General features: G+C 58.1%; 51 protein-coding genes, 1 tRNA gene and 1 pseudogene (2 of these 53 cut by a window edge). 24 read left to right on the plus strand and 29 right to left on the minus strand.

Annotated elements, in window-relative coordinates:
• Both ACR0FC_RS07975 and ACR0FC_RS07980 read left to right on the plus strand, forming a co-directional pair.
• Window positions 1-293, plus strand: the 3' portion of a protein-coding gene (locus ACR0FC_RS07975) for a VWA domain-containing protein (protein WP_170339678.1). 1189 nt of this gene lie to the left of the window's left edge; 293 of the gene's 1482 nt are visible here — the last part of the coding sequence; the start codon falls outside the window, past its left edge; it ends in the stop codon at window positions 291-293.
• A 248-nt stretch (window positions 294-541) separates the two neighbouring features.
• A complete protein-coding gene (locus tag ACR0FC_RS07980; RefSeq protein ID WP_170339679.1) occupies window positions 542-1114 on the plus strand; it encodes a hypothetical protein in 573 nt (190 codons plus the stop codon).
• Between the two features lie 679 nt (window positions 1115-1793).
• On the opposite strand, the gene ACR0FC_RS07985 is transcribed toward ACR0FC_RS07980, so the two are convergent.
• Complete coding sequence (locus ACR0FC_RS07985; protein ID WP_170339681.1) at window positions 1794-1970, minus strand: hypothetical protein; 177 nt, start codon at window positions 1968-1970, stop codon at window positions 1794-1796.
• Window positions 1971-2300: 330 nt separating this feature from the next.
• Between ACR0FC_RS07985 and ACR0FC_RS07990 the strand changes: the two genes are divergently transcribed.
• The 5 genes from ACR0FC_RS07990 to ACR0FC_RS08010 all read left to right on the plus strand — a co-directional run bounded on the left by ACR0FC_RS07990 (window position 2301) and on the right by ACR0FC_RS08010 (window position 6415).
• The gene (locus ACR0FC_RS07990; protein WP_170339683.1) at window positions 2301-2615 is read left to right on the plus strand and encodes a hypothetical protein; all 315 of its coding nucleotides are present in this window, start codon (window positions 2301-2303) and stop codon (window positions 2613-2615) included.
• Between the two features lie 113 nt (window positions 2616-2728).
• Window positions 2729-3274, plus strand: coding sequence for a hypothetical protein (locus ACR0FC_RS07995; protein WP_170339684.1), 546 nt, complete (start codon window positions 2729-2731; stop codon window positions 3272-3274).
• The gene (locus ACR0FC_RS08000) at window positions 3271-3918 is read left to right on the plus strand and encodes a hypothetical protein (protein WP_170339686.1); all 648 of its coding nucleotides are present in this window, start codon (window positions 3271-3273) and stop codon (window positions 3916-3918) included. Before ACR0FC_RS07995 ends, ACR0FC_RS08000 begins: the two co-directional genes overlap by 4 nt.
• A gap of 103 nt (window positions 3919-4021) precedes the next feature.
• Window positions 4022-5038, plus strand: a complete 1017-nt coding sequence (locus ACR0FC_RS08005) for a hypothetical protein (RefSeq protein ID WP_170339687.1) — start codon at window positions 4022-4024, stop codon at window positions 5036-5038.
• 57 nt (window positions 5039-5095) lie between these two features.
• Complete coding sequence (locus tag ACR0FC_RS08010; protein WP_170339689.1) at window positions 5096-6415, plus strand: PAN domain-containing protein; 1320 nt, start codon at window positions 5096-5098, stop codon at window positions 6413-6415.
• On the opposite strand, the gene ACR0FC_RS08015 is transcribed toward ACR0FC_RS08010, so the two are convergent.
• From ACR0FC_RS08015 to ACR0FC_RS08025, 3 genes are all read right to left on the minus strand, one after another.
• Window positions 6402-7535 (minus strand): glycoside hydrolase family 3 protein, encoded by a 1134-nt coding sequence (locus tag ACR0FC_RS08015; protein WP_170339690.1) that lies wholly within the window; start codon window positions 7533-7535, stop codon window positions 6402-6404. The two genes, ACR0FC_RS08010 and ACR0FC_RS08015, sit on opposite strands and share 14 nt — an antisense overlap.
• A 472-nt stretch (window positions 7536-8007) precedes the next feature.
• Window positions 8008-10128, minus strand: a complete 2121-nt coding sequence (locus ACR0FC_RS08020) for an AAA family ATPase (protein WP_170339692.1) — start codon at window positions 10126-10128, stop codon at window positions 8008-8010.
• 260 nt (window positions 10129-10388) lie between these two features.
• Window positions 10389-10694 carry a hypothetical protein gene (locus ACR0FC_RS08025; protein ID WP_170339694.1) on the minus strand — a complete coding sequence of 102 codons (306 nt, stop codon included), beginning with the start codon at window positions 10692-10694 and terminating at the stop codon, window positions 10389-10391.
• A 473-nt stretch (window positions 10695-11167) separates the two neighbouring features.
• On the opposite strand from ACR0FC_RS08025, the gene ACR0FC_RS08030 reads away from it, so the two are divergent.
• The 8 genes from ACR0FC_RS08030 (at window position 11168) to ACR0FC_RS08065 (ending at window position 25678) form a co-directional block, all read left to right on the plus strand.
• On the plus strand, window positions 11168-12136 hold the full coding sequence (locus ACR0FC_RS08030; RefSeq protein ID WP_170339696.1) for a hypothetical protein: 969 nt from the start codon (window positions 11168-11170) through the stop codon (window positions 12134-12136).
• Between the two features lie 202 nt (window positions 12137-12338).
• Window positions 12339-12944: a DUF1819 family protein gene (locus ACR0FC_RS08035; protein WP_367646647.1), complete on the plus strand. Its 606-nt coding sequence runs from the start codon at window positions 12339-12341 to the stop codon at window positions 12942-12944.
• Window positions 12945-13547 carry a DUF1788 domain-containing protein gene (locus tag ACR0FC_RS08040; protein WP_170339698.1) on the plus strand — a complete coding sequence of 201 codons (603 nt, stop codon included), beginning with the start codon at window positions 12945-12947 and terminating at the stop codon, window positions 13545-13547.
• Window positions 13548-13551: 4 nt separating this feature from the next.
• On the plus strand, window positions 13552-17073 hold the full coding sequence (gene brxC, locus ACR0FC_RS08045) for a BREX system P-loop protein BrxC (RefSeq protein ID WP_170339699.1): 3522 nt from the start codon (window positions 13552-13554) through the stop codon (window positions 17071-17073).
• Window positions 17074-20523: a BREX-1 system adenine-specific DNA-methyltransferase PglX gene (pglX, locus tag ACR0FC_RS08050; RefSeq protein WP_170339700.1), complete on the plus strand. Its 3450-nt coding sequence runs from the start codon at window positions 17074-17076 to the stop codon at window positions 20521-20523.
• Window positions 20523-23030 carry a BREX-1 system phosphatase PglZ type A gene (gene pglZ / locus ACR0FC_RS08055; RefSeq protein ID WP_170339702.1) on the plus strand — a complete coding sequence of 836 codons (2508 nt, stop codon included), beginning with the start codon at window positions 20523-20525 and terminating at the stop codon, window positions 23028-23030. The genes pglX and pglZ overlap by 1 nt, the downstream gene beginning before the upstream one ends.
• Before the next feature lie 11 nt (window positions 23031-23041).
• Entirely contained in the window at window positions 23042-25117 is a 2076-nt protein-coding gene (gene brxL / locus ACR0FC_RS08060) for a BREX system Lon protease-like protein BrxL (RefSeq protein ID WP_170339703.1), read from the plus strand.
• Between the two features lie 204 nt (window positions 25118-25321).
• Window positions 25322-25678: a hypothetical protein gene (locus ACR0FC_RS08065; protein ID WP_170339705.1), complete on the plus strand. Its 357-nt coding sequence runs from the start codon at window positions 25322-25324 to the stop codon at window positions 25676-25678.
• 448 nt (window positions 25679-26126) lie between these two features.
• On the opposite strand, the gene ACR0FC_RS08070 is transcribed toward ACR0FC_RS08065, so the two are convergent.
• The 15 genes and pseudogenes from ACR0FC_RS08070 to ACR0FC_RS08140 form a co-directional block, all read right to left on the minus strand.
• Entirely contained in the window at window positions 26127-27248 is a 1122-nt protein-coding gene (locus ACR0FC_RS08070) for a reverse transcriptase family protein (protein ID WP_170339707.1), read from the minus strand.
• On the minus strand, window positions 27245-28552 hold the full coding sequence (locus tag ACR0FC_RS08075) for a hypothetical protein (RefSeq protein WP_170339709.1): 1308 nt from the start codon (window positions 28550-28552) through the stop codon (window positions 27245-27247). The genes ACR0FC_RS08070 and ACR0FC_RS08075 overlap by 4 nt, the downstream gene beginning before the upstream one ends.
• 371 nt (window positions 28553-28923) lie before the next feature.
• Window positions 28924-29148: an IS66 family transposase gene (locus tag ACR0FC_RS08080; protein ID WP_367646653.1), complete on the minus strand. Its 225-nt coding sequence runs from the start codon at window positions 29146-29148 to the stop codon at window positions 28924-28926.
• Window positions 29149-29272: 124 nt separating this feature from the next.
• Window positions 29273-29455, minus strand: a pseudogene (locus ACR0FC_RS08085) (ATP-binding protein); the annotation flags it as partial.
• Between the two features lie 127 nt (window positions 29456-29582).
• Entirely contained in the window at window positions 29583-30002 is a 420-nt protein-coding gene (locus ACR0FC_RS08090) for an AAA family ATPase (protein WP_170339711.1), read from the minus strand.
• Between the two features lie 69 nt (window positions 30003-30071).
• Window positions 30072-30851 carry a hypothetical protein gene (locus ACR0FC_RS08095; RefSeq protein ID WP_170339713.1) on the minus strand — a complete coding sequence of 260 codons (780 nt, stop codon included), beginning with the start codon at window positions 30849-30851 and terminating at the stop codon, window positions 30072-30074.
• Between the two features lie 145 nt (window positions 30852-30996).
• A complete protein-coding gene (locus ACR0FC_RS08100) occupies window positions 30997-31338 on the minus strand; it encodes a hypothetical protein (RefSeq protein WP_170339715.1) in 342 nt (113 codons plus the stop codon).
• Between the two features lie 1260 nt (window positions 31339-32598).
• Window positions 32599-32675 (minus strand) — tRNA-Met (locus ACR0FC_RS08105).
• Between the two features lie 71 nt (window positions 32676-32746).
• Window positions 32747-33721, minus strand: coding sequence for an alpha/beta fold hydrolase (locus ACR0FC_RS08110; RefSeq protein WP_170339717.1), 975 nt, complete (start codon window positions 33719-33721; stop codon window positions 32747-32749).
• On the minus strand, window positions 33718-35199 hold the full coding sequence (locus tag ACR0FC_RS08115; RefSeq protein WP_170339719.1) for a flavin-containing monooxygenase: 1482 nt from the start codon (window positions 35197-35199) through the stop codon (window positions 33718-33720). Before ACR0FC_RS08115 ends, ACR0FC_RS08110 begins: the two co-directional genes overlap by 4 nt.
• Before the next feature lie 72 nt (window positions 35200-35271).
• Window positions 35272-36072, minus strand: coding sequence for a PaaX family transcriptional regulator C-terminal domain-containing protein (locus tag ACR0FC_RS08120; RefSeq protein ID WP_170339721.1), 801 nt, complete (start codon window positions 36070-36072; stop codon window positions 35272-35274).
• Between the two features lie 51 nt (window positions 36073-36123).
• Window positions 36124-38154 carry a phenylacetic acid degradation bifunctional protein PaaZ gene (gene paaZ, locus ACR0FC_RS08125; protein ID WP_170339723.1) on the minus strand — a complete coding sequence of 677 codons (2031 nt, stop codon included), beginning with the start codon at window positions 38152-38154 and terminating at the stop codon, window positions 36124-36126.
• A 43-nt stretch (window positions 38155-38197) separates the two neighbouring features.
• Complete coding sequence (locus ACR0FC_RS08130) at window positions 38198-39550, minus strand: TRAP transporter large permease (protein WP_170339725.1); 1353 nt, start codon at window positions 39548-39550, stop codon at window positions 38198-38200.
• On the minus strand, window positions 39547-40053 hold the full coding sequence (locus ACR0FC_RS08135; RefSeq protein ID WP_170339726.1) for a TRAP transporter small permease: 507 nt from the start codon (window positions 40051-40053) through the stop codon (window positions 39547-39549). The genes ACR0FC_RS08130 and ACR0FC_RS08135 overlap by 4 nt, the downstream gene beginning before the upstream one ends.
• Window positions 40054-40109: 56 nt before the next feature.
• Window positions 40110-41129 carry a TRAP transporter substrate-binding protein gene (locus ACR0FC_RS08140; RefSeq protein WP_170339729.1) on the minus strand — a complete coding sequence of 340 codons (1020 nt, stop codon included), beginning with the start codon at window positions 41127-41129 and terminating at the stop codon, window positions 40110-40112.
• A 166-nt stretch (window positions 41130-41295) separates the two neighbouring features.
• Between ACR0FC_RS08140 and paaG the strand changes: the two genes are divergently transcribed.
• The 5 genes from paaG to ACR0FC_RS08165 all read left to right on the plus strand — a co-directional run bounded on the left by paaG (window position 41296) and on the right by ACR0FC_RS08165 (window position 44724).
• Window positions 41296-42081, plus strand: a complete 786-nt coding sequence (paaG, locus tag ACR0FC_RS08145; protein WP_170339731.1) for a 2-(1,2-epoxy-1,2-dihydrophenyl)acetyl-CoA isomerase PaaG — start codon at window positions 41296-41298, stop codon at window positions 42079-42081.
• A 2-nt stretch (window positions 42082-42083) separates the two neighbouring features.
• Entirely contained in the window at window positions 42084-42512 is a 429-nt protein-coding gene (paaI, locus tag ACR0FC_RS08150; RefSeq protein WP_170339732.1) for a hydroxyphenylacetyl-CoA thioesterase PaaI, read from the plus strand.
• Between the two features lie 15 nt (window positions 42513-42527).
• Window positions 42528-43838, plus strand: a complete 1311-nt coding sequence (paaK, locus tag ACR0FC_RS08155) for a phenylacetate--CoA ligase PaaK (RefSeq protein WP_170339734.1) — start codon at window positions 42528-42530, stop codon at window positions 43836-43838.
• A gap of 3 nt (window positions 43839-43841) precedes the next feature.
• The gene (locus tag ACR0FC_RS08160; RefSeq protein WP_170339736.1) at window positions 43842-44438 is read left to right on the plus strand and encodes a TetR/AcrR family transcriptional regulator; all 597 of its coding nucleotides are present in this window, start codon (window positions 43842-43844) and stop codon (window positions 44436-44438) included.
• Window positions 44439-44508: 70 nt separating this feature from the next.
• Window positions 44509-44724, plus strand: a complete 216-nt coding sequence (locus ACR0FC_RS08165) for a hypothetical protein (RefSeq protein WP_170339739.1) — start codon at window positions 44509-44511, stop codon at window positions 44722-44724.
• Here the strand turns inward: ACR0FC_RS08165 and ACR0FC_RS08170 are convergent, their stop codons facing one another.
• The 10 genes from ACR0FC_RS08170 to ACR0FC_RS08215 all read right to left on the minus strand — a co-directional run bounded on the left by ACR0FC_RS08170 (window position 44725) and on the right by ACR0FC_RS08215 (window position 52905).
• Complete coding sequence (locus ACR0FC_RS08170; RefSeq protein WP_170339741.1) at window positions 44725-45483, minus strand: Phenylacetic acid catabolic protein; 759 nt, start codon at window positions 45481-45483, stop codon at window positions 44725-44727.
• Window positions 45484-45496: 13 nt separating this feature from the next.
• Window positions 45497-46570 carry a 2Fe-2S iron-sulfur cluster-binding protein gene (locus ACR0FC_RS08175; protein ID WP_170339742.1) on the minus strand — a complete coding sequence of 358 codons (1074 nt, stop codon included), beginning with the start codon at window positions 46568-46570 and terminating at the stop codon, window positions 45497-45499.
• A gap of 10 nt (window positions 46571-46580) precedes the next feature.
• A complete protein-coding gene (gene paaD / locus ACR0FC_RS08180; RefSeq protein WP_170339744.1) occupies window positions 46581-47042 on the minus strand; it encodes a 1,2-phenylacetyl-CoA epoxidase subunit PaaD in 462 nt (153 codons plus the stop codon).
• Between the two features lie 6 nt (window positions 47043-47048).
• Window positions 47049-47810, minus strand: a complete 762-nt coding sequence (paaC, locus tag ACR0FC_RS08185; RefSeq protein WP_170339746.1) for a 1,2-phenylacetyl-CoA epoxidase subunit PaaC — start codon at window positions 47808-47810, stop codon at window positions 47049-47051.
• Complete coding sequence (gene paaB / locus ACR0FC_RS08190; RefSeq protein WP_005978248.1) at window positions 47810-48094, minus strand: 1,2-phenylacetyl-CoA epoxidase subunit PaaB; 285 nt, start codon at window positions 48092-48094, stop codon at window positions 47810-47812. The genes paaC and paaB overlap by 1 nt, the downstream gene beginning before the upstream one ends.
• Before the next feature lie 23 nt (window positions 48095-48117).
• On the minus strand, window positions 48118-49110 hold the full coding sequence (gene paaA / locus ACR0FC_RS08195) for a 1,2-phenylacetyl-CoA epoxidase subunit PaaA (protein WP_170339747.1): 993 nt from the start codon (window positions 49108-49110) through the stop codon (window positions 48118-48120).
• A gap of 15 nt (window positions 49111-49125) precedes the next feature.
• Window positions 49126-50328 (minus strand): 3-oxoadipyl-CoA thiolase, encoded by a 1203-nt coding sequence (gene pcaF / locus ACR0FC_RS08200; protein WP_170339749.1) that lies wholly within the window; start codon window positions 50326-50328, stop codon window positions 49126-49128.
• A 192-nt stretch (window positions 50329-50520) separates the two neighbouring features.
• Complete coding sequence (locus ACR0FC_RS08205) at window positions 50521-50913, minus strand: carboxymuconolactone decarboxylase family protein (RefSeq protein ID WP_170339751.1); 393 nt, start codon at window positions 50911-50913, stop codon at window positions 50521-50523.
• Entirely contained in the window at window positions 50897-52021 is a 1125-nt protein-coding gene (locus ACR0FC_RS08210; RefSeq protein ID WP_170339753.1) for an aromatic ring-hydroxylating oxygenase subunit alpha, read from the minus strand. Before ACR0FC_RS08210 ends, ACR0FC_RS08205 begins: the two co-directional genes overlap by 17 nt.
• Window positions 52018-52905, minus strand: a complete 888-nt coding sequence (locus ACR0FC_RS08215) for a MurR/RpiR family transcriptional regulator (protein WP_170339755.1) — start codon at window positions 52903-52905, stop codon at window positions 52018-52020. The genes ACR0FC_RS08210 and ACR0FC_RS08215 overlap by 4 nt, the downstream gene beginning before the upstream one ends.
• Before the next feature lie 68 nt (window positions 52906-52973).
• Here ACR0FC_RS08215 and ACR0FC_RS08220 point away from each other — a divergent pair, with 68 nt between their 5' ends.
• The 4 genes in view from ACR0FC_RS08220 to ACR0FC_RS08235 are tightly spaced (each overlapping or abutting the next) and all read left to right on the plus strand, a layout consistent with a single transcriptional unit that may run on beyond the window.
• Window positions 52974-55427: an FAD-dependent oxidoreductase gene (locus tag ACR0FC_RS08220; protein ID WP_170339757.1), complete on the plus strand. Its 2454-nt coding sequence runs from the start codon at window positions 52974-52976 to the stop codon at window positions 55425-55427.
• Window positions 55424-56503 (plus strand): alcohol dehydrogenase family protein, encoded by a 1080-nt coding sequence (locus ACR0FC_RS08225; protein WP_217358607.1) that lies wholly within the window; start codon window positions 55424-55426, stop codon window positions 56501-56503. The genes ACR0FC_RS08220 and ACR0FC_RS08225 overlap by 4 nt, the downstream gene beginning before the upstream one ends.
• The gene (locus ACR0FC_RS08230; protein WP_170339758.1) at window positions 56500-57078 is read left to right on the plus strand and encodes a dimethylsulfonioproprionate lyase family protein; all 579 of its coding nucleotides are present in this window, start codon (window positions 56500-56502) and stop codon (window positions 57076-57078) included. The genes ACR0FC_RS08225 and ACR0FC_RS08230 overlap by 4 nt, the downstream gene beginning before the upstream one ends.
• Window positions 57075-57671 carry the 5' portion of a mandelate racemase/muconate lactonizing enzyme family protein gene (locus ACR0FC_RS08235; RefSeq protein WP_170339759.1) on the plus strand. The gene runs 510 nt beyond the window's last position, so 597 of the gene's 1107 nt are visible here — the first part of the coding sequence; its start codon is at window positions 57075-57077; the stop codon falls past the right edge of the window. Before ACR0FC_RS08230 ends, ACR0FC_RS08235 begins: the two co-directional genes overlap by 4 nt.

Genomic DNA, 57671 nt, shown 5'->3' on the forward strand with positions numbered 1-57671 from the left:
TTGCTCCCGCCCTCCTTCATTCATTGGAGGTGATGGAAAACAAGACCTATGAAAATGCTGACGTGCTTGTCATTTCTGACTTCATCATGGCGAGCTTGCCCGATCACGTATCGAAGAAAATCTGTGAGCAAAGAGCCAAAGGAAATCGATTCAACTCACTGATCGTGGATCGTTCGTTCATGTCACGGCGCCTAGAGAGCCTCTTTGATCATGAATGGGTCTTTGATCCGGTTTCAAGCGGCATACACGAACTGATCGGTTTTCAGCGACGCATTTCCGAACAAGTAGTTTGAGGGCTGTTCTTACCATCTCTTCTTGATGATAGCTCAATTTGCGAGATTGGGCCGGTGGTCAGCCTCAATTGTCTGCAAAACTTCAGACTTGATCGTAATCGGTGCGCCGCGCCCACACTTTCGGCGTAGCGCCTGGGCATGAGTTCTTCGAGGCGGTTGACTTTGAGGTTCTTTCGCTCGTCACCTAGTACCCATTTGTGTTTGTTGGACTTTTTTGCTTAAGAAAGAAAAGTGATTTGAGGTGCCCAATGACAGAACGCGGTAGGCTAAAATTAACATTGATTATTGCCTTGATGGCGGTATCCGCCTTCGGCTACTGGGCATTCCAGAACCAGAGAGCTTCTAAGCAACTTGCTGAGCAGTCGAGGGCTGACGCCGAAACGCGCCGTTTGGCCGAACAGCAAGCCGAGCGTGAAGCGCTTGAAAGCTGGCTAGCCGGAATGACAGAAGAGGATTTTCGAGTAGCCGGCAGAAAATGCGTCGACGCTGTTACTAGTGAACTGGAAGACAGAGATTCGTTTGGCTGGGACTTCATCGACTGGGATCCCTATGAGTTCTCGTCCATCAAAACTTCAGTCTACATGGGTTTGAACCTTACTGCCTTTGGCTCGGAAACCTCTGGCCTTGCGCTGATAGAGGATCAGGTTCCAGTTTTGATCCGGAACAGGCAATCAGGTGGGACTTCTTTTGCATTCAGGTTCATTGTGTCCGAGCGAAGAGAAAGTTACAGCGGACTGAAGCAGGTTCTGTCTCACTATGTCTGCCGTATTAGCAGTCCTGAAAACATTCTTGTTTATCAATCGGATCAAATTGTCTTGTGAATTAGCGGCAGTAGCAGTTGCGGATGGCGTACGTTACCGCAGAGACTCACGGTAGCTTGGTTTGTGAAATAGAAGCCTATGAGGCCAAAAACCAATACACAGGCACCCTGAAGTAAAATTCTTTTGAGATCGGCCGGATTTTCTATCCGGAATTAGCTGCGGTCTGTTCACAGTTCCAAGCAATCGCTTCTTTGATCGATGAAGGCGCTCACGTTCGTCACGAAATCATAGTGTGTGGCTACAATAACGACGACCTACGCTGCGACGTTCTTCTTCTTGATGGGAAAGTTCTAGGCTCTTGGTACATGGATGATGAAGAATGGTGTCACTTCACAGAGTGCGGCAGCGAAGACGTGACGTGCCAGGCGCCGTCAGCTTAGCTGATGCATGATACTGACCCAGCCCCATCTTCCGACCGTTTCGAAAATGCGGATGCGGCCGTAGACATGGCGTTCCTTTCTCGTTTGTAAGCGGTTCACTTGGGGTGAGATTCGCAGCCGGCTCTCGACAGATGTGTCGAAGCAGTCGGGGCAGCACCGCGCTGGCGCAAGTCCACTTCCCGACCATTTCGACCAATGCTGCGATCAGCATCCAGATCTGGGTGGATTTGCCCGCCGGCTTCTTCTTGTCCAGCGCCAGTTATTGGGACAGCGGCACAATAGCCACCATTTGGATGAGCCTAATCGACCGCGTCTTCTGCCGTTTTCTCTAGCCCCAGCTTAACCAGTTCCCGGATTGCCTTTGTTCGCGCTCGAATTCTGTTCTTGAAGCTCCAGTCATCAATCGCATCGATTTCGCCCTGCGGTAGATAGATATGCAGCCGGACATTTTTCTCTTTTTCAACTTCGTCTGACATGTGTGCCTCCTACGCTCAAAGATGGTCGCTTCCCGCCTTTGTGTCAATTGTGGCATTGACACATTCGATAATTTTTGGCACAAATAGCCCACTAAGCACAAAACTGATTGGAGATCGCCATGGTCCACATTGCGAAAGAAATCTACCACCAGCTGCATGTCGCGGCCGTCATCATCCATGTCACCCTGGTCTTCGGTGAGCTGTATCACCTGATCCCGAACGCATAAGGGAAGATCGAGATGTTTCCGCCAGTTAGCTTCCAGATATCCTGGCCAGAACGGTCCATCACTATGGAGCCCTCTAGACAGACGCCTGTGGCCTGACCAACCGATGCCGACCCTTCCGGAGCGGTCGCAGAGGCTGCTGTGGCTTCACGATTTCCACAAAGGTCAATTTCAGAGACTTCGTTTTCAAGATTTCGGGGGACACCCAAAGGCTGCAAAAGAAATCCGATTTGTTGATTTTTATGACCCCCGCCAAATTCGGATCACCGGGATCTTTCTGCTTGACCACCTCCAGTTTCCCCCGGTAGACCTCTGCTCCTTTGCTGGTTTGGGCATGGAGTTCCAAGAATACTTCGGCTTGGCAACCTGGGAAAATCTCAATGTCCGCGATAGTGATCAGGTGCTGATCCCCGAGTTCTAGGATTCCCAAAAGTACCGGTTTCCCGTTTCTCCCGAATGTCCTCGATTTGTATAGAGTGACCTGCGCAACTTGTCCCATCCAGATTTCTCCTGCTGCTAGAAAGCAGGTTGCTCTTGGCGCGCAAGGCACAAGCACGTTGCCTCGGCTCGGCCACGATTTTGTTTCTTGCAAGCGGCGAGACACTTTCCTCCGCAACTGGCATAGCCAGTCGTGCTGAAAGCCGGGGCCGAGCTGAGGAGCAATGCACATTGAGGAAGACAACACAAAAGAAACAAACAGAAATGATAGGTCTACGGGTTGATCGGGATTTGTTCGCAACCATCAAGGCCAAGGCAGAAGAGAACGGCATCTCACCGACATCCTTTGCCCGGATTCTTATTGCGGAAGCCCTTGGATACAGTGAAAACCTGCCAAGGGAACGCGCCAGGAGAAGAAGATCGAAGAAACCGGTTCCATCCGAGTTGAGGAAAGCGGTTCAGGTTTTGGCGCTCCTCATCGATATCAGTGCAGACCTCAAGTTCTTGGCGCACAGCTTCAGAGAAATGTCCGCACGAGAACAAGTTTCCGGTTCCGACCTCGAAAGCGCCAGGGTCTTGCTCGCAAAATCATATGATGGTGTTACCGAAATCCGCACCCGTCTGTTGGGGCGAGCTCAATGATCATCAAGTCGACAAGGGTTCCTGCTGGCCGGGCAAGACAGATTGCAAATTACCTGTCCGATCAAAAAGACAACGAGATAGTGACCTGGCTTAAGGGCCGTCCCCACGACATTTTGACCATGGGCGAGATCTCCAGCTTGGCCGGCAAAGCGTTTGCGGTCCGGCATTTTTCCGTGTCACCAAATGCGAAGATGACAACAGGGGATCTGGCGCTCGTGATCTTGGAAATCTGCCGTGAGTATGGTGTTCCAAAGACTTCCGCAAGCCGGATAGCGGTCGTTCAACACCAGAAACGGCGCGCGTCCGAGGCTGGAAACGAAATACACTGGCACTTGGCTGTCCCGGAAACGCATGCGGAAACCCTGCGAACGCTGGAAAGCTCTTTCTTCAAGATCCGGAACGAGAAGGTTTCCAGGATCTGCGAAATCAGGTTGGGACATCCAGTGGTTCCCGGAAGGTTCAATCGAACGGTTTTCTTAGAGCTTCAAAAGACGCGTCCGGAACTGGATCTGACTGTTTTCGAGGCCGCATTGCGACAGGCCGCAGCCCAGTCACCGATGCAGGAAGACGACTGGCTAAGTTACCGAGCCAAAGCCGCCTTCTCGATCAATCACAAGAAACCGTTGGGGCGAAAGCTTGTATAAGGTCGGTTTGGGCGCCAAATAACGGAATTCTGCAAAATAGAACAAACACCAGCGATACACTAATATTCTCGCACCCCGAGACAGCATACAGGCAGAGGTCAGCATGGATTGGTTTGAGGCGATTACCGGCTTTCAGGAAACGGATTATCACAGCACCCAATCGTGCTTGTCGGTGCAAAATGGGCTTCTCTGTTCGCAATTCTCAAATCGTAGAGCTGCCGTAGGAGACCTGCAACTGCCTTCTTTGGCAGAGCTGAGGAGTTCAGGTTTGCTGCAACACAAAAATAAGTGCCTTTCCGTGTCCAACATCTCCGGGGATATCAGGCAGATACACCAAAAGTCCCGGTTCGAAGGTGCATTGTTTCAGGTAGCCTCGCAGTTCAACGCCCTTGAGATGGTGAGCCCAAGCGTTTCACCCCAAGACGGTGTTTCGGGTTATGCATTCGACCGAACGCAGGGACCTGCGTGTGCAATTGCTGCCGGCGCCGCCACGATATACCGCAACTATCTTCACCCAGTAGGGGGCGGGATAGGGCAAACCGGAAACCGGCAAATCAACTGTCTGGCTGATTTGGCACTCGCACTTGGAAGCTTGCTTAAGACAGATGCTGACAACCTGTTGCCGATGAAAAATGGATACGCACTACCAAGCAATTCAAGCCTCAAGCGCATCAGCGCTCTCCTCAGCGCGATGACACAGTCTGAGCTAGATGATCTGAAAGGAAGACTTAGAATAGGACTTCACTCCGATGTTGAAGTCACAGACGTACAAGCTGAGAAACCGTTTCTTGTTTCGCAGGCATTTTGCTCTGCCCTTCCGGTCGCTTACTCCAGAATCAGTGCCCAAATTTGGGAACCATTTGCACGCCTTGTGCTCGAAGCTGCATACGAAGCAACATTGTGGGCAGGGTTGATCAATAGCACGCGCGGCATATCCAATATCGTTCTGCTTACCCGACTGGGTGGGGGTGCGTTTGGAAATCGTGACGACTGGATCGACGAAGCAATGGAAAAGAGTCTACGATTGTTTTGTAACAGCGGGCTAGAGGTTGTTTTTGTGAGCTTTGGATCAATCCCAAAGTCGATGATAGATCTAGCTGAGAAGTACGGAGGAAGCTGAAATGAGCTGGGATTTTCGACAGCCTAGGGTCGCGGTGGTGCCTTCAGGAACCTTCTGATGTCCGCGGAAAAGGAAGCCAAAATAAAGGTGATTCGGCGCTGCCGCAGAGACGCCACAACATCACCGAAATTCTTGATACCATCTACCTACAACAGAAGATTCCGGGACCTCTTTTTCATGCGAGCCAGCCTATTCGCAGCCTGCACATTTCTCGCAATGATGCCTAGCATCGCATCTGGAGAAAGCGAAAGCTACGGCAGCTATCGGTACTACGACGAACTGCCGAGTGTTCTCTTTTTGGTGGGAAAGATCAAAGATGGAGATTCTTTTGAACTTCGTCGCGCAATGCGAGATCATGAAATCAATCTGGTTGTGACAGCGAGCGCGGGCGGAAGTGTTTACGAAGCACTTCAGATGGCCAGCATCCTGCATGACAGAAGTGTTGGCACCTACATCCCAGAAGATGCAAGCTGCGAGTCTTCATGTGCAAAAATATTTCTCGGTGGCAGAAAGCGTATGGTGCTCGGCGAGTTGGGCGTCCACCAGTTTTACTCTGGTTCCCCGGATGCTGCGGCCCCAGGTAGAAAGGATGTCACAACTGCATCCACCCAATACACGACATCGGATATCATTGGGATCCTTAATGAGTTTGACACTCCACCCTTTGTCTATGAGAAGATGTTTGGGACGGAGGACATTTACTACTTCAAATCCGCCGAGAAGCAAAGACTCGGCCTCGGAATTGACGATCAGAACTTCTTGGATCAAGTGGCTGAGGTCGATAAATTTTTGACTGTGACGCCAAGCGCCCTGACTCGCCCAGACAAACCACCAGTCTCGCCTGAAAAAGATCAAACAGCGCGACCTGCGCCATCTGCACAACCACCAGTGCCTCAATCAAATCCTAATGGCAGTAACAAGTTTAACAATATTGACTTTTTTGGGATGGACCTAAATTCTCAGGGCTTACGGGACGTTAGCCTCTATCAATGCGAAAATTATTGCAAACGCACCCCATCATGCGCTGCTTGGAGCTACGTACACGCGACCCGATGGTGCTGGCCAAAATCTGGTGTCGAAAATGTAAGTATAGCCGCAAATGTCACCAGCGGCATCATCGATTATAGCCGCATTAACCAAGATGTTTTTAACCGACCCTTCGTAGAGGCGACCGGTTTGGATATTCCGGGATATGACCTCTATCCGAAGGGCCTTCGCAACATGTCACTTGACCAGTGCCGGCATGCCTGTCAGGCTACAAACGATTGCGTTGCCTTTTCCTATGTGCCGAAGCAAGCATGGTGTTTTCCGAAGTGGGGCGTCGGAGATTACAGACGCCAGCTTGGAATTATCTCCGGGGTGATCAATGAGAACTGACCAGGGTTGCCCGGAACTTCCGAGCAACAGTAGCACGCTCCGCAATGATATCCGGGCTCAGGACACCCTCAATAATCGCTGACTGGAGTGATTGATTGACCTCGGCTATCGAATGGATTGAATACTGGTCTTTGTAGTTGGAATAGATCAGAAGAGTGTTCCCAGCCTGAACCGCAGCCACACTGGCACCAGTGGACGGAAAGAGGTCAGTGATTGCGGCCATTTGCATATCATCCGTGATCACCGGCCCTTCAAATTCAAGTCCCTCTCGCATCTCTGTTACAGATCGCTTGGAGAGCGATGTAGGGAGCCACGGCTCATCCGAAAGATACTTGTGGAGTACATGCGAATTCATGATGGAATCAGCCAACCCAACGCGCACCAGCCGTTCGAAAGGCGCAATCTCTTCAGGCCTCCATGTCTGAGAGATGTCTACGCTACCTTTGTGACTGTCTTCGAAAGATGAGCCATGCCCAGGGAAATGCTTCAGGCAGGTTTTCACACCAACCGACCGGTGAGCCTGAATGAAAAGTTCAGCGAACCGAAGAACATCATCAACGCTTCGCCCGAAAGCGCGTCCCTTCGAACCGATGATTGGATTGAACGGATTCACATTTAGATCGACAACAGGCCCTAAGTTCAAGTTCACTCCAACCTCAGCCAGCTCCCTTGCTCGCTCCGTATAGTAACCCAGTATTTCTTCACTGCTGCGACCAGATTTGGACAGGGTTTCAGCTGACATCCACGACATGAAGCCGTTGTAGGGACCCACACGTGTCACGTGACCGCCCTCTTGGTCTATGGAAATGATAATCGGTAAATCAGGCGAAGCCTCCTGCAATGACGATGTTAAACGGTACAACTGTTCAGGAGATTTGATATTGCGCTTCAGGAGCATGATGCCGGCCACATCACCCCGCTCAATATGGCGCCTAACCTGGTCAACTTCCGGGTCCGCTGGGATGGTACCTCGGAAACCTGAAATCAATAGCTGTCCCGGAAATGAGTGCGGACCTCCGTGGGCAGATGACGCTAGGCCGCCACCAAAGATACAAAATGATGCCTGGGAAAGAACAAAACCCCTGCGACTAATCATTTTGAAAACCTCTTTTTCATCCATTGCCCTCCACTGTTCAGGCTATGGTCCCCTTTTGACCGTTGGTGATACTCCCACGGGGTAAGCCCGTCGAGGCACGAATGCGGGCAGTTGTGATTGTAGTCGCCGCGCCACGGAGCCGTATTGCATTGGTTTGTCTGGTGCGATGTAGTGGCATTCCAGTTGTCGGCTCCCTGCCACTTCAGGATTCCGCCGCAAGTTAATTCGGTGCCATAGTAGGTTGGGAAGAAAAGTTGTTAAGAGGTTTTGGTCAAACGGGCAGCGCTCGATTGGTGCAGCGGATAGCCTTAACCTCGTCTCAGCAGTGGTTTTGAAGAAGCACACCACTGAGGAGACTGGCTATAAGCGCCATCCATTCCTTCGCTATTTGAAAAACGTAGCATCGCTTATCTCATGCCTGCGGCACAACGCCTTCGTGCTAAGCGCAGCCTGATGTTGTTCTTCCGGCCTCGGATTGGGCGCTGACAACGCTCTGCTACGATGCGCGCGCATCTGGCAACGGCGGCGTCATGTCTCGATCAGGCGAGGTCTGACTGGAAGACTCGGGGCCTTGCCGACGGGCCGCTGGAGCCAGAATAGCTTCCAGTTCCTTCAGGCCCAGTTGCCGATGCTCCAACAAGGCTGCCGCCACGGCCGTGACCTCCTGCCGCCGTTGCAGAATTGCGACCTTTGCAACCTGCTCGGCTCGTTCCAGTCGAATATTCACTTTCTTCAAGACAGCCGGATCAGCGAGTAGAGAATTCAGCTCACCGATTTCGATAGGACGCCAAAGCAAGCGCTGCGCGCCAAACCCAAATTGGGTTTCCATTTGCACGGCCAGCAGAGTTGCCCTGGCCAGATCGCTGGTTTCGTTCCCACCGGCCCCTGACGAAACCGAATTCAGGAAAGCACTTTCGGCAACCCGGCCCGCCAGAGCCGTCGAAATCATCGCTTCCAGCTCGGGGGCTGTCGGATAGTGACTTTTTGAGGCAAATTCCACGGATCCGCCCTGAGCGGTGATTTCCGCGCGGACGGGTACGCCCCGTCCCAGGGCGTGGCCGACAATGACGTGCCCGGCTTCGTGAATGGCCGCCCTTTGCAAATCATCCGGAGAGGAAGCGGGCGCAAAAAGCTTGGCTGTCATCAGGATATCCTGATCTGTTAGTCCTCGGTTATGCCGTCGCGACAAACTTCTGGCCTGGCGAACAACGGCGGCCGCGTCCGCACCGCTGTATCCGACCAGGTGGGCGGATACCTGGCGGATTGCCTCATTAGACACCGCATCGCCAGCCAAGCTTTTCAGGATTTCAGAGAAGGCTGCCTTGTCCGGCAACTTCATCTCGATCTTGAGATCAAATCGACCGGACCGGATCAACGCGGAATCAAGCTTGTCAAAGCTATTGCAGGCTCCGACGACCAAAACGCCCTGGGTCGTCCGGGCGCCATCGAGCTGCTCAAGGAGCGCGTTTGCAGCGGCGCGGACATAACCCGCATTGTCACCCGATGCGGTTTCGCGATCACCGAAACTATCGATTTCGTCGATGAAGAGCAGGCTGGGCGCATTGTCGCGAGCATCCTCGAATGACTTGGCCATCGCTTTGATGAAGTCGCCCAGATGCCCGCGCTTCTGCCAGTCCGCGTAGCTCGTGGCGACAAAATGGAAGCCTGTCTGCTCTGCGAGTTTGCTGGTCGTGAAGGTCTTTCCAGTCCCCGGAGGACCATAAAGCAGAACGCCCCGCGGGATCTCCGACCACTGGAGATCGCCGGTCGCCCAATTTGCCATGTCTGCCGAAAGCTGTTCCAGATGGAGGCGGGAGTCACCCAGGCCTTTGACGGCCTTTAGGGCATTGCCTCGGGGCTTTGAAGAGGTCTGGGTTGTAGCGTTCTTGATTGTGGAAACCGCATCGGAAAATCTCGGCCGACGTGCCGCCAGAGCCAAGCCATCCGGTTTCAGAGTAGACAAATGGCTGCTGTCAGCAGGCTCGGGTCGACCGACAACATCGCCACGTACTTCCTGGTCTCCATGCAGAATCTCATGGAGTTTTTTGATCATGGGCCAGGTCAACGAAGCCAACGATTTCCAGTTGGAAACGGATGGCTTGGCTACATCTGGAAAAGCTTCCATCCGGTCGATGACGAAAATGACTGGCTCCCTCTTGGCCAACCGCTCAATTACGTCCTGCGCAAAGTCCTCGCGCGCGGAGCGTTTCTTCGATGGTGAACGGGCTTCCGGAGACACCGCCTGAAACTTCGGCAGGTACTTGTGCTGGTTGCGAATTGCCGGCAGTAGCCCCCTGTTCAATGCTTCTTGGGTCGGAGCAACCCAAGCCGCGTTTCCTGTTTCGATCACGGTTACCGCGAATGGGTGATAGATCGATTCCACGAGTTCGTCTGGATCCGATGGCAGTGTTCCGAACAGCCGCATCAGTGCGGCAACCGATGCCACATCATATTGCCCGGAAATCGACTGCCAGATCGCACAGGGACCCTCGCCGTTTGGCTCGGTTTCCGTGAGTTCCGGCCAGCGAGCGTTCTGGTCCAAGTATTCGAGGGCATTAGTAAAGAGTTCGTTGAGTTCTGGAAAACGTGCAGTGGAATTCTTTTCAACACGGGTCATCGCGTGTCCTTTTCGGCATCAATCTGAAGGCAACCGGGCAAGCCGCGAGACGCGGCGCCAACTGGATCAGCTGCGCGATATCGAGTTCGCGAGGGCGAACCGCACGTATTCAGATTTTGATGCCGAAAAGCGCATGGATTGAATTCCTCTCGGGCTGATCAACTTAAGGAAGCGGCTTTGGAAGGTCAAGAAGGAACCGGTTCAAGCCGCAAACAGCGCGTAGCTCGCAAAAGGTTGATCGCTTTCAATGGACTTCCAGTTCAGGCCGCGATTGTGCGCCGTGACTGTGTCCATTCTGCGTGCAGTTCCGCAAAAACATCGTCGCTCAGGAAGGCCCGGATACTGTGTCGGGTTGTCAGCACGTAGCGCATGACGTCGATTGCGCAATTTGCGTGTTCCGTGTCCAGCGACATCAGGGAACCTGGGTCGAACGGATACCACGTCGGTTCAACGCAGAACATCAAGACATCGCGGGCTGCGATGCCGGAATTCTGTTTGTGGCCAACGGCCAAGCTGGCCAAGGTTTCAACTGAGGTCGCAAGTGTTGCTGCTCGATCATGTGACATTGTCTGTCCTCTTTTCTGGTGGTGCTTTCAGACTACCAGTTGGAGGTTAAACTGAGGTTTCACTGCGATGATTTGCGCTCTTCTGTTCATCCGCGTTTCGCTGAACAGCGAGTTCGTTCGCAAAAACGAAAAAGCTTTGCATGGGAGAGTACTGGGGATTCGAGACAAAGCTAGTAGGAGAAGGTGTCGTGGACCAAACGCCCAAAAGCAATCAGCAGCGATTGCAGGCTTAAGGGAATAGGCCGACGTCTTGTCAGCTGGATCTTTTCTGGCAATAATTCGCAAAATTTAGTCAAAAAAGCGCAAGCTTCCTCGTTCTACGAAGCCCAGCTAGCGGGTTGGAAAGTTCAAGTGCAATCTTGCCGGGCTCAACCGTCATACCGCCAATGAACTCATCTCTTCTGTTTGCAGGGGGGAGATGAAAAGAGTTCGATCTAGGACAACAAAAGAGAAAATGTGGTTAGAAAAAAGTAATGACCTGGAACATCTTGGCCGTCGGTCTCGCCGCGATCTGCGCTGCCGTCGCGGCACTTGCAGCAGGTGCGGATACGGAAAACATGAACCAAGAAAACGACATCGGAAATCGATTTCTGGCTGATTGGGGCTACGACCTGCCTATATCGGGGACAATGGAAGCTGGAACACGCGCACGCCCCATCGTGATCGAACTTCAAGACAGGATGGCCCCGAATACTGTTGCTTTCTGGACCATCGCGGGAATTCACAACGGACAAGCTGCCATGCTTCGGGCCAATGCTCCCGACAATGTCCTCACCGGTACATATTGGCGGACATTGGGAGACGGGCTTGGTCCTACAGACGTTGAGGGTCTGGCGAAGTATGTCGTCGAGCGGAAGACCCTCGGCGTCGAAAAAGTGGCCACCCAAAAGGCCGCCTACTACTTTGACATATCGAGTTTCGGCTCGCGTGAAACGTGGTTCGAGAGCCATCCTGTTGGATACAATTTAGCCCAGGCAAGCCTCTTCTTTCCGCGCGAAATAGGCTGGCTGAAGTACGACCCCAACCACACAGTGGATTACTCAACCAAATACGACAGACCGGACCTGGGCGTGGGGATTGCCTACAGCGCGACGGGAGTGGAGGCAACGATCTACGTCTATCCGGGTAGCGGCAATCAGGGCACAGAGGAAAAGCTGAATCGTGAATGGCTCAAGGCTGTCAACGACCTGACGTCACAGAACCCATCTGCTTTGAAATTGGGAGAGCGCCGGGAGAAGAGCAACTTCTTGCTTCAATTCTGGATAACGGATGACACTGGTTGGAAGGCAACGTCACTGGCAATGTCCTGGAAAAACGGGCATTTCATTAAGGTCAGGCTCACTTGGCATCGCGATCCCACGGTCGACGAGATCGCGATGAATTTTTTATCTGAATTACATGAGCTTGATGTTCTTGATCCTATCGTACGGCCGAGGAATTAGGCCAGAATCCTTGGCGCGCCAGGATCGTGGTGACTTGGCATCATACCGCAGACTTGGTGATTGGGTAGGAGGTTGAAGACAGTTGGCCAATTCGTCAAATGTTCGAGCAAGGACAACCAGAAGATCATCGTTCCGCGCGGCGGTATCAGGTTGAAACTGGGCGCCTCGTTGCTCATAACGGTTGCAAACTTTGGGGGAGAGAGTGGAAGAGGCCAACGAGTATCGGATGTCATTCTCGACGGGTGGTCTGTTTCTCAACGAAAGCGTTGAGGTGGCACGGATGCACCGCGAAGAAGAGTCTTGGGAGCAGACCTTGAACCGCGCAGTCGAGGAAGGGCAAACGCGCCTCCCCAAAGAGGCCTCCAATCGACGAACGCTGCGGGAAATCGTCAACAGGGTTTCGACGCTGTCAGATGAAGAGCGAGCATACCTGACCGATGGGGCTGACAGAACCGACCAGCAAGCTCTTCTCTGGCTTGCGTGCTGCCGGGCCTATAGGTTTATGCGCGAGTTCGCACTCGAAGTCATTCGCGAACGATATTTGTCATATCAGCTGGATCTGCCGCTGGAGACTTTTGACACGTTTTTCGAGGGAAAAGCTGAGTGGAATGAAGGTCTCGCCAATCTGAGCAAGTCTACACGAATGAAGCTGCGGCAAATCATGTTCCGCATGATGCGGGAAGCTGCCGTAATCTCTGACGAAGACAAGATACAGACAGCCTACTTTTCGCCTCGTCTGAAGGCGATGATTCAAGAAAATAATTGGAAAGAGCTGCTGTACTTTCCGGGGCTAGTACTGGGTGACTGAATGGACAAGATCATGAGCCGCAAAGAACGGGCCGAGCACCTGTTCAGAGTGGTTTCAAGCGAGCGTTTTCTCAAGAAACAGGGGTTGGGCAACGAGGTCCCCTTCTTCATCTGTCCTTTCCCTGCGCAAGAAGGGCTGTCGATGATGGGGGATCGGGAAGACCTCGTCGTGCGGTTGACCAATGCCGGTGTGGGCGTCCTGGACCTCAGTTTGTTTGATCTGTCCCTGGAAATACTCCAAGAGCGCGGCATTTTGGAGCAGATTCTAGAAATCGAATCCGAGACTGACAAAGCGGAAATCCGGGAATTGTTGCAAGGTGTCCTGGATCCCCAGGCGCACCTGGTCCCCAAAATTGCCGAAGCCATAGCGACAAAGAAACATGACGTCCTATTCCTGTCCGGCGTGGGCGAGGTCTACCCCTATATCCGGTCTCACAACGTCCTGAACAATCTTCAGAGTACGGCAAAAGATGCGCCCACCGTTCTTTTCTTTCCCGGTAGCTATACGCACGCGCTGGCGACTGGAGCATCCTTGGATCTCTTCGGATCGCTTCACGACGACAAGTACTACCGTGCCTTCAACATCCTGAACTACGAGGTCTGAGCCAATGACCGCAGTATTGCGAGACATATTCGAAAAGCCAGTCGACCGCGCCATCGATGGCGTGATCAAGGCCGATGACGAAGCAAGCCTTCGTGTGGAACTTGATGAGTATGTCATAACTGGCGAAATCGGACAGCGCCTGGAGCAGTTCCTGGATGCCTACAACAACTACCAGAACGCGAACGGCGTCTGGATTTCGGGCTTCTTCGGTTCGGGCAAGTCGCACTTGCTGAAGATGCTGGCCCTTCTGCTTGAAAACAGGGAAGTGGACGGAAAACGCGCTCTGGAGATTTTCGAGGAGAAGCTGGTCGGCGAGCCCATGCTGGCTGGCGCATTGCGCAAAGCGGTATCCATTCCGTCCCGTTCTATTCTCTTCAATATCGACCAGAAAGCGGACGTCATCTCGAAATCTGATGTGGACGCGCTGCTTGCTGTCTTTCAGAAGGTTTTCGACGAGGCTTGTGGCTACTACGGAAAGCAGCCGCATATTGCTCAGTTCGAACGCGACATGGATGAACGGGGTCAGCTTGAAGCCTTCAGGGCTGCCTATCAAGCGAAAGCTGGCAAGCCGTGGGAGCGTGGTCGAGAAGAAGCCATTCTGGAGGCTCGCAACATTGCTGCGGCTTTTGCTGAAGTCACCGGGGCGGACGCAGAGTCTTGCAAGGACATCCTGGGGCAGTACCGCAAGGACACCCGTGTTTCTATCGAGGATTTTGCCAACCAGGTCAAAGCCTGGCTCGACAAACAAGAGCCAAATTTCAGGCTTAACTTCTTCGTCGACGAAGTTGGGCAATACGTTGCTGACAACGTCAAGCTTATGACCAATTTGCAGACAGTCGCGGAGAGCCTGAACACCAAGTGCAAAGGGCGGGCATGGGTGATCGTGACCGCCCAGCAGGGGATCACGGACGTGATTGGCGATATGAATACCAAGCAGGAGAATGACTTCTCCAAAATCCAGGCGCGGTTCAGCAACAGGATGCCACTGAATTCGGCAGATGTGGCCGAAGTGATTCAGAAACGCTTGTTGTCGAAAACCGAGGCAGGGGAAGTCCAGCTCGGTAACCTGTATGACCGAGAGGAGAACAACCTCAAGACATTGTTTGATTTTGCGGATGGCTCCATCAAGCTGAAGAACTTCCGCGGGCGGGACCACTTCATCGCCAGCTACCCGTTCCCTGGCTATCAATACGACCTTTTCCAAAGCGCCATCCAAGGGCTTTCCGAGCACAACGCGTTCGAGGGGCGGCACAGCTCGGTAGGCGAGCGTTCCATGTTGGGGGTGTTTCAGGAAGTCGCCAAGAAACTAGCGGATGAGCCTGTCGGAGACTTGGCGACCTTCGATCTCATGTTTGAAGGGATCAGGACGGCGTTGAAGTCTTCAGTCCAGCAATCGATCCAGATCGCCGAACGCAACCTCGATGACGAACTGGCGATCCGGATCCTCAAATGCCTGTTCCTCGTGAAATACGTCAAGCCGTTCAAGCCGACAGTTCGCAACATCGGCATCTTGCTCTTGTCCAAGTTCGACGCCGATCAAACCGATCTGCGCCGCAAAATTGAAGAGGCTTTGTCCACGCTTGAGCGCAATACACTTATTCAGCGAAATGGTGAGGCGTATGAGTTTCTGACAAACGAAGAGAAGGAGGTAGAAAACGAGATCAAGAACGTTCCGGTCGATCCGTCCGAACTCTCGAAGGAGCTCGAAACGCTGGGTTTTGATACGGTTTTGCGGCATCGCAAGATCAAGCATCTTTCAACCGGCCATGAATACCCGTTCAGCCGAAAGCTCGACGATCATCTGCTGGGTCGAGAGCACGAACTGTCGATCAATCTAATCTCCCCAGTCAGCGCGGATGCGAAAAGCCCTGAGGCCGTGCGAATGCACAGCTTGGGGCGCGAGGAACTGGCCGTCGTGATGCCGGCGGATGCTCGCTTTACGCAGGACTTGGCGCTCTGGAAGAAGACTTACAAATTCATTCGTCAGTCAAGGATCGGATCTCCGCAACCTGGCCGTGACCGAATTATTACCGAAAAGGGCGAGCAGAACGCTCGCAGGTTTAAGGATCTGGAGATGCGCCTCCGCAAACTGATGGGCGAAGCGCGCCTGTTCGTTCGCGGCGAAGAACTGGATATTGGAGGAGAGGACCCCCAAGAACGCATTCAGAAAGCTTTTCAAGTTCTTGTCGACAAGGTCTACGTCAACCTGCCGATGTTGCGGAACGTCACCTATTCTGAAGCGGATTTGAACAGGGCAGCGAATTCGGAAAGCGGGCTCTTCGGAGACACTGGAGCTGGATTGGGGGAGGCGGAGCAAGATGTTCTCAACTTCATCCAGGCTCAGGCTCGCAATGGGGTAAAGGTTTCCGCGAAATACCTCCTCGAACAGCGGACAACGAAACCGTATGGCTGGCCAGAGATTGCGGTTCTCTGTATTGCAGCCGGCCTGTCCGCAAAGGGAAAGATCGAAGCACGCTCCGATAGTTCTGTGCTCGAAGGCAGTGCGTTGGCAACAATGCTGAAGAACAACCGGGAGCTTTCCAACGTCCTATTCACACCGCAGACCGAGTTCACGGCTGCACAAATCAGGAAGGCTAAGGATCTTTACCAGGAGCTTTTTGATATCCCGGCGGACGCGTCCGACGCCCGAGCTCTTGGGGCGGAATGGGCGCAATCCCTTGAGAATTTGGTGGCCGAAGTTGAGGGCTTTGTTCGACAGAAATCCACCTATCCTTTCATGGCAGCTTTGGACCCTTTCCTGGAAAGCCTGAAGGCGATGGTCGGAAAGCCGGCAACATGGTTCATCACCGAACCCGCGAAACACGAAGACGACATTCTCGATGCCAAGGAAGATATCCTAGACAAGATCCGCAGTTTCATGGCCGGGGCGCAGCGGCAGATCTACGATGAGGTTCGCGACTTCCTGACCCGTCAGGACGCCAACATCTCATATGTCGACGCGGCCGCTGGTGAAAAGCTGCGCGCGGCAATGGCCGATCCGGAGTGCTACAAGGGTTCTTCGATCCAGAATCTGAAATCCGATCTATACGACTTGAAAAACAAGGTCGAACTCAGGTTGCTGGAAGAGCGGAAAGCCGTTGAGGCCGCCGTGAATGACTGCATGCAAAAGGTCGAACAGCTCGATGAATTCAAGGCGCTGCCCGCCGATCATCAGGCACAGATCAAACGACGCATAACAGATCACAAGGCGGACTTGGGAACAGTATCCCTGATCGCCGTGCTTCGGGATCGCAAAACAGGGGTGCAATCAGACTTGTTGCCTAGTGCGCTTGCGGAAATTGAGCGGCTGTCCAAACCAGTGCCTGCGCCACAACCAACCGATGACGGCTTCAACGGTGACCCCACGCCGCAACCGGCACCGGTCAAGTACGTGAATGCCAGGGAGATCAAGGTTTCCTATTCCAAGCCTTACCTGTCCGAAGAGGCGGACGTGGACCTCTATCTCGACGAAATGAAAAAGACCCTGCTGGCGGAAATCCGGGCAGGCAAGAAAGTGATCGTGTAAATGGATACCAACGCGCTCAAGAAGTTCGCTCAGGCAGCCCGAAATCTTCTGATCGATCAAGTCACCTCAAAGCTCGATCTCGTGCTTGATCCCGCCAGTGCCGCGCGGCGAGAGCATCCGCAGGCCATCAAGGATCTGGAAGCGGCGATCACGCGGGACGGGCGCCAGCAGGTGATCGAACAGGTCGCCTACACCTGGTTCAACCGGTTTACCGCGCTGCGGTTCATGGATTCCAACGGGCTCAACACGGTGCGCGTCGTGTCTCCGGCCGAGGGCGCGACACGGCCGGAGATCCTGGCAGAAGCAACCGCAGGTAACTTGCCGGACGGCGCCCCCGCGACGATCCAATCCCTGCTCGACGGGCGCACGCCGTCCAACGACCCGCAGGGCGAGGCCTACCGCCTGCTGCTCGTCCATGCCTGCAACGGCTGGCACAAGCACATGCCCTTCCTGTTCGAGGAAATCGACGACTACACTGAACTGCTGATGCCCGAGGATCTGCTGTCCCAGACCTCCATCCTCGCCGAACTGCGCAAGGTGATGACCGAGGACGCCTGCCAGGATGTCGAGATCATCGGTTGGCTCTACCAGTTCTACATCTCGGAGAAGAAAGATCAGGTCTTCGCGGGGCTAAAGAAGAACCAGAAGATCACGGCCGAGAACATCCCCGCCGCCACGCAGCTTTTCACCCCGCACTGGATCGTCCGCTACCTGGTCGAGAATTCGCTGGGGCGGCTGTGGCTGCTCAATCGGCCGGGGTCGAAGCTGGCCGAGCGGATGGACTACTACATCGCGCCGGAAGAGCCCGAGACGGATTTCCTCAAGATCGGCAAGCCCGAGGAGATCAAGATCTGCGATCCGGCCTGCGGGTCGGGGCACATGCTGACCTATGCCTTCGACCTGCTCTACGCCATCTACGAGGAAGAGGGATACGACCCGACCGAAATCCCCGCATTGATCCTGACCCACAATCTGACCGGGGTAGAGATTGACGACCGCGCGGGGGCGCTGGCGGCTTTTGCGCTGGCGATGAAGGCGGCGGCGCGGTTGGGACGGCGGCGGTTTTTGCGGATGGAGGCAAAACCCGACATCTGCGTGTTGCAGAACGTGACCTTTACCGATGCCGAGATGCAGGACGTCGCCGCTGTGGTGGGCAAGGACCTGTTCACCGATGAGCTACGCGAGACGCTGGGGCAATTCGAGCAGGCGAAGAACTTCGGCTCGCTGATCGTGCCGAAGCTGCGCGATCCGGCAGAGACGCTGCGGGTGGTCGAGGCGCGGGATTTCGGCGGCGACCTGCTGCTGAAAGAGGTGCAGGAGCGCGTCGTCTCCGTGCTGCGCATGGCCGAAGCGCTGTCGCCGAAGTATCACGTGGTAGTGGCCAACCCGCCTTATGCAGGCAGTAGTGGCTTGAATAGCTCGATGCAGGCATTTGCGAAGAAGACCTATCCTGACAGCAAGGCTGATTTATTTGCCATGTTTATGGAGAGGTCTTTGGGGCTGGCTCGTGAAAGCGGTTTTATGGGCATGATAAATATGCAGGCTTGGATGTTCCTGTCATCCTATGAAAAGCTGCGCACTAAGTTGCTTGACAACTATGCGCTTCGTAGCATGGCACATTTGGGGACGAGAGGATTCGACACAATCGGTGGAGAAGTTGTTTCAACCACTGCCTTTGTATTTACAAAGTTTCGCGACCCCGACAGCAAAGGAACCTTCTTGCGTCTCGTTTCTGGTCGATCTGAGCAAGAAAAATCCAATGTCGCTAAGGAAAGCATCGCGTCGAAGAACCCGGAAGTTCTCTACCGCGCGTCATCCAATGACTTCTTAAATGTCCCTGGCACACCAGTAGTGTATTGGCTTGGTGCAAGCTGGATTGATACTTTTAGAAGATCAATTCCTTTAGGCGACGTTTCAACCGCTTCGGAAGGCGTCAAAACGGGAAATAACGAAAGGTTCCTTAGGTATTGGTTCGAGGTGAACAGCTCTGATACCGGCCCATTTGCGGACCGCAATCCTAAGTGGGTATATCATTTGAAAGGCGGTGAGTATCGGAAATGGCATGGCAACTATGAGTATGTCATTCTTTGGGCTCATAACGGTGCAGAGATCAAGGCTCAATCCAATTCTGGAATTCAAGGTCAAACCGCCTTCAACAGAGACGCCGCAATCTGGTCAGATATCACCTCTGGCGGGTATTCTGCACGATTGAAGCCATCTGGATACCTTTTCGATAGTAGCAGCCCAGCTGGATTCCTTACCGAGTCTGAAAGACAAAACGATCTTCTTGGCTTGCTAAACTCGAAAATTTCCGGTGCTGCCGCACCAATGCTGAACCCAACCTTGCATTTCAAGGTTGGGAATTTTCGGTCACTACCATATTTTCCTGTGGAAGCTGGAAAAGTCGAACAGCTGATTGCCTTCTCTAAATCCGACTGGGACGCCTACGAAACCTCCTGGGATTTCACCACGCTCCCGCTGCTCGCTCCGGATCATCGCGGCGAGACGCTGGAGGACAGCTATGCCCACCTCCGCACCCACTGGCAGTCCATGACGGACGAGATGCAGCGCCTTGAGGAAGAGAACAACCGCATTTTCATCGACGCCTATGGTCTGCAAGACGAGCTGACCCCTGAGGTGCCGATTGAGGAGATCACCCTCACCTGCAACTCCGCCTATCGCTATGGCGTGAAGGGCACCGAGGAGGACCGCGAAGTCCGCCTGCGCGCCGACACCATGGCCGAGTTCCTCAGCTATGCCGTGGGTTGCATGTTTGGACGCTACGGCCTCGACGCTCCCGGCCTGATCCTCGCCAACCAGGGCGAGACGCTGGCCGACTACCTCGCCCGCGTGCCCGAGCCGAGCTTCATGCCCGACGAGGACAACGTCATCCCGGTGCTTGACGGGGACTGGTTCCCCGACGACATCACCGAGCGTTTCCGCCTGTTCCTGCGCACCACCTTTGGCGAGGCGCATTTCCGCGAGAACCTGAAGTTCATCGAGGACAGCCTTGGCAAGGACATCCGCAAGTACTTCACCAAGGATTTCTACGCCGACCACGTAAAGCGCTACAAGAAGCGCCCGATCTACTGGATGTTCTCCAGCCCCAGGGGCACGTTCAACGCGCTGATCTACATGCACCGCTACCGGCCCGACACGGTGTCGGTGGTTCTGAATGATTACCTGCGCGCCTTCATCTCGAAGCTGGAGGCCGAGCGCGAGCGGTTGGACAAGCTGGCCGACGACCCGACCGCAACGCAGGGCCAGCGCACCAAGGCGCTAAGAGATGCGGCCACGGTGGCCAGGCAGATCGACGAGTTGAACGAATGGGAGCGCGACGTGATCTTCCCGCTGGCTCAGCAGAAGATCGAGATCGACCTGGATGACGGGGTGAAGCACAACTACCCGCTGTTCGGATCGGCGCTGAAAAAGATCACGGGGCTGAGCTGATGAGTGACCGGATCGGCGCATCTTTGAAGCGGCTTTTCGACGAGCACAGGCTGGTCTTCTGGTACGACGCTGACCGCGACATGCGAGAGGCGTTCGAGGCAGTGGAGTTGCCGGATGTCGAAAAGGTCGAGATCGCCAACAACGAATTCGGCCTGAAGTACCGGATCCTGAAGCAGGAGCCGAAGCAGAAGTTCCTGGTGTTCAAGGAAGGACCCGAGCCGGAGATGAAGGACAACTGGCTGCTGGACCTGCAACTGGCCACAGCCGTTTTCAAGGCGGATCAGGCTGCGATATGGGTCAGCGAGCTCGGGATCCCGAGGCAATACGATGCGGCAGTCCGGGAGCATCTGGAGTTCTATCGGTCCCAGAAAAGATTGGATCGGCTGAAAGAGATTGAGAGGCAGAAGCCTTCACAGTCGACCAACGACGTGCGCCGAAAGATTCTGACCGTATGCACTGGTGCTGAAGGCGAACTGGATACGGTGATCGAGCGTCTGCTGGATGATCTGGCCGAGGGCAAGGAAGATGGCCTGCGGCTGCTGGACCGGGTGGGCTTGACGGATTTCTTCTGGAAGGAAGTTTCAAACACCTACGGGTATCAGTCCGACGCACCGGATTTCGAGGACTTTGCCATCACGTTGTTCCAGTCGGCGTATCACAGGGCCTTGGGTGAGGATAGCAAGTTGAATGCCGAAGCCTTGCTGCTGTTTCGGCGCTGGAAAAACAATCGTCTTTGGAGCAATGCGTTCGAGGCATTGTCTCAGCGCTACCAGGATTTGCTGAAGGTTCCGGAAGACCTTTTGGACAGGGATTATCGAACCCTGGGAACGATTGATCATTTCGAGGAGATCGACCGTCATATCATCCGGTCTCTGGTTTCGGCCATGGCAGAGCAGTCGGTGACCAGCGCAGAGGTTCTGAAAATCACCCGACAGCGCCGGCAAAGCCATTGGTATGCAACATACCAGGACATCTACCAAGCCATCGGATACGCGACCGAGTTTCAGCAGGCTTTGTCGACTGCGAACTTCGGTATGACGAGCCCGGAAGAAGGGGTTAAAAAGTACGTATCCAGCTGGTTCAGACTGGATCAGTTCTACCGAAAGTTCGTCTACCACATGCAAAAGAGTGGCCAGTCGTCGCTGCTGGCCGACCTCTTTGACCTGGTCGAAAATCGATACTCCACCAGCTTCCTGTTGGCGGTCAACGACGCGTGGCAGGATCAGATTGCCCCGCTGAAGGAGTGGAAGATCAAGGGCTACCCCTCTCAACGGGATTTCTACAGGGATCAGGCCGCCGAGTTTCGCCGCCGAGATCAGAAAGTCGCTGTGATCATCTCCGATGCCTTGCGGTTCGAGGTGGCGGAAGAATGTCTGAGAGAAATCCGGAAGCTCAACCGCTTCGATGCCGAACTCAAGCCGATGTTGTCCTCGCTTCCGAGTTACACGCAGTTGGGCATGGCGGCGCTGTTGCCCAACAAGGACCTGAGTCTGGTTCCCGATGGCTCAGGAACAGTCCTGTCCTTTGGCGAACCGACGCAGGGCACCGCCAATCGACAAAAGATTCTCGCGAAGGGTCGTGACGGGGACCGCGTGAAGGCAATGAAAAATGAAGATTTCATGGCGCTTCGAACTGATGAAGGAAAAGAGCTCTTCAGAGACCACGATACACTCTATATCTATCACAACCGTATCGACGCAGTTGGTGACAAGCTGCAAACCGAAGATCGTTTGCCGGAAGCTGCCGAAGGCGCAATCGAGGATCTAACCAAGCTGGTCCGAAAACTCTCGTCCGCGAATTTTTCGAACATCTTGATTACGGCGGACCACGGCTTCATCTATCAGCATCGCGCTTTGGATGAGAGCGACTTTTCCGTCGCGGAGCCAGCTGGCGATGAGATCCTTGTGCGCAACCGGCGGTTTGTGATTGGTCGGGGCCTCAAAGAAAACTCCGGCATGAAAAAGTTCTCCTCGCAGGATCTCGGCCTGACGGGTGAAATCGATGTCCTGGTGCCCAATTCCATCAACAGACTTCGTGTAAAAGGCGCGGGGAGCAGGTTTGTCCATGGCGGCGCCAGCTTGCAGGAAGTGATCATTCCGGTTCTGCGCGTTGGAAAGCAGCGAGAAGCGGATGTCGACCAAGTGGAAGTACGGATCATCGTATCCGGTCGTAATCTGATTTCCTCCGGCCAAACTGCGATTACGCTCTACCAGGAACAGCCGATGTCCGAGAAACGGCAGCCCAGACAGCTTCTTGCTGGCATCTACTCTGCGGACGGGACGCTGATTTCGGACGCACACGAGTTGGTGTTTGATTTTGCCTCGGAAAACCCGCGGGAACGCGAATTGCCACTGAAATTCCTGTTGTCTCGGGCGGCGGACGCCTTCAACAACCAGGACGTATTCCTGAAGCTGCGTCAACGTGTGGGCAAAACGAGCCACTACGAAGACTATGCGAGCCACCGGTTCCAGTTGCGCCGTGGCCTGACCACTGATTTCGATTTCTAAGGAGCGGCCCGATGAGCACTCTCGACGAAAAGATCAATGAGCACTTTGCCGGATATGTCGTTCGCAAGGATCTCGTAAAAGCCGTCAAGGGCAATGCAATCGTTCCCAGCTACGTTCTGGAATACCTGTTGGGACAATACTGCGCCACTGATGACGAAGCCTCCATTGCGACCGGCATCGAAACGGTCAAGGAAATCCTTCGCAAGCATTACGTGCACCGCAACCAGTCAGGCCTCATCCAGTCCGAAATCAAGGAGCGTGGCCGCTACAAGGTGATCGACCGTGTGCATGTGTCCCTGAATGAAAAGACGGATTCCTACGAAGCCGTTTTTGAGAACCTTGCCATCAAGCGGGTGGCTATCGATTCAGGGACGATCAAGGCTCATCCCAAGCTACTTGTTACCGGTGTCTGGTGCATTTCCGATGTCAGCTACGAGTTCACGGAACAGTCTGGCGTATCGCCTTGGACCGTCGATACCCTGAAGCCGATCCAGGTCGCGGGTGTCGATTTCGAGATGTACAAGGAAGCGCGCGGCAAATTTTCGACCGAGGAGTGGATTGACGTTCTGATGCAGAGCATCGGGTTCAATCCTGAAGAGTTCGGCAAGCGAGGGAAGTTGCTTCAGCTCATGCGCCTCATCCCGTTCGTAGAGCGGAACTACAACCTGATCGAACTTGGCCCCAAGGGCACCGGTAAATCGCACATCTATTCCGAATTTTCTCCCCACGGTCAGCTGATCTCGGGCGGCGAGGTCACTGTCCCAAAGCTGTTCGTGAACAACAGCAATGGCCGCATCGGCCTTGTGGGGTACTGGGATGTTGTAGCCTTCGATGAGTTTGCCGGGCGCACCAAGAAGCCTCAGAAGGCGCTAGTCGACATCATGAAAAACTACATGGCAAACAAGTCGTTCTCGCGCGGGGTATCGACCATGGGCGCCGAGGCGAGCTTCGCATTCGTGGGCAACACGGCGCATAACGTACCTTACATGCTCAAGAACTCCGACCTTTTCGAGGAACTGCCATCCGAGTTCCATGACTCCGCATTTATCGACCGACTGCATTCCTACCTGCCGGGTTGGGAAATTGAAGTCATTCGCAGCGAGCTTTTCTCGGAAGGCTACGGCTTCATTGTCGATTACTTGGCCGAAATCCTTCGCCATCTCCGGAACGACGATCTCTCCCTTGTCTATCAAGATGCCGGCTTCAAGCTGAGCAGCCAGATTTCTACGCGGGACAGGGACGCGATCAACAAGACGATGTCTGGATATATGAAGCTACTTTTCCCGGCAGGAGGCGCTTCAAACGAAGAACTCGAAGAACTGTTGTTGCTCGCCATCGAAAGTCGGAAGCGGGTCAAGGATCAACTGAAGCGCATCGACAGTACCTATCCTGAGACCGACTTTCACTTCGTACGGCCTGATGGCGAGAAATGCGCGGTGACGACCTTGGAAGAGGACGAGTACCCCAAGTTCTACCACAGAAATCGGGCATCCGACGTTGATGAGGAAGACGTGGAAGTCGTGGAAGAGGCGTCTTCGGTTTCAGAAGTGTCGGCCACCGCGACCGAAGGCGACGCGTCAGAAGGGACGTCACAGTCTCTCCCGCGCGAGGGCCACATTGTTGTGAAAGAAAACCGAAAAGGTATCACCTTCGAGAAGTTGTTCGGGCCCTGGGTCAAGGGTGCGACCAAAATAGTCGTGACAGACCCTTACATCCGGATGTTCCACCAAGCGCGGAACATGATGGAATTCCTCGAAATGGTCATTCGCCAAAAATCTCCTGAAGATCACATCACCGTCGAACTCGTTACTACGCCGAACGACGGGGATATGACCAAGCAACGAGAGTTCTTGGATGCAATTGTTGCTTCATGCCAGACCGCAGGCATCGACTTTTCCTGGAGTTATGACGGTTCGGGAACGGCACACGCCCGACATATCGTGACGGACACCGGATGGAAGATTTCGCTAGATCGCGGACTGGACATCTTCCAGCACTTCCCCGCTGGTGATGCCTTCAATCTTGCCAACAGGTTTCAAGAACATCGGGCAGTCAAACAGTTTGAGGTGACTTATCTGAGGGTCTAGTCTTCAGCGCTTCTATCTAAATGCCGATGGGTTCTACCGCCACGGCCCCCGAGCACCCAACTAGACATGGAGTATTAGTTCGGCAACTTGACTTTTGACTGCCGGTAGTGGTGACTCCGGTCTAAGGAATAAGTCCACTGTCGTATGTCCATCACGATGAACCCTGCGAGGTAGTGGACCCAACTGAGTTGGACTGACCTAGAAATGCCCCAGAATAAGAAGAACAAGGGTGTCGGAAAACTTGCACAGGCCAAAAAACTTGCGCTGAAGAATGAAGGCCGTAGAAAGCAACTACGCGCCCTTTTGAAGAAAGCAAAGGCCGGAGAGGCGCTGAGCCCGAAAGAGCTCGAAGAAGCTAAAACGCTGGTAGCTCGCATAAACAAAAGTAAAGAACAGATTGAGGATATGGGTTTCGACCCAAAACAAGCGTTTGCCTGGGCAAAGAGCGAGAGCAAGAAAGGCAAGAAAAGTAGAAAGATATCCAAATTTAGGTCGAGAAGATCTCGTGGAAGCGGTGTGGGAACGTACGGGCTCGGAAACTCGATGAGGGTGTGGCGGTAGTATACGACGTGATTTGCACAGCTCAGTGCTTCATCGCTCAGTTCACTAACTGCCTTTGTGTAAACGCCCCAGAAAACTTGACCCTCCCCCCGCTGAAGTGGTCCGCCGGAATGTTTAGAAAAACGTAGGATGGAGCGTCACAACAGGTCACAGAAACAACACCCGTTGCGATGGTGCGTATGTTGTAACAACTCATTTGTGATCGGGAAGGCTGTGATATCACCTGATTTAGGTTTCCGACCCACCCCCCCCTCCCCGCGGAGGCGAGACTCCGAGCCGTCCCCGAAGGGGCCAGCGGGGAGGGGGGGGTAGGGGAGCCTTCGAGAGCTACATCAAAGACCAGCCGAAACCGACCAATCCAACCTTCCGGTGCGGGTTAGCAATGCCCGCAGAGACTGATAACCGCCTTCCCGATCAAAGAGCATTTGAGCACCGGACTCCTATTGGATCAAGAGCGTACAGCTTCGGTCGTCAAACGCTTGTAGAGACTGTCCGCATAATCAGGCTCGATTGAACGAGCGTACGCGATAAGCCCAGCAATGTGCCGTATCATAGAAGGACCACTTTCGAATCCCCGTGCCTCAAGATGCTTGTTGAAACCAATCGCGGGGTTCGTGATCGCGTAAACATGGGTTTCGACATTGTTCTTGAAGCTCCGCGTCAGTCTGGGGCGATCAGTGTCGACGTTTAATCCCAACAGGATCTTTCGGGCACCTGGGGGCGAAATACTTGTTTTTCGTTTGTTCGGAGTGAGGCCAAAAGACCGGATCTGGTCAAGAATGGACCACATAAGCTCCTTCGTTTCATGTCGACTTGACACCGAGCGGGTGGAAAATGCGAGGTCATCAGCGTAGCGGGTATAAATCCAGCCGTTTTTTGCCGCTATTTCCGAGAGACTGACATCGAGCTTGTAGACTGCCAGATTGGCCAGCATCGGGCTGCTCGGGGCTCCTTGCGGAAGCACGCCTAGACGCATTCTGGCAAAATCGTCCTGTGCGGCTCCAAACACTCTCGTGCAAAGACGAGCCAGCTGAAAGCAAATCGGTCTGGGGTATCCCAGTGAGATGAAGGTGTCGAACACCATCATCTCATTGATGGACTCGAAAAAGTTCTTGAGGTCGATCTTTAGCAGCCAGCGAGCGCCGCAATGCTGTCTCACGGCCTTGTAGAGGCTTGATCCTGGGGCATATGCCGTGCTGGCGGCGTGAGGAGTGCAGTTGTTCAGAAGCTGTACAGCGATCCAGCTTTGGGTCTTCGAAAGAAGCGGTTCCGGTACGCAAATCGTCCTACGATTTGACGTCTCGCCATTAGGCCCCAGTTTGGAAACCGAGAATACTCGATACGGATCCTTGTCACGTTCGACGTAGGACAACAGAAGTCCAATAGGAACATCCACGGTCGCGGCCAGATGTGCGAGGGAAAGCAGTACGGGAAGATTTGGCCCCTGAGCCTTGATTCTCTGTGCTATTTCCAAGGCCGGACCGGCGACCGTTGAAATTGCTCCCTTTCGTTGGCAGGCCTCAAGAAACTCGCTCGGGTGCCAAGGGTTTCTTTTCGACGACGAAATCATGGAGCGAATTCTCCGAGGGCTCCACGAGTTGGAACAACCTGCGACGAGGGCTCCTTGAACCTCAATTGCGCCTCTGTCTTTTCATTTTGATCGAGCCGCGCAAATGTCCCCCATATCTCGCGGATTTCCTCTCCTATGGATGATTCGTGCATTTGCTCAGCAAGATTGGGTTCAACCTCAGAAACATTCTTCTGAGCCTGATCCACCGAGGATTCGAACAGGAAACGAGTTATCACGGATTGAACACGGCTACGGGTCTCAATAGGAAGCACCACCAACATGTCTGCAATGTAAGATTGAAGGGATGTGAGCTGCGCGTGCATTTCGTATGCTGCTGCGCTGGGTGTCGGAGTTGCGACAACCCGACAAGGAGAAGCCAGTTTGGCTGAGGAAGCCGAAATTGACGGGCTTGGTTTTCCAGTTGATACGCCCGCTTCAAGAGAACCTAGAAGATAATTGAGATCTACAACCGTTTGGACGCCAGTGTCTTCCGGTGGTTTGACAAAGCGACCATCTATTCGTTTCAACTTTGCGATTTCTTTTCGTAGGTCATCCAAAAATGACAGAGTCTCGCGGTTGTGTTTCCCAAGAACCACTATGGCATTTGCATACTCCAGCGAATCCGCGGAAAGCCCTGTAGAGTATTTGAACTCTTCAAGGCGGTGGCGCCAGCCCCAAGTCATGCCATACCCGAGTGGGCAGAACGGCACCACTGATCGAAGCAGCCCATAGGACCTCCAACTTTTGACTGATGGAGACTTCAACAGGCTTTCCAAGAGGCGCGACACCCGCAGATTGGCTGATGGAAGAAGTTGCTGATCATAGTTAGGCTCAAAAAGTTCGGACCCTACCAACAGGATGCTCCGACATTTCGAAAGGCGCAGTTCGTTGGGCGTTGTTCGAAATGGCCACGAACGTCGCGTTCGATGCAGCTTCTTAAGCACTCTGATGAATACTTCGGTGACGGGGGATTGCCGCACGCCGGGCCTGTAATCATGAGCAAGGCTAGTTGCCCGAAGCGGGGCTTTCCCTTTGGAAGTTCGCACGCGAGTATGCTGGAAGAAATCAGCTGATCCAAAATCGTTTTCGAGATAGATGGCGACGGGTTTCGGAAGCGCAGATGCAACAAGAGAAAGCTGCTGGAACAGGTATCGTTCAAGGATCCCAGAGTCTTTAAGATCAATATCATCCAGTTGTGCACCCAAAGCATCAAAGTGCCGAGGGCCGAGACCCAAGCGGCGAGCCTCAACTCGTATCCATTCTTGCCCAAGTTCGGTTTTCGAAAGCTTGATCTTTTTAGGCATTTTCCCAGCGACCAGATTACCATCGATGTGTGTTCAAATAGCTCGAACCAGCAAGCAAAGGCCTGTCAGCCTCGGATCGTTTGCCGACTCTGAACCAACGAGTTCCGCATGCTATCAAGGCTTGTGGAGTTCGCCCCGTCTCTGGTCCGGCCTTTATGCGATCATTCGGGTTTCCTTCAGTTGGGCTGTAAATTCGTCCGGGGTCAAGTTCCTGAGTGAAGAATGCGGCCAGGTTTTGCTGTAATAAGCCCTCCAGTTGTGTCTGACGTCAGCGCCGACGGGACTGGGTCACTTTCACTCCATGGTCAAAATCTCCACCAACTCATCCAGCTCCAACTTGGCTTTCTTCCACATCGGCTGATGTGTTTCGATCAGCCTCCAGAACGGGTCCCCGTGATCACGATTGCCATTGTTTTCCCGCCACCTTCTGATCCTGCAATCATCCGGGTTTTTCGGCCGACGGCGACAGGCTTGAAGACGTGTTCGGCAGTGTTTTTGTCGAGCGTCAGGTGGCCGTTCGCCAAGTATGGCTGCGCCTTTGGCATTCGGCCAAGGACATACCGGACGACTTGGGCCAGTGGCGACTTGCCGGAAATTTGGGCAGCTGGGGAGGCTCAGCAGAAATCCGCCGCTGCCTAAGTTGAAACAGAAATCGAACCAAGGCCGCCGTTACGAAAACTCCTCTGCATTCCGGCAAGCTCCGGCGACGGACATACTTTCATGAAGGGGCTGCCTATCGAGCAAAGCTCCGGTTAGGCGCTCTGCTCCAAATGTTTCCGTTTACCAGTCGAACGGGAGGTTACTGCTGTTCCGGGTGGAGCCGCGTTCAAATCGCTGAAAGAGCAGTTGGAAAAGCGGTTCGGCACCAGTCTTGCTGGGAGGCAAAAAGCCCAGTTCGTTTACTGCCCGACAGGCGCACGGCAAAGCCATGCCGCGGTAAGAAAAGATCAAAAGCTTCTGCTATACCAGCCGCTTCCAAATCCCTGCTTTCGCCCGATAGGTGTGGAATCTCCAGATCAAGCCTGGAATCTTACACCTTGAACATCTTCTTTCCTTTGTTTCGGGCGCGATCTTTGATGCTCCACCGCTCCAACCGTTTCCGTTGCATCTCAACAATATCGTTTGGAAGGCCATGAACATTTGGGAATTGTCCTTCCAGCGTGATGACGGTCACGTCGTCGGACATTTCGTAGTACTTTGCCACTTCCCAACATTTTGTCATCGTGTTGGCGACCGCAACGTTTTTGCCTTGCGCGAGCGCTTCTCTTGTCGCCCGCTCACATTGGTCGTGGCAATATTGCAGTCGGCTGCGGTCGTATTTGTAGGTTCCGTTTTCATCAATCATGAACTGATCGGCTTCGAAGACGTGGTCGACCACTCCTGCCAATAACAGGGTATTGGCGAAAGCGGTTTTTCCGGACCCAGACGGGCCGCGCAGGAGGTAAAGCATTCGTTTTTTCTTCTTTCAGGATTTCCGTTTTTGGACATTGCGGCGGCGGTTACCCGCCGCCGCACCTGCCTATTCCTCCGTCGAAGTCTGTTCTTCGAGGTTGGCGAAAAAGGCTATAGCGCCCGCACGAATTGCGTCGTCGATTGCTCTTCCTTGATATGCTGTCACCGTGGGACCACTATATTCTTTCAGGGCGTTTAACCCTTTTGCGGAAAAGCCCTTTTTCGCACGCACAATGGTAAGTACGGCTTCAAAATCCATATTCGCATATACTTTATGGGTGAGCCTCATCGAGGCAATATCTCCAGTACGTTGCCATTTGAAATCTGAAACAGACCAAAATTCGTATGGTTCCGGATCGTCGGAGAATGATGCGAACTCAGGTCGCCTGGATACTGTTGCTACTGAATTGCGCAAGCTTCGGTCCTTCAGCGGCATGCTCCAGAAGTGTTCAGCAACCATTGCAATGGCAATCTGTTGGATAGGTGTCAGATCAGTGCGGCTATTCTCGTCGTCCCACGAACAGCACTCCTGGGTGTCAGGCCAGACGGACAGGACTTCTTCCAGCAGTAGCTCTGTCCTTTGACTTGTTGCGTCCAACACGCGCAACCACAAGTCGTGCGTTAGCATAGGAAAATCGGCGCAGATACAGTGCATTAAGCGCTCCAAGCCGCGAGCGATAACGTCATGTGCTGGAATTGTGTCTCGGTCGGGCCAAAACTCTCCAAAGTTCGAGGTGGCGCTCTGTTGAAGAGGGTACAACAGGTCAGGTTTCATTGGCGAGAGCGCCAAGAACTCTTGCACTGCGCCTCTGGGGAAAACTTCCATGATCTCAGGTTTGTTGGGCATGATATCCTTTTCCTTTCGGTGATGGTTTGCGAAGTGGCGCAGCCTTGATTTCAACGGGCAAAGCGAGGGCCTGCGATGAACGTGTGCTCATCACCTGTTCAGGTCTCTAATTTCGCTGATGGATCGTGGCGGCTGCGCCTGGTTGTTAAGACGTGGCCTTGGATTCGCTCTCGATTCGTTTTGCCAACCGGCGTACTTCTAACTCGTCTGCCTCGAAGAGTTCGGCTACATGACGCAGGCTACGACCATGCGTCATTTCAGAATATGGGTACGCACGTGACGGTTCTCGAATTTCCATACAGCACCCTCCGCGCTCTTCATCCGCGAGGTAAAAGCGGTAACCGCTGTCAAAGTCGCCTTTCGGATGCGACAGCCGATGCTTTCGCCGCGAGTATTCAGGTGCGGCGAGATGTGCCGGCGCTGTGACTTCGTTAATATCACAATTCAATACGCCTTGAATGGCGCTTTTGGGGTTTTGGTTTTTCATTTGGCTCCTTTTTCCAATCACTTAGATAGTCTGGAAGATTACTCGGTGGGTGGTCGCCGGATAAAAATCCAGCTTGCGGTCAATATTCGAGCTTGATCTCGGCGTATCAAGAAAAAAATTAGACGCTAAAAAAGAAAATTTTTTCCTACTTATTGCCATCAGCAATTTTTCCGAAAGTGATTTGCGGAAAATTCTCAATAACTAGAAATTGAACCAAAATTAGGGTCAAGTTGATGCCTGAGGCATCAACTTTTTTGGTACCAAGAAATACCAAAAAAAATCAATAATAATTGGTATTGCAATAATGCAACGGTAATTTTTGAGGGGATCGCCTTCGGGGGAATAATGAAGGCCGTTCTTTGGGAATTATTGTTTTGTCAAACGCGGTAAATGCTCCAAGGTAAAGATCCAGCTGCCAAGAAATATGGCTCGCGAAGCAGGTGTCATGCGGTTTGAGATTTCGAAAAGGAAGAAGATTGGCCTCTGATCACTCGGCTTGAGAACGCTGCCAACTACGCAATGCTTCCAGTTCCTGATCCCCCTTTCACGCCTTGCAAGCGCTAAAAATTCATTCCGGAGGCATCATTCTGACGGAGTGAAGCATCTTCTTCGATTTACGAGTCAGATTGCAACAACACTGAAAGAGAATACCGTGTGCTCTTACGCGGTTCGTCCTGCTCCTCAATACATACCACGAGCGCAGCGAAGATTCCGTCATACCGGCATCGCAAAACGCTATGCCAGAACTTGGGTGATGGTGTCTGTGGAACGGCGGCGTATCGTGGCGGGTGTTGAGCCTGCCAGAACCTCCAGGAAGGGAGCGATACGCCAAGAAGGGCGATCCACGATCATTCCGTTTCACCCGCCGGATTCCGTTGCGGATCTACTGACTGAGATTGCTCGGGAAGGCGCGCGGCCGATGTTGGCAGGGGCTCTACGGCAGAAATCAGTTGCCCAAGGTGATCGAAGGCATCAAGTTCCGAAACGGCGTCGAGGTGACAGACACCACCGAAACCAGCGCCGCCTGATCAGGCCCCGTCAACCAGATTCAGCCATAACTTCGTCGCAGGGCGGCGACATCTTTCGAGTCACTGAATTCAGAAAAGTCGTTGTCGAGGAGTTGACGTGGTTCTTTCGTTTAAAATTTACCGACACACATGTGAAGATGAGATTAAATGGTACAGAGATGGTACAGGGAGCCGTAAACGGGGACCACGCGAACAAACGGCGTCGTCCGGGGCCATATTTTCAAGGGGGTGGTGGTAGCGGAGGAGGGACTTGAACCCCCGACACGCGGATTATGATTCCGCTGCTCTAACCAACTGAGCTACTCCGCCACGGTGAGAGGCGATTTAAGGGAGGGGCCGGAGAGGGTCAAGAGGGAAATGCCACGAAAATGCGGGATTCTTCATCCGGCCGTGTTGGCGGGTTTCGACGGCGATTGCGAAGCATTGGCCATGCGGCGGACGAACTCTGCGCAGGCCTCGGGCGCGGTCAGGGGGATCATGTGGCCGCGGTTCTCGAGCTGTTCAAAGCTCAGCCCGTATTCCACCATCGGTGCGCCTTGCTGGCTGGGTGACAGGATCGGATCTTCGGCCCCGTACAGGATGCCGCCCCCAACCTTCAGTTCGTGGTAGCGCTGGGACTGGGCGTCGGTGCTGGCGTCCACGCCCGCCAGATCCTGCGATCCGGTGATATAGGCTGACGGGCGCAGCCCCAAGGCGCCACCGGCGCGGTTCAGGAAATCACTCGGGGCCGGTTCAGGGGCGAACGCCTCGCCGATCACATGCGGCGCCGTGGTTTTCGCCAGGGGAACAGCGATCGTGTTGGCGATCAGGCTGCGCAGCCATTCGGTCCGGATCTCCAACGCCTTGAAGATGGCGGGTGTGCTGGGTACCCGATGTGTGAGCGGGGCCAGCAGGGCCAGCGCCCGAACCCGCTCAGGATTGTCCAGCGCCATGGCGAGCGACACCGCGCCCCCGAGCGAGTGTCCGACCAGAATGGCCTGCGATACGCCCTTGGCTTCGAGGAATTCGTGGACCATCCGCGCCTGTTCCGGCAGGGTGGCCAGCCGCGCGTGGTCGCGGGTCGAATACCCGCACCCGGGCCGGTCAACCGCGATGACGTGAAAGTCGTCGGCCAGAAGGTCGGTCATGGCATAGGTGAAGTGCTGCAACTGGCCGGTCAGCCCGTGGATCAGAACCACCGTCGGCTTCTCTGGATCGCCCTGTTCGACATAATGGATCGAACCGCCGTTCACCGGCAGGATCTGCCCGGGCTGAGGCACGGATTGGGCTCCCATCCGCGTCAGGCGCCGGGTCCAAAGATGCATCAGGATCAACGCGGCGCCGATGATCAGCGCAATGGTCAGCAGGGTGGTCATGTCGGCGGTCCTTTGGTCTGGGCGGGATCAACGGGATGGTAATGCTCGAGCCCGGCCTTCGCCAGACGTTTGCGGAATTCCGAAACGGTGCCGGGCCACAGCGTCGTATTGCGCCCCTGTGCGTCCTGATACCACGAAGTGCATCCGCCGGCCTGCCAGACACTGTCAGTATGACGCTCCTGCATTTCACGGGTGAAGTCGGCCTGCCGGTCAGCGTTTGGAGCAATCGCGGGCAGACCCGCGCGCCGCATCGCCTCCAGCACCCTTCCGATATGGGCAACTTGCGCTTCGATCATCAGAACGACCGAATTGTGACCCAACCCGGTATGCGGACCCAGCAGGAAGAAAAAGTTGGGAAACCCGGCAATGGCGGTGCCCAGATTGGCCTGCATGCCGTCGGCCCAGGCGTCTTGCAGGCTCAGCCCGTCCGCGCCGCGGATGTCCAGCCTTTGGACCGCGTCCGTCACATGGAAACCGGTGCCCCAGATCAGAATGTCGGCCGACGTCCGACTGCCGTCGGTCGCGATGATCTCGGATCCTTCGATCCGCTCGACCCCATGCGGGATCACGCTGACATTGTCGCGGGCCAGTGCCGGGTACCAGTCGTTCGAGCTGAGGACGCGCTTGCAGCCGATCCGGTAGTCCGGTGTCAGAATGCGGCGCATCTCGGGGTCGGATATGGCCTCCTCCAGCCCTTTGCGCCACATCTTCATGGCAAAGTCGACCGCGCGTTTTTCGCCGCGAAACACGCGGTGGCGGAATTCGAACAGCCAATAGATGCACTGCCTGCGGATGCGCGGCAGCAGCGGAATGCGGCGATAGAGGTGCCGGACCCAGGGCGCAATCGGCCCGTCGGGACGCGGCAGAACGTAAGGCGCGCTGCGTTGGAAGATGGTGACATGGGCGGCGGTTTTGGCGATTGCCGGCACGAACTGAACGGCGGACGCGCCGGTGCCGACAACTGCTATGCGTTTGCCCTGCAGCGGCACCGTGTGGTCCCATTGGGCCGAGTGGAATGCCGGACTCTGAAAGCCCGCTGCTCCCGGGATCTCGGGAATGCTGGGGATGTGCAGGGCGCCGATGGCCGACACCAGGAACCGTGCCGTCCACTGCGCGCCGCCGGTCGTCTCGACCTGCCAATGCGTGCCGTCCCAGCGGGCCGACTTCAGTTCGGTGTGGAAATGGCACAGTTCGTACAGCCCTTCGTCACGCGCAACGCGGCGCATGTAGTCCCAGATTTCGGCCCCGCCTGCATAGGCTCGGGTCCAGTCCGGGTTCGGATGGGTGGCCATCGAATACAGGTGCGAGGGCACATCGCAGGCCACGCCGGGATAGGTGTTCTCTCGCCATGTGCCGCCGATGTCGTCGGCTTTTTCAAGGATCGCGATGTTGTGGATGCCGCGTTTGCGGGCTTCGATCGCCATGATCAGCCCCGAGAACCCGGCCCCTACAATCAGCATGTCGATGTCGTGGGTCATGCCTGCACCTCCTCCCAAAGGTACAAGGTCAGGATAGGGTCAAACCGCGTTTCAGGAAAACCTGCCGTGGGGTCAGTCTTGGTTCAGATCCTCGGGCAGGGGGCGCGGCAGTTGGTCCAGCAGGCGGAACACCTGCGCGCGACAGGCCGGGCCGGTCCAGTCCGGCGGGCAGAAACTGTCGGGCAGGTCGGGTAGACGCAGAACGACGCGCCGCCACCGATGCACGATCAACGTGCGCAGCGTGGCGATCTGACAGGGCGTGGGCTCCCAACTGGCCGGGCGGCCTTGGGACACGTGGCGCACGGCCTCGTGCAGGGACCGGCAAGCCGCGCGCAGATCTGGCGGGAACAGTTTTTCATGCACCCATCGCGGAACCGAGCGGGCGGTGACCTCAAGGATCAGCAACTCGTCCTGGTCCACGGGCGGTGACCCCGGTCCCAACGCGATGTTGCGCCCGATCGGCGTGTAATCGTGGCTGAGCAGGATGTCTTCCAGCAGCCGGGTGCCGGTGCCATCCTCGGCGATCAGCAGGTGCAGCGGCGTATCCGGCGCAGGGTCACGCGCATAGATGCGCGGCGTGACCCGGGCCGATTGCGTGCGGCCATATTCGGTCAGGAAATGCATCGAGACGCGCCCGACCCGGTCGCTTTCGATCCAGCCATCCTTGCGCAGACGGTGCAGGGCCACGCGGATCGCCTCGGGCTTGATGCCCATCGGTTCGATGATGCGGCCCAGCGCCCCGCCCGATATCTTGGCGCCACGCTCCTGCGCCATGTCGCCGAACAGCGACACGATGATCGACCAGACCCGCTGATTCTGCGGGTCGGCCAGTTCGGCCACAGCCTGAGTGAACCACGGATGCGCGTTGGTCATGCGCCCAGTCTATCCGGCCCGGCTGTGCAAGAAAAACACTTTGCCGCGCGCTCAGTAGGCGTTCATGGTCAGCAGTTCATATTCGGCGACCTTCTCGTCATCCTGATTGGTCAGGGTCACGTGCCAGCGCATCTCGCCATATTCGTCGGTGCGGCGAGTCTTTTGCTTGACCGTCAGGCGGACCTTGATGCTGTCGCCGGCCACCACCGGCTTCATGAAGCGCAGGCCGTCCAGCCCGGTATTGGCCAGCACCGGCCCTTCGTTCGGCTCGACGAACAGGCCGGCGGCAAAACTCAGCAGCAGATAGCCATGCGCCACCCGGCCCGGAAAGAACGGGTTTCTGGCCGCTGCGTCCTCGTTCATGTGGGCGTAGAATGTGTCGCCGGTGAAATGGGCGAAATGTTCGATGTCGTCCAGCGTGATGGTCCGGGGCGCCGTGTGCAGCGTCTCGCCGATCTGCAGTTCCGTGAATTTGCGGGTGAAGGGGTGCGCGGGGCCTTGGATCTCGGGCGCGCCGGGGATCCATTTCCGGCCGATCGTCGCCAGCATCCGGGGCGAGCCCTGCAGGGCCGTGCGCTGCATGTAGTGTTTCACGCCGCGCACGCCGCCCATTTCCTCGCCGCCACCGGCGCGGCCGGGGCCGCCATGGACCATGTGCGGCAGGGGCGAGCCATGGCCGGTGGATTCCTGCATCGAGTCGCGGTCGTTGATATAGATCCGCCCGTTGAAGGCGGCTGCGCCCATCACCACCTGGCGCGCGACCTCGGGGTCATGGGTGATCAGCGAGGTGACCAGCGACCCCTGGCCGCGATTGGCCAGCGCGATGGCGTGGTCCAGATCGCGATAGCCCATGATGGTCGAGACCGGGCCGAACGCCTCGGTGTCATGCACGTGCCGGGCGGCGTCGGGATCGGCGCAGTGGAACAGCATCGGCGGCACGAAGGCGCCTTTTTCGGCATCGGCGCCGATCACCTCGAAGGCATCCGGGTCGCCGAATACGCGTTCGGCCTCCTGCCCGATGAGGCTGGCCTTGGCCAGAACGTCGGCCTTCTGCCCGTTTGAGACCAGCGCGCCCATACGCGTGCCGTCCAGCCGCGGATCACCGATCGTGGTTTGCGCCAGCTTGGCCGAGATCGCGGCGATCAGCGCCTCGACCTGCGCCTCGGGGGCGATGATGCGGCGGATGGCGGTGCATTTCTGCCCGGCCTTCGTCGTCATCTCGCGCACGACTTCCTTGACGAACAGGTCAAATTCGGGCGTGCCGGGTGCCGCGTCGGGGCCAAGGATCGAGGCGTTCAGGCTATCCTGCTCGGCCACGAACCGCACCGAGTTGGTCACGATCACCGGGTTCTGCCGCAGCTTCATCGCGGTGTCTGCCGAGCCGGTAAAGCTGACCACGTCCTGACAGGTCAGGTGATCCAGCATGTCGCCCAGCCCGCCCGAGACCAGCTGCAGTGCGCCGTCGGGCAGGATGCCGCTGTCCAGCATGATCCGCACGGCCAATTCGGTGACATAGCAGCTGTTGGTGGCGGGTTTCACGATCGCCGGAACCCCGGCCAGCAGGGTGGGGGCCAGTTTCTCCAGCATGCCCCAGACCGGGAAGTTGAAGGCGTTGATATGCACGGCCACGCCCTGCAGCGGGGTGCAGACATGCTGGCCCAGGAAGGTGCCATTCCGTGACAGCTGTTCGACATCGCCATCCAGAAAGACATGGCCGTCGGGCATCTCGCGCCGCCCTTTCGAGGCAAAGACGAACATGGTGCCGATGCCGCCGTCGATGTCGATCAGGTGATCCTTCTGCGTGGCGCCGGTTTCAAAGCTGAGGTCATAGAGCGCCTGTTTGCGTTCCGACAGCGCCTGCGCCAGCGCCTTGAGCATCTTGGCGCGTTCATGAAAGGTCAGCCGACGCAGGGCCGGCCCGCCCATGTCGCGGGCATGGGCCAGCATCGCCTGCACGTCCAGCGCGTCGTTGCCGGCGGTGGCAAAGGGCTCTCCGGTGATGGCCGAGGCGATGGTGCGGGCCCCGGCTCCGGGCGCAACCCACTGGCCCGCGGCGAAACTGGAAATCTGTTTCAGAGACATGAGATGCTCCTGTATTGGGGCCGCCTTGCGCGGCGAAATGAGCTCAGTGACCCAGCGCGCCCATCTGTTGCGGCAGGTACAGAACGATGACGGGAACTAGGACGATCAGCGCCAGGCGGAAGATGTCGGCCACCCAGAACGGGGTCACGCCGCGAAAGATCGTTCCGGTCGAGACGTCGCCCACCACGCCTTTCAGGATGAACACGTTCAGGCCCACCGGCGGGGTGATCAGCGAAATCTCGGTCACCACCACCACGACGATGCCGAACCAGATCGGGTCATAGCCCAGCGAGGTCACCAACGGGAAGAAGATCGGAACCGTCAGCAGCAGCATCGACAGGGACTCGAATACGCAGCCCAGGATGATGTAGATGCCCAGGATCATCAGGATCACCACGAACGGCGCCACGTCATAGGCGGTGACCATGGCGATAAGCGCCTCGGGCAGGCCGGCCAGGTTGATGAAATTCGAGAAGATCTGCGCGCCGATCAGCACCGCGAACAGCGCGGCGGCGGTAAAGCAGGTTTCCTTCAGCACCTCAAAGGTCGATCCTACGGTCAGCCCGCCGCGGAACAGCGCGATCAGAAAAGCCCCGGCGGCGCCCATGCCTGCGGCCTCGGTCGGCGAAAAGGTCAGGTTCAGCGGTTCGAAATCGAACACGCCATACAGCCCGCCGATCACCAGGAAAAACAGCAGCAGCACCGCCCAGACGGACCCCAGCGCGCTGATGCGCTCGCCCCAGCTGGCGCGTTCGCCGGCTGGTCCGGCCTGAGGGTTGCGCCACACGGTCCAGCGCACGGCGAACAGGTAGAACAGGATGCCCAGAATGCCGGGGATGATGCCGGCCATGAACAGCTTGCCGATCGAGGTTTCGGTCAGCAGCCCGTAGATGACCAGGATGACAGAGGGCGGGATCAGGATGCCCAGCGTGCCGCCGGCCGCGATCGAGGCGGTCGACAGTTCGTCGGAATACCCATAACGGCGCATCTGCGGCATCGCGACTTTGGACATGGTCGCGGCGGTGGCCAGCGACGATCCGCAGATCGCCGAAAACCCGCCGCAGGCCGCTACGGTCGCCATGGCGATGCCGCCGCGCATGTGGCCTAGAAAGGCGTTGGAAACGGCGTAAAGCTCGCGCGCCATGCCGCCCTTGTTGACGAACAAGCCCATCAGGATGAACAGCGGCACGACCGACAGGCCGTAATCCTGCGCGGTATCGGTGATCTGGCGGCCGACCATCGACATAGCGGCCTTCAACCCGCGCTCGTCAAAGATCGAGCCGCCGCGTTCATAGGCAAAGCCCAACGTGCCGACCAGCCCCATGGCAAAGACGATGGGCAGGCGCATCAGCACCAGGATCAGGACAAGGGCAAATCCGATGAGGGCAGCGGTCATTGAGTGGATTCCGTCAGGGTCTTGGGGGCAAACAGGTACAGCAGTCCGGTGATGATCATCACCACGGCGGTGATCGCCACCGATGCAGTGATGAACCAGCCGACGAGGTATGTCGGGATGCTGAGGTATTCGGTGACATCGCCATAGTCGCGGGCGCGTTCGGCCAGGATCCACACGCGCTGGACCGGCCAATACAGCATGGCGCCGCTGAGGATATAGATCACAGCATCGCGCAGGCGGCTGAGCCGCAGGCGGTGGAAGATACCGTCGGTCAGGTCCACGGCGATATGCCCGTTGGTGACCGAGATGATGGGCAGCACCGAGAACACCAGAATGGCCATCAGGATGCGCGTCAGTTCGGTGGCGGCCTCGATCGGCGCGTTGAAGACCGATCGCAGGATCACGTCGCAGAAGGTCATCACCATCAGGATGAACAGGGCCGTGCAGGCGACGATCACCGGCAGGACGCTGGCGCGCCGTACAAGCTGGATGAGAGGGGTCATCGGGTGGCTCCGAATGGGGCTGGGTGGGGGCGGCCTGCGCCGCCCCGCAGCAGGGATCAGTTCGAGGACATTTCCGACTTGATCTTGTCATAGGCGGCTTGAGCATCGACACCGGCGTCGTTGACTTCGGCAATCACCTTGGCGCGCACGTCCTCGGCGATCGTCGAGAATTTCTCCATGTCCTCGGCGGCGGCTTCGTGGATCGCATTGCCCTCGGTGCTTTGGGTCGCTTCACGACCGATGGCGTCAATCTCGTCCCAGATCTTGCCGATCTCGCGGCTCAGCGGCTCGCCGAACACGTTTTCCTCCAGCGCTTGCTGGATGTCTTCCGGCAGGTCGGCAAACGTGTCTTCGTTCATGATGAAGGCAAACGACCCGCGATACAGGCCACCCGGCATCTCATAGACGTTCGGGGCAACCTCGGTCAGCTTGAAGCCCTTGCGCGATTCGAGGGGCATGACCACGCCGTCGGCGGCCTTCGAGGCCAGTGTCTCATAGACCTTCGGCGCCGGAACCTGGATGCCGGTCGCACCCAGCGCGGTGCCCACGTCGCCACCGACGCCACCGGGGATCCGCACCTTGAGGCCCGATATTTGGTCCATCGAGGTCACCGGACTGCTGGTGTGCAGCTGGGCCGGGCCGTGGGTGTGCAGAGCGATGACCTTAACGCCGCGGTGTTCGTCAGCGGCCTTCAGATACTTTTCATAGGCGCGCCAATAGGCAACCGAGGCGGCCTCGGCCGAGCCTTCATAGCCCGGAAGTTCGATCAACTTGGTCGTCACGAAGCGGCCCGGCTGATAGCCGTGGAAGATGATCGACGCATCCGCCGCACCATCCATGATCAGGTCCATCTGGGCCGGGGGCGGGGCGATGCCTAGCTTCAGCTCGGCGGTCACCTTGCCGTCGGTGGCCTCTTCGACCATCTCGACGAATTTGGGCCACATCTTGGCGTTGATCCCGTGGGTGGGCGGCGCCCAGCTGGAAATCGTCAGGGTGTAATCCGCCGCAAATGCCACGCTGCCCGACACTGCCAAGGCAGCCGTCGCCAACAGCGTTTTGATCCCGTTGAGTTTCATGACTGGTTTCCTCCTCCAAAACATGAGTCATAAATGCGTTAATGGTCCTTTTTGTAACCATCAACCGGCCGAAAGCCCGGATTCGGCGCTTCGTCGGAGAAATTTATTGACCAACCGTTCGGTTAATGCAAGAAGAATATCGAAACGAATGCAAAGCGAGCGGCCCATGAGCGATACGATTCTTGCGCAGCGGCGTGGAAATTATGTGGAAATCACTCTCAACCGCCCTGATCGCCTGAACAGTTTCACCGAGGAAATGCACCACGCCCTGCGCCGCGCCATCGAAGGCGCGCGCGATGAGGGCGCGCGGGCGATCCTGCTGACCGGAGCCGGGCGCGGGTTCTGCGCGGGGCAGGATCTGGCTGATCGCGATCCGTCGAAAATGGACGGCCTACCGGATCTGGGCCACACGGTGCGCACCTTCTATGCGCCGCTGGTGCGGTTGATCCGGTCGCTGAACTTTCCGGTGATCTGCGCGGTCAACGGCGTGGCCGCAGGCGCGGGCGCCAATCTGGCGCTGGCCTGCGATATCGTGCTGGCCGCCGAGTCCGCGAAATTCATCCAATCTTTCGCCAAGGTCGGGCTGATCCCCGATACCGGAGGCAGCTGGCACCTGCCGCATCTTCTGGGCGAGGCGCGTGCCAAGGGGCTGGCGCTGACCGGCGAGCCCTTGGCGGCGAAAGCGGCTGAAGACTGGGGCCTGATCTGGAAAGCCCTGCCCGATGCCGATCTTATGACCGAGGCGCGCGCGCTGGCCGAACGCCTGTCGAACGGCCCCACGCTGGGCCTCGGCCTGACCAAGCAGACCATTCAGGCCGCCGCGACCAACAGCCTGACCGATCATCTGGAGATCGAGGCCGACGCCATGAAGACCTGCGGTGAATCCGCTGACTATGCCGAAGGCGTCGCAGCCTTCCTTGAAAAGCGCAGCCCGGAGTTTCGGGGCAAATGAACATGACACCGAAAGTACGCGCCGAAAAAGCCGCCGCCGCGATGTGGGCGCAGGACCATGCCTCGAAATGGGCGGGGATGGAACTGATCGAGGTCGACGAGGGCACCGCGACGCTGGCGCTGACCGTGCAGCAGCATCATTGCAACGGGCACGGAATCTGCCATGGCGGCGTGACCTTCATGCTGGCCGACAGCGCCTTTGCCTTTGCCTGCAACAGCCGCAACCAGTCGACCGTGGCCCAGCACAACGTGATCAGCTATGTCGCGCCGGGCCGGCTGGGCGACCGGCTGACCGCCCGTGCGACCGAGCAGAGCCTGACCGGCCGCAGCGGCATCTATGACGTGACAGTGACCAACCAGGACGGCCAAAAGATCGCCGAGTTCCGGGGCTTTTCCCGCGCGATCAACGGCACCCTGTTTCCCGAGACCTGAGGTGAGGAGGACATCATGAAGGATCTGACCCCGAACAAAGCGGATCTTGACCCGATCGAGATCGCGTCGATCGATGAAATCCGCAGCTTGCAGTTGGACCGCCTGAAATGGTCGCTGCGCCATGCCTATGAGAACGTGCCGATGTACAAGCAGCGGTTCGACGAGGCCGGGGTGCATCCCGACGATCTGCAGACGCTGAGCGATCTGGCCAAGTTCCCCTTCACCTACAAGAACGACCTGCGCGACAACTATCCGTTCGGCCTGTTCGCCGTTCCGCGCGAGCAGATCATCCGCCTGCATGCCTCGTCCGGCACCACGGGCAAGCCGACCGTGGTGGGCTATACAAAGAACGACATCGACAACTGGGCCGATCTGGTGGCCCGCAGCCTGCGCGCCAGCGGTCTGCGCAAGGGCGACATGATCCACAACGCCTATGGCTATGGCCTGTTCACCGGCGGTCTGGGCGCCCACTATGGCATCGAACGACTGGGCGCCACAGTGGTTCCCATGTCCGGCGGTCAGACCGAGAAACAAGTGGCCCTGATCACCGATTTCAAACCCGACGGCATCATGGTCACGCCGTCCTACATGCTCAACATCCTCGAGCAGTATCACAAGGTCGGGATGGACCCGCGCGAAAGCTCGCTGTCGGTGGGCGTGTTCGGGGCCGAGCCCTGGACGGATGCGATGCGCAAAGAGGTCGAGCAGGCCTTTGACATGCACGCCGTCGACATCTACGGCCTGTCCGAGATCATGGGGCCGGGCGTCGCCAACGAATGCGTGGAAACCAAGGACGGCCCGGTCATCTGGGAGGATCACTTCTACCCCGAGATCATCGACCCGCAGACCGGCGAGGTTCTGCCCGACGGCGAAATGGGCGAGCTGGTCTTTACCACGCTGACCAAGGAAGGCCTGCCGATGATCCGCTACCGCACCCGCGACCTGACGCGGCTGCTGCCGGGCACCGCGCGCTCGATGCGGCGGATGGAGAAGATCACGGGTCGCTCGGATGACATGATCATCCTGCGCGGGGTCAACGTCTTCCCCAGCCAGATCGAGGAACAGGTCATGGCCACCGGCGGCATCGCCGCGCATTACCAGATCGAGCTGTACAAATCCGGCCGCATGGACGCGATGCGCGTCTATGTCGAGGCGATGCCCGACGCGGCGGATGAGCTCAGCAAGACCGCCGCCGCGCGGATGCTGACCAAGCGGATCAAGGACATCGTTGGCGTTTCCACCGAGATCGTTGTAGGGGACCCCGGCGATGTCGAGCGCAGCCAGGGCAAGGCCAAGCGCGTCGTCGACAACCGAGACAAGGAGTGAGGTTTGGCCCGTACGATTGCAAAAGATCACGACCAGAAACGCGCGCAGATCCTGAAATCGGCGGCGCGGGTCTTTGCCCGCGAAGGCTTCGACCGCGCCTCGATGACCCAGCTTGCGCGCGAATGCGGGATCTCGAAGGCCAACATCTATCACTATTATGACAGCAAGGACGCGATCCTGTTCGACATTCTCGAGACCTATCTGCGGGAACTGCGCGACCTGATCTGCGGTCTCGAGATTGAAGGCCTGAGCCCGCCCGAAAAACTGCACCGCGTGGTGGCCGAGATCCTGCTGGCCTATCAGGGTGTGGATGACGAACACCGGGTCCAGACCAGCGGCATGTCGGCTCTGCCCGAGGATCAGCAGCGCCTGTTGCGCGGGTATCAGCGTGACATGGTGAATTTCCTCAGTTCCATCATTGCCGAAGTCGCTCCGGACGTGTTTCGCGGCAACAGGTCCAAGCTGCGCTCGGCCACGATGTCGGTCTTCGGCATGCTGAACTGGTATTACATGTGGAATTCCGGTGCCGATGCGCAGGCGCGCCGGGACTATGCCGCGCTGGTCAGCAACCTGACCCTGTCGGGCGTCAAGGCGCTGTAACACCGGCCCTGCCGGCAATGTGATTTGGTTTTTGAGGAAACCCGGCGTTTACTTGCGGTCGGAGGGCGCCATGCAAAAACCGGAACGGTTCGACAAATTCTATATCGCCAAGGTCGGGATGGGCGAGGCCTGCGGCTGCGCCGAGCGCATCATCGACGTCTATGAATTCAACCGCAAAGCGGGTGCGCGTGACGCGGGCACGGACAAGCTGGCCCGGTCAAGGCGTCGCGGCCTGCGATCGCTTGCCCTGAAATACGGCCTGATCAGCCGCCCCAGCGGGCAGTGATCACGGGGTGCGCAGGCCCAGCCGCTTGACGACCTCTGCGGCCTCGGCCAGCCAGCGGTTTTTCAGTTCGACCCCCGAGGCCCGGCGCAGGCCCATCTGGCGCAGCTTTTCCATCCGCTCGGGGTTGCCCGCTCCGAAACCTGCGGCCACCCGGGGCCACCAGTAATCGACCGATTCCTGCATCGCCGGCGCCGCGCCCTGTTCCAACAGCTTGACCGCGCCTTCCAGGGCCAATTCACCGTGATGCGCCTCGATCGGGGCGATAGCGCGGAACGCCTCGGCCAGCGGCTGATAGGACACCAGCGCGAACTCGGCCAGTTGCACGCCCACGGCCCGGCTCATCAGCAGGTTCATCACCACCGCATCGGTCCAGCCTTCGATCGGATAGTTGAAGACCGCAAGGCGCATGTCATGTTCGCTGCGCGTGGCCCCGATATCGGCGGAACGGTTCAGCCGTGCGGTCCACGGGTGATGCGTGGCATAGCGGTCGGTATCCGCGCCGAACTCGCCCATGATCTTCAGAACGCGGTCGGCATTGTCGGTCTTTTCCAGAACGATCTTCGCCGCCGCGATACGTTCCTTGATGCCCGGGCCCTGGTTGATGATGTCGGCGAACCCCGCCGCACCGGCCAGTTCGCTGTCGACGAAGGTCGCCATCAGCTTCATCAGTTCGGCCCGGTATCGGGGTGGCACGTTGGTCGGGTTGGTCAGAACGCCGCCTGCGGCCAGGTAGCTTTCGATGCTCATGTCTTCGGCCATGGTCCCTCTCCCTTTACTGGTCGTAATCGACGACGACATTGTCGGTCAGCGGGTAGGCCTGGCAGCTGAGCACATAGCCCTTCTCGACCTCGTAATCCTCGAGCGCGTGGTTGGCCACCATTTCGACCTCGCCTTCGATCACCTTGCAGCGGCAGGTCGAACAGACCCCGGCCTTGCAGGCATAGGGGGCGTCCATCGCGTTTTCCAGCGCCGCATCCAGAATGGTCTGGTCCTTGGGCATGGTGAGGGTCTGGCTGGCGCCGTCCAGCGTGACGCGGGCCTGAGTCTGGTTGGCCTGTGCAGCCGTTGCCACATCGCCATGCTTGCGTTTGGCACGGCCCGGTTGGGCGCTGGCGAACAGCTCGAACTTGATCTGGCTGTCATTCAGCCCGTGTTCGCGCAACGCCTCGGCAATGCCCAGCATCATCGGCTCGGGGCCGCAGATGAAGGCGGTGTCGGTGTTTTCGACGTCGATCCAGTGCTGGAACAGTTCGGCGCATTTTCTCTTTGTCACCAACCCGGTGAACAGGTCGATCTCCTGCGCGTCGGTTTCCAGGATATGGATCACGTTCACGCGGCCCATATACTGGTTCTTCAGGTCTTCCAGCTCTTCGCGGAACATGATCGTGTTCACGCCCTTGTTGGCATAGACCAGCGTGAAGCGCGCATTCGGCTCGCGTGCCAGCGTGGTCTTTAGGATCGACAGCACGGGCGTGATGCCCGACCCGCCGGCAAAGCCCAGGTACTGCCGATGCGCGGCCGGGTCCAGCGGTGTGTGGAAGGCCCCCATCGGCGGCATCGCCTGCAGCCTGTCGCCCACTTTCAGCTCGGTGTTGGCCCAGGTCGAAAAGGCGCCGCCCTCGACCCGTTTGATGCCCACCTGCAGAACGCCGTCATCCTTGCCCGCGCAGATCGAGTAGGAGCGGCGCAGCTCTTCCCCGTCAAATTCGCGGCGGAAGGTCAGGTACTGGCCCTGGACAAAGTCGAATTCCTCGGCCGCGCCGTTCACCGGTTTCAGCGTGACCACGACCGCGTCGCGGATGGTCTTGTGGATGTCGGTGACTTCCAGATCGTGAAAACGTGCCATCCGGTCCTCCTCAGATGCACTTGAAATAGTCGAAAGGTTCCAGGCAGTCGGTGCAGCGCCAATGCGCCTTGCACGGAGTCGAGCCGAACTGGCTGACCTTTTCCACTGCCGTGCTGCCGCAATGCGGACAGCGGTCGGGTCCACCCGCGGGCTGGGGCGGTGCGATGCCATAGTCCTTCAGCTTCGCACGGCCCTTGTCGCTGAGCCAATCGGTCGTCCAGGCCGGAGAGATGCGGGTCTCCAGCTTGATTTTGTCGATGCCGTGGTCGCGCAGGGCGGTTTCGATGTCCATCGCGATGACCGAGGTCGCCGGGCAGCCCGAGTAGGTGGGCGTCACGGCAACCTTCAGCGTGTCGCCCTCCCATGTCACATCGCGCACGATGCCCAGATCGACGACCGAGATCACGGGGATCTCGGGGTCGGGCACGGCGTCGAGCCATTCCCAGACCTGCTCTACGGTGGCGCGGTTCATCGGGCTTTACCAGGTTGCGCCCGGATAGGCCCGCTGCAGCCATTGCATCTGGGTCAACAGGTGGCCCAGATGTTCGGTATGCATGCGCCCGTCGCGGCCGCCCTTGTGGGCAAAGCGGCTGTCGGGAATGGTCAGGGTGGCCTCGGTCAGCACGCGCCGAACCAGCGCGTCATATTCCTCGCGCAGGCTGGCCGGATCGGGGGCGATGCCCGCGGCGGCCATCTCGGCATCGACCTCGTCGCTGGCGAACAACTCGCCCACATAGGGCCAGAGGTAATCCAGCGCCTCCTGCATGCGCCTGTGGCTTTCCTCGGTGCCGTCGCCCAGTCCGACCACCGTGTCGCTGGACCGTTCCAGGTGATAGGCGACCTCTTTGCTGGCCTTCTCGGCAATCGCCGCGACCCGGTCGTCGGACGATTTCAGCAACCGGCCCAGCATGATCGAGTGCCAGGCATCAAACAGGAACTGGCGCATCAGGGTGCGGCCGAAATCGCCGTTGGGCACCTCGACCAGCAGCACGTTGCGGAAATCCCAGGCGTCGCGCAGAAAGGCCAGATCGTCGGCGGACTTGCCTTCGCCCTGAACCTCTCCGGCCAGGCCCAGCCACATCTGCGTCTGGCCGATCAGGTCCAGCGCGGTGTTGGCCAGCGCGATGTCCTCCTCCAGCACCGGCGCGTGGCCGCACCATTCGCTGACGCGATGGCCCAGGATCAGCGTGTTGTCCCCCATCCGCAGCAGGAATTGCAGGAATGCCTCGTCGCGGGTCATCACATCGCCCCCACTTCTTCGGGGATGTCGAAAAAGGTCGGATGACGGTAGACCTTGCTTTCGCTGGGCTCGTACAGCGGGCCCTTGTCGCTGGGCGAACTGGCGGTGATGTTGTTGGCCTCGACCACCCAGATCGAGACGCCCTCGTTGCGGCGGGTATAGACGTCGCGGGCGTTCTTGATCGCCATTTCGGCGTCGGGTGCGTGCAGCGAGCCGACATGGCGATGGCTCATGCCGTGCTGGCCGCGGATGAAGATTTCCCACAGGGGCCATTCGTTTTTCATCAGGTGTCCTCCTATCGGGCAGGTTATTCGGCTGCGACCTTGCGGGCGCGTTTCTTGCGGGCATGTTCCAGCAGACCGTCACGCACCCATTTGCCCTCGTCCCAGGCCTTGTTGCGGGCGGCCAGGCGGTCGGTGTTGCAGGGGCCGTTGCCCTTGATCACGTCAAAGAATTCCGACCAGTCGGGCTGAGTGAAATCGTAATGCCCGCGCTCTTCGTTCCACTTCAGGTCCGGGTCAGGGATGGTCAGGCCCAGATACTCGGCCTGCGGCACAGTCTGATCCACGAATTTCTGGCGCAGCTCGTCATTGGTGTTGATCTTGATCTTCCACGCCATCGACTGGGCCGAATGCACCGAGTCCTTGTCGGACGGGCCGAACATCATCAGCGACGGGTACCAGAACCGGTTCAGCGCGTCCTGCGCCATCTTGCGCTGTTCAGGCGTGCCCTCGGCCATCTTGCGGATCGCGTCATAGCCCTGGCGCTGGTGAAAGCTTTCTTCCTTGCAGATGCGGATCATCGCGCGCGAATACGGCCCGAACGAGGTGCGCTGCAGCGGCACCTGGTTCATGATCGCCGCCCCGTCGACCAGCCAGCCCACCGCGCCGATATCGGCCCAGTTCAGCGTGGGATAGTTGAAGATCGAGCTGTATTTCATCCGCCCGTCCAGCAGCATCTCGGTCAGTTCGTCGCGGCTGACGCCCAGGGTTTCGGCGGCGCAGTACAGGTACAGGCCATGCCCGGCCTCGTCCTGCACCTTGGCCAGCAGGATCGCCTTGCGTTCCAGCGTGGGCGCGCGGGTGATCCAGTTGCCTTCGGGCAGCTGTCCGACGATCTCGGAATGGGCGTGCTGGCCGATCTGGCGGATCAGCGTCGCGCGATAGTCGTCGGGCATCCAGTCCTTGGGCTCGATCTTGATGTCGGCGTCGATCTTGTCCTGAAAGGCGCGTTCCTGCTCGGTCATTTCCTCGCGGGATTTGACGCCTGTTCCTGCCGTCTTGATCATCTGAGCGTACATGTCGGGTCTCCTCCCTTACACGCGTTCGAGAATAAGCGCGGCGCCTTGGCCTACGCCCACGCACATGGTGCACAAGGCATAGCGCCCGCCGGTGCGGCGCAGCTGATAGGCCGCCGTCATGACCAGCCGCGCGCCGGACATGCCCAGCGGATGGCCGATGGCGATGGCACCACCATTGGGATTCACATGGGGTGCATCATCGGCCACGCCAAGTTCACGCAGGGTGGCGAGACCCTGGGCCGCGAAAGCTTCGTTCAATTCTATCACATCCATCTGCTCGATGCTCAGCCCCGTGCGGGCCAGCACTTTGCGGGTGGCCGGGACCGGGCCGATTCCCATGACCCGAGGCTCGACCCCCGCGACCGCCATGCCCACGACACGGGCCATCGGGGTCAGGCCGTTCTTCTGCGCGGCAGCTTCGTTGGCCAGCAGAATGGCCGCGGCGCCGTCATTGACGCCCGAGGCATTGCCTGCCGTCACCGTCTTGTCCGGCCCGTTGACGCCCTTCAGGCCTGCCAGCTTTTCGGCCGTGGTGCCGGGGCGGGGATGTTCGTCGGTGTTCACCACCAGCGGGTCGCCCTTGCGCTGGGGGATGGTGACGGGGGTAATTTCCTCGGAGAACACCCCGGTCTGATGCGCCGCCGCCCAGCGGGCCTGGCTGCGCGCTGCAAAGGCATCCTGATCGGCGCGGCTGATGTCATAGTCCTCGGCCACGTTGTCGGCGGTTTGCGGCATCGAATCCGTGCCGTACATCTGCTGCATCTTCGGGTTCACGAAACGCCAGCCGATCGTGGTGTCATAGACCGCGTTGGCGCGGGAAAAGGCGCTGGCGGCCTTGGGCATCACGAAGGGCGCGCGCGACATGCTTTCGACGCCACCGGCAATCGCCATGTCATAATCGCCCGCCTTGATGGCTCGAGCGGCCATGCCGACCGCATCCATGCCGCTGGCGCACAGGCGGTTGATCGTGGTGCCGGGCACTTGAACCGGGAAGCCGGCCAGCAGGGCGGCCATGCGCGCCACGTTCCGGTTGCTTTCGCCGGCCTGGTTGGCATCGCCCAGAATCACGTCATCCAGGCTGGCCCAGTCCACTTGCGGGTTCCGCTCTTTCAGCGCAACCAGCGGGATCGCGGCCAGATCGTCGGTGCGAACCTGGGACAGGGCCCCGCCATAGCGTCCGATCGGGGTGCGCTGTGCGTCGCAGATGAATGCGTCCATGCGTCAGAACCTCGTGTCTTGCGTCCGGGGTCAATAAGTGACCGTTTGGTCGGGTAATACGCCCGGAAGCGATTCGCGGCAAGAAAAATGTAACGCAATTGGGCATCAAATCGAAATTCAGTAACGTATTTGTGCTGACATGAGAAAACCCGCACGGGGGCGGGCGATCTCGATCTTCGGGACAGGAACCGGCTAAAGCTGACCGGCCTCGGTCAGAACCTTGCGCGCCACGCGAAAGCACTCCAGCGCCTGCGGGACGCCGCAATAGATGCCGACGACATGGATGATCGCCCGGATTTCCTCCTTGCTGACGCCGTTGTTCAGGGCTCCGCGACAGTGGATCTCCCACTCGTGCATCTTGCCCAAGGCACCGATCATCGACAGGTTCATCATCGAGCGGGTCTTGGGGTCGATCACCTCGTCCCCCCAGCCAAAGCCCCAGCACCAGGCTGTCATGGCCTCCTGAAACGGGCGGGTAAATTCGTCCGCCGCGGCCAGGTTCCGTTCCACGTATTCGTCGCCCAGCGTCGCCTTGCGCTGTGCCAGTCCTTTCAGGAAAAGGTCTTCGTCAAAGATGTCGGCCATCGTCTACTCCGCTTGCATTTGTATCTACCGCCTCGCGCATCCATTGCTGCAAGCGGGCGATCGAATGTTCCGACATTACGCCGCAAGCCGGGTCCAGCACCAGAGGGCCGGGGCGATAGCCGCGCGATTTCAGGCCGCGATGCACGCTTTCAACCAGCCGGATGTCTTCTTCGACGGTGGTTTCCCGGTCCTGCACCGCCAGTTGGCGGATCACCGCGCTTTCGGACCCGCCCTCGGTGTACCATCCGCGCCAGACGGTGCAGTGATCGGCATCCTGCGCGCGCCAGTGATAGGTGTTCAGCACATTACCGGGATAGCACTGGAACGAGAACATCGGCCACAGAAACCATGACTGATAGTCGCCCGCATGTGGCACCGAAAGGTCGATGGGATAGGTCATCTTGTCGAGGCTCTGACACTCGGTGGTATGGCGCAGGACGTATCCGCCGCCTGCATCGGGTTGAATGTCATAGGTTTCGGGTTTGACCACACCGGTGGCAAAAGTCGGGTGATTGGTCGGGCAGTGATAGCATTCCGAGTAGTTCTCGATACTGACCTTCCAGTTGCAGTTTTCGGGGATCTCGACCCACTCCAGCGGCTCAAGATCGTCAATGTGCGGGACAAAGGCGCGGATTTCCGCGCGCACGCCGGGGTACCAGTCGTCCATTGGCGCTGCATCGTCGTCGAGGTTGACGAAGATGAAGCCGTTGAACAGCTCGGTCCGCACCGGCGTCAGGCAGATCGCGCTGCGGTCGAAGCCCGGAACCGATTTGATGTTCGGCCCGGCGCGCAGTTGCCCGGTGAGTTCATAGGTCCAGGCGTGATAGGGGCAGACGACGACGCGGGTGTTGCCGGCCCCGGTCACCATCTCATGCGCGCGGTGCTGGCAGACGTTGTAGAAGGTGCGGATTTCGCCGTCGCGCCCGCGGATGCAGAACAGGTTCTGGCCCGCGATTTCAAAGGCGAAATAGTCGCCCGGCTCGCGCACCTGCGCCACATGGCCGGCAAATTGCCAAGTGCGGGCCAGAAGGCCCTGTTTCTCCTGCTCGAATATCGCCGGGTTGGTGTAGTAGCGGGCTTCCAAGGAGCGGGTCAGCGGTGCGGTCATTCAGGCTCCTCCGCATAGAGGCCAAGTTGGTGCCGGCGGCGGTGAAACCGCTCCACACGCTCGACGATTTCATCGCTGGACAGGGCGACCACGAAGGACAGAAGTGTCTCCAGCAGCGCGATGGTCGAAACCGATGACGGAAAGAACTGGGGCGTGTCGGCGGCGACGACAAACCCATGTTGCGCGTTCAGAACGACCGGGCTGGCGGGGCTGTCGGAAATGCCGACCACAGTCATGCCCTGTTCGCGGGCCAGCTTCACCGCCTCGATCACCTCGGTCCGGTAGGGGTGGCAGGTCATCGCGATCAGCACGTCCTGTTCATCGGCCCAGGCCAGATCGTCCACCGGGGTCGAGCCGGGGCGGGGAATGGCGTGGAACTGCTTCATCCCGGTCGAGGCGAGGTAGGTAAAGTTACGCGCGTTCGCGTTGTTGACGCCGACGCCCAGCGTGAAAACCTGCCGCGATGTCCAGATCGCCTCGGCCGCGGCCTGCATCCGGGTGGCGTCGATCCCGGCGAAGGTTTCCTCGATATTTCGGATCGCAGCCCCGACCATATCGGCATAGAGCCCGCCCAACTCGCCGGATTTGCCGATCTCCTGCAGCCAGCGGGCGCGGTCGGGGAACGACACGGTGCCACGCCGGATGGCGTCGCGGAACGGCGCGCGGAAATCCTCGTAGCCCTCAAACCCCACCTGCCGTGCCATGCGGACGAAGGTGTTGGGTTTCACGTTTGCGGCCTCGGCGATCTCGCGCACGGTCGAAACGCCCACATCCGCCGGGTTCTCCAGCACATAGCGGGCGGCCTTCTGCGCCTCGGGCGTCAGGGCATCCCATTCACGGGTCAGCCGGTCAAGAGCGGTTTTTGATACATTTGTGTCATTCATGATTGACGATGGTACAAATGTGACCTTAGCCTGTCGAGTAGAAATGCGACTCGGTGAGAGGAAAAATCATGTCCGGGAAGGAACTGCCGTCACAGGCCCGCGTGGTGATCGTGGGCGGGGGTGTCATGGGCGTCGGTCTGGCCTATCACCTGGCGCATGAGGGCTGGACGGATGTCGTTCTGCTGGAAAAGGCCGAGCTGACCAGCGGCAGCACCTGGCATGCGGCCGGGCAGATCACCCATTCGACAAGTTCCTTTGGTCTGGGCAAATGCGTGGACTACAACATCGGGCTTTATTCCGGTGCGCTTGAGGCCGAGACCGGGCAGGCGGTGACATGGCACGGCTGCGGCTCGTTTCGGCTGGCCTATACCGAGGACGAGATGGACTGGCTGCGCCATACCCTGTCGGTGGGCCGGTCGCTGGGCTTCAACATTGAACTGGTCGGTGCCGACCGCGTGGCCGAACTGCACCCGTTCTACAACCTCGACGGGGTTCTGGGCGCGCTGCATACGCCGGACGACGGGCATGTGGACCCGACGAACGTGACCATGGCCATGGCGGCGGGGGCGCGTCAGCTGGGCGCGCGGATCATCCGCCGCTGCCGGGCCACCAACATCACCCAGGCGGCCAATGGCGAATGGGTGGTCCAGTCCGAACGGGGCACGATCCGCTGCGAACACGTGGTGAATGCGGGCGGCACCTATGCCCGACAGATGGGCGAATGGTCGGGGCTGCAACTGCCGATGACCTCGATGACTCACCACTATTTCGTGACCGAACCGGTGCCACAGTTCCAGGACCTCGATCACGAGCTGCCGGTGATCCGCGATGATCGCAAGGTCTCGGGCTATATCCGCATGGAGCAGAAGCGCGGGCTGATCGGGATCTACGAGAAGGAAAATTCGAATTCGGTCTGGCATGACCATTGCCCGTGGGACTATGAAAACTGGCTGTTCGATGCCGATTACGACCGGGTTATGCCGTGGCTTGAGGAGAGCCTGAACCGGATGCCGGTTTTTGCCGATCTGGGGATCCAGCGCGAGGTTCACGGGGCGATCTCGCACCCGCCTGACGGCAATCCGCTGATCGGCCCGGCGCCGGGGGTGCGAAACTATTGGTGCTGCTGCGGCACGCAGATCGGCATCGGCTGGGGCCCGGGGCTGACGCGCGAACTGGCGCGGTGGATGGTGCATGGGGCGGCGGACATCTCGATGCGCGACTATGATCCGCGCCGGTTCGGGGCCTATGCCACCAAAGACTGGCAGGTCACCAAGGCGCATGAGGATTACAAACTGCGCCACGAAATTCCGTTTCCGCATTTCAACCGTCTTGCCGGGCGGCCGATCAAGCCGTCCCCGCTGTATGACCGGCTGAAAGCCAAGGGGGCGGTGTTCGAAGAGGTCTATGGCCACGAGCGCCCCCGCTGGTTCGCAAAGCATGGCGTTGAACAGTGCGACCATTATTCCTTCCGCCGCAATGTGGTGCACGACATGGTCGCCTCCGAATGCAGGGCCGTGCGCGAGGCGGTCGGCATCATGGATATCTCGGCCTTCACCAAGGTCGAGGTAAGCGGCCCGGATGCCCGGGTCCTGCTGGACCGGCTGGTCGCCAACCGCCTGCCGCAAAAGGTGGGCGGCATCGCGCTGACCCACATGCTCAACCGCCGTGGACGGATCGAGCTGGAGACCACGGTCGTGAAGCTGGCCGAGGACCGGTACTACCTCGTCTGTGCTGCCTTCTTCGAGCGGCGCATGCTGGATCACCTGACCCAGCATCGCGACGAAGAAAACGTCGATATCATCCTGCGATCCGACGACTGGGCCGCGCTCAGCCTCAATGGCCCTAGGGCGCGCGAGGTTCTGGCCGCCTGCACCGATGCCGACCTGAGCAATGCCGCTTTCAAATGGCTGACCGCGCAGGAAATCGACGTGGCGGGTCACCGGCTCTGGGTTTTCCGCATGTCCTATGCCGGTGAATTGGGGTGGGAACTGCACATGCCGCGTGACAGCGCCTTGGCCGTCTACGATACGCTCTGGGCCGCGGGCGCGCCGCTGGGCATCGCCGATTACGGGTCGTTCGCGATGAACGCGCTGCGGATGGAAAAGGCCTTCAAGGGCGCGGGCGAGTTGACCAACGAGGTCACCCTGGCCGAGGCCGACGTGCTGCGCTTTGCCCGCACCGACAAGGAATACCTGGGCAAGGACCGGACCCTGAACCCCGATCTGCGCTGGCTCTGCGCTTATCTGGAGATCGAACCGGATGGCCAGAACGATGGGCATGGCGGCGAGGCGGTCCTGCTGGACGGCAAGGTTGTGGGTTCCACCGCCTCGGTGGCCTACGGGCATACGGTCGGCAAGATCCTTGCCTTTGCCTATGTCAAACCGCAGGCCAATGTGCCGGGAACCGAAGTGCAGGTGGTAATCGCCGGCGCGCCGCGTCCCGGGCGGATCCTGGGCGCGCCCGCCTATGACCCGCAAAGCCTCCGGCCCCGCACCGATGCCGCGATGGAGGCTGCGGAATGATCCCGAAGACCATGAAGGCCATGGTCCTGACGGGGCATGGCGATCTGGACAAATACGAATGGCACGAGGACTGGCCCACCCCCACAGCCGGCCCGATGGAGGTGTTGATCAGGGTGGGCGCCTGCGGGCTGAACAACACGGATGTGAACACCCGCACCGGCTGGTATTCCAAGGCGGTGGACGAGGCCACCACCGGCGGCGCCTATTCCGAGGTGGACGACGACGACAGCACCTGGGGCGGCGCGCCCCTGACCTTCCCGCGTATTCAGGGCGCGGACGCGGTCGGCACGGTCGTGGCCGTGGGCGAGGGGGCCGATCCTGCGATCATCGGCCGGCGGGTGATCGTGGCGGGCTGGCTGCGCGACTGGTCCGATCCGATGAACCGCGACAAGGCGGGATATTTCGGCTCGGAATGTGACGGCGGCTTTGCCGAATACACCAAGGCCGACATCCGCGGCGTGGCGGCGATCGACTCCGACCTGAGCGATGCCGAACTGGCGACCTTCAGTTGTTCCTATGTGACGGCCGAGGGCATGTTGGACAGGGCGCAGGTCGGCGAGGGCGACACGGTTCTGATCCCCGGTGCCTCGGGCGGTGTGGGAGGGGCGCTGATCCAGCTGTCCAAGCTGCGCGGCGCCCGCGTGATCGCCATGGCCAGTGAGGCCAAGCACCCCGAGGTCGCCAAACTGGGCCCGGATCGCATTCTGGCGCGCAACCCCAGAAACCTGCGAGCCGAGCTGAAAGGGGACCGGATCACCGTCGTCGCCGACGTCGTGGGCGGAGAGATGTGGCCCAAACTGATCGACATGCTGGAGCGTGGCGGGCGCTATACCTGTTCGGGCGCGATTGCCGGTCCGATCGTGCAATTCGACCTTCGCACCTTCTATCTGCGCGATCTGACCTTCACCGGGTCGACCGTGAACACGCCGAAGAACTTCTTTGATGTCGTGAAATACATAGAAAATGGGCAAATCAAGCCAGCTTTGGCCGCCACTTACCCGTTGACTGAGCTGCGAGAGGCCCAGCAGGCCTTCATCGACAAGCAACATACCGGCAACATCGTGGTGATCCCATGACCCTGGAAAACGTTCTCGAAGCCGCGCGGCAACTGCATCAGAGCCTGCCGGCGCTGTCCGAATTCGGCACCTGGCCCACCGACCTGACCGCGGCCGGTTTGCAACCGCGGGCGATCCCCGCCACGCCGCTGGTGCAGGCGCTGGATCAACCCGGATCACCCCGGACAACGGGGTTGGTTCAGGCGATCCGGTCGGCGGCGCATCTTGCCCACTGGAAACGAACCTATACCGAGGCAGAGGTCGGCGCCGATTTCCGAAATCGGTACGGGTATTTCGAACTGTTCGGGCCAACCGGTCATTTCCATTCGACCCAGCTGCGGGGCTATGTCGCCTATTGGGGAGCCGGGCTGGACTATGACTGGCACAGCCACCAGGCCGAGGAGCTGTACCTGACGCTGGCTGGCGGCGCGGTCTTCAGGGTTGGCGGAGATCGGACCTTTGTGGGCGCTGAGGGCACGCGCTGGCACGCCAGTTGGCAAAGCCACGCCATGTCCACAGGGGATCAGCCGATCCTCACTTTCGTACTTTGGCGGGGCGAGGGGTTGAACGACCTGCCCAGGATGGACGCCGCATGAAGATCACCCGCATCTCGGTCTTTCACGTCGATCTGCCGCTTGAACATCCCTATTGGCTGTCCGGCGGACGTCTGAAATTCGAGGTGCTGGATGCCACCTTCGTCAAGATCGAAACCGATGCCGGGCTGACCGGCTGGGGCGAGGGCACGCCCTGGGGCCACACCTATGTGCCCGCGCATGGGCCGGGCATCCGGGCGGGGATCGAGACCATGGCGCCCTTCGTCCTTGGGCTGGACCCGCGCCGGGTTCTGGAGGTCGAGCGGGCGATGGACCACGCGCTGCCCGGGCATCTTTACGCCAAATCGCCGATCGACATGGCCTGCTGGGACATTGCCGGACAGGCGGCCGGGTTGCCGATTGCCGATCTGATGGGCGGCGGGTCGCGCAGCCCTGCGCCGATCGCCTCCTCGGTCGGGGCCAAGACCGTCAAGGAAACCCGCGCGGTGATGGATCGCTATCGTGACCGCGGCTATTGGGTGCATTCGGTCAAAGTGGGCGGCGACGTGGATCGCGACATAGAACGCATCCGCGATGTCGAGGCGCACCGCCCGGCGGGTGAGCGCATCCTTTATGACGTCAACCGCGCCTGGACG

The sequence above is a fragment of the Ruegeria sp. BB9 genome, from assembly GCF_056539345.1.

Excerpts from the sequence above, each read along its gene's own strand:
- ACR0FC_RS07980 (WP_170339679.1), top strand. The coding sequence starts at position 542 with ATGACAGAACGCGGTAGGCTAAAATTAACATTGATTATTGCCTTGATG.
- ACR0FC_RS07985 (WP_170339681.1), bottom strand. The coding sequence starts at position 1,970 with ATGTCAGACGAAGTTGAAAAAGAGAAAAATGTCCGGCTGCATATCTAT.
- ACR0FC_RS07990 (WP_170339683.1), top strand. The coding sequence starts at position 2,301 with ATGCCGACCCTTCCGGAGCGGTCGCAGAGGCTGCTGTGGCTTCACGAT.
- ACR0FC_RS08000 (WP_170339686.1), top strand. The coding sequence starts at position 3,271 with ATGATCATCAAGTCGACAAGGGTTCCTGCTGGCCGGGCAAGACAGATT.
- ACR0FC_RS08005 (WP_170339687.1), top strand. The coding sequence starts at position 4,022 with ATGGATTGGTTTGAGGCGATTACCGGCTTTCAGGAAACGGATTATCAC.
- ACR0FC_RS08010 (WP_170339689.1), top strand. The coding sequence starts at position 5,096 with ATGTCCGCGGAAAAGGAAGCCAAAATAAAGGTGATTCGGCGCTGCCGC.
- ACR0FC_RS08015 (WP_170339690.1), bottom strand. The coding sequence starts at position 7,535 with ATGGATGAAAAAGAGGTTTTCAAAATGATTAGTCGCAGGGGTTTTGTT.
- ACR0FC_RS08020 (WP_170339692.1), bottom strand. The coding sequence starts at position 10,128 with ATGACCCGTGTTGAAAAGAATTCCACTGCACGTTTTCCAGAACTCAAC.
- ACR0FC_RS08025 (WP_170339694.1), bottom strand. The coding sequence starts at position 10,694 with ATGTCACATGATCGAGCAGCAACACTTGCGACCTCAGTTGAAACCTTG.
- ACR0FC_RS08030 (WP_170339696.1), top strand. The coding sequence starts at position 11,168 with ATGACCTGGAACATCTTGGCCGTCGGTCTCGCCGCGATCTGCGCTGCC.
- ACR0FC_RS08040 (WP_170339698.1), top strand. The coding sequence starts at position 12,945 with ATGGACAAGATCATGAGCCGCAAAGAACGGGCCGAGCACCTGTTCAGA.
- brxC (WP_170339699.1), top strand. The coding sequence starts at position 13,552 with ATGACCGCAGTATTGCGAGACATATTCGAAAAGCCAGTCGACCGCGCC.
- pglX (WP_170339700.1), top strand. The coding sequence starts at position 17,074 with ATGGATACCAACGCGCTCAAGAAGTTCGCTCAGGCAGCCCGAAATCTT.
- pglZ (WP_170339702.1), top strand. The coding sequence starts at position 20,523 with ATGAGTGACCGGATCGGCGCATCTTTGAAGCGGCTTTTCGACGAGCAC.
- brxL (WP_170339703.1), top strand. The coding sequence starts at position 23,042 with ATGAGCACTCTCGACGAAAAGATCAATGAGCACTTTGCCGGATATGTC.
- ACR0FC_RS08065 (WP_170339705.1), top strand. The coding sequence starts at position 25,322 with ATGCCCCAGAATAAGAAGAACAAGGGTGTCGGAAAACTTGCACAGGCC.
- ACR0FC_RS08070 (WP_170339707.1), bottom strand. The coding sequence starts at position 27,248 with ATGATTTCGTCGTCGAAAAGAAACCCTTGGCACCCGAGCGAGTTTCTT.
- ACR0FC_RS08075 (WP_170339709.1), bottom strand. The coding sequence starts at position 28,552 with ATGCCTAAAAAGATCAAGCTTTCGAAAACCGAACTTGGGCAAGAATGG.
- ACR0FC_RS08090 (WP_170339711.1), bottom strand. The coding sequence starts at position 30,002 with ATGCTTTACCTCCTGCGCGGCCCGTCTGGGTCCGGAAAAACCGCTTTC.
- ACR0FC_RS08095 (WP_170339713.1), bottom strand. The coding sequence starts at position 30,851 with ATGCCCAACAAACCTGAGATCATGGAAGTTTTCCCCAGAGGCGCAGTG.
- ACR0FC_RS08100 (WP_170339715.1), bottom strand. The coding sequence starts at position 31,338 with ATGAAAAACCAAAACCCCAAAAGCGCCATTCAAGGCGTATTGAATTGT.
- ACR0FC_RS08110 (WP_170339717.1), bottom strand. The coding sequence starts at position 33,721 with ATGACCACCCTGCTGACCATTGCGCTGATCATCGGCGCCGCGTTGATC.
- ACR0FC_RS08115 (WP_170339719.1), bottom strand. The coding sequence starts at position 35,199 with ATGACCCACGACATCGACATGCTGATTGTAGGGGCCGGGTTCTCGGGG.
- ACR0FC_RS08120 (WP_170339721.1), bottom strand. The coding sequence starts at position 36,072 with ATGACCAACGCGCATCCGTGGTTCACTCAGGCTGTGGCCGAACTGGCC.
- paaZ (WP_170339723.1), bottom strand. The coding sequence starts at position 38,154 with ATGTCTCTGAAACAGATTTCCAGTTTCGCCGCGGGCCAGTGGGTTGCG.
- ACR0FC_RS08130 (WP_170339725.1), bottom strand. The coding sequence starts at position 39,550 with ATGACCGCTGCCCTCATCGGATTTGCCCTTGTCCTGATCCTGGTGCTG.
- ACR0FC_RS08135 (WP_170339726.1), bottom strand. The coding sequence starts at position 40,053 with ATGACCCCTCTCATCCAGCTTGTACGGCGCGCCAGCGTCCTGCCGGTG.
- ACR0FC_RS08140 (WP_170339729.1), bottom strand. The coding sequence starts at position 41,129 with ATGAAACTCAACGGGATCAAAACGCTGTTGGCGACGGCTGCCTTGGCA.
- paaG (WP_170339731.1), top strand. The coding sequence starts at position 41,296 with ATGAGCGATACGATTCTTGCGCAGCGGCGTGGAAATTATGTGGAAATC.
- paaI (WP_170339732.1), top strand. The coding sequence starts at position 42,084 with ATGACACCGAAAGTACGCGCCGAAAAAGCCGCCGCCGCGATGTGGGCG.
- paaK (WP_170339734.1), top strand. The coding sequence starts at position 42,528 with ATGAAGGATCTGACCCCGAACAAAGCGGATCTTGACCCGATCGAGATC.
- ACR0FC_RS08165 (WP_170339739.1), top strand. The coding sequence starts at position 44,509 with ATGCAAAAACCGGAACGGTTCGACAAATTCTATATCGCCAAGGTCGGG.
- ACR0FC_RS08170 (WP_170339741.1), bottom strand. The coding sequence starts at position 45,483 with ATGGCCGAAGACATGAGCATCGAAAGCTACCTGGCCGCAGGCGGCGTT.
- ACR0FC_RS08175 (WP_170339742.1), bottom strand. The coding sequence starts at position 46,570 with ATGGCACGTTTTCACGATCTGGAAGTCACCGACATCCACAAGACCATC.
- paaD (WP_170339744.1), bottom strand. The coding sequence starts at position 47,042 with ATGAACCGCGCCACCGTAGAGCAGGTCTGGGAATGGCTCGACGCCGTG.
- paaC (WP_170339746.1), bottom strand. The coding sequence starts at position 47,810 with ATGACCCGCGACGAGGCATTCCTGCAATTCCTGCTGCGGATGGGGGAC.
- paaB (WP_005978248.1), bottom strand. The coding sequence starts at position 48,094 with ATGAAAAACGAATGGCCCCTGTGGGAAATCTTCATCCGCGGCCAGCAC.
- paaA (WP_170339747.1), bottom strand. The coding sequence starts at position 49,110 with ATGTACGCTCAGATGATCAAGACGGCAGGAACAGGCGTCAAATCCCGC.
- pcaF (WP_170339749.1), bottom strand. The coding sequence starts at position 50,328 with ATGGACGCATTCATCTGCGACGCACAGCGCACCCCGATCGGACGCTAT.
- ACR0FC_RS08205 (WP_170339751.1), bottom strand. The coding sequence starts at position 50,913 with ATGGCCGACATCTTTGACGAAGACCTTTTCCTGAAAGGACTGGCACAG.
- ACR0FC_RS08210 (WP_170339753.1), bottom strand. The coding sequence starts at position 52,021 with ATGACCGCACCGCTGACCCGCTCCTTGGAAGCCCGCTACTACACCAAC.
- ACR0FC_RS08215 (WP_170339755.1), bottom strand. The coding sequence starts at position 52,905 with ATGAATGACACAAATGTATCAAAAACCGCTCTTGACCGGCTGACCCGT.
- ACR0FC_RS08220 (WP_170339757.1), top strand. The coding sequence starts at position 52,974 with ATGTCCGGGAAGGAACTGCCGTCACAGGCCCGCGTGGTGATCGTGGGC.
- ACR0FC_RS08225 (WP_217358607.1), top strand. The coding sequence starts at position 55,424 with ATGATCCCGAAGACCATGAAGGCCATGGTCCTGACGGGGCATGGCGAT.
- ACR0FC_RS08230 (WP_170339758.1), top strand. The coding sequence starts at position 56,500 with ATGACCCTGGAAAACGTTCTCGAAGCCGCGCGGCAACTGCATCAGAGC.